The organism is Ruegeria sp. H3 (assembly GCF_056533095.1).
Window position 1 is genome coordinate 110,518 of the sequence record NZ_JBQFOD010000011.1, and the last position, 56,007, is coordinate 166,524.

At 53.7% G+C, this 56,007-nt stretch carries 48 protein-coding genes, 2 tRNA genes and 1 pseudogene (1 of these 51 only partly in view); 31 read left to right on the plus strand and 20 right to left on the minus strand.

Features of this window, described 5'->3' with window-relative positions; all coding sequences use genetic code 11:
• The 3 genes from gyrB to ACR0JE_RS14120 all read left to right on the plus strand — a co-directional run.
• Positions 1-1,181 carry the 3' end of a DNA topoisomerase (ATP-hydrolyzing) subunit B gene (gyrB, locus tag ACR0JE_RS14110; RefSeq protein ID WP_480864603.1) on the plus strand. Its footprint begins 1,237 nt before the window's first position, so the window shows 1,181 of its 2,418 coding nt (coding positions 1,238-2,418); its start codon lies off the left edge, out of view; its stop codon occupies positions 1,179-1,181.
• Positions 1,182-1,585: 404 nt separating this feature from the next.
• Positions 1,586-2,176: a restriction endonuclease gene (locus ACR0JE_RS14115; RefSeq protein ID WP_480864604.1), complete on the plus strand. Its 591-nt coding sequence runs from the start codon at positions 1,586-1,588 to the stop codon at positions 2,174-2,176.
• A gap of 46 nt (positions 2,177-2,222) precedes the next feature.
• Positions 2,223-6,593, plus strand: a complete 4,371-nt coding sequence (locus ACR0JE_RS14120) for an NACHT domain-containing protein (RefSeq protein ID WP_480864605.1) — start codon at positions 2,223-2,225, stop codon at positions 6,591-6,593.
• A gap of 119 nt (positions 6,594-6,712) precedes the next feature.
• Here ACR0JE_RS14120 and ACR0JE_RS14125 read toward each other — a convergent pair whose 3' ends face one another.
• Positions 6,713-7,540: a hypothetical protein gene (locus ACR0JE_RS14125; RefSeq protein WP_480864606.1), complete on the minus strand. Its 828-nt coding sequence runs from the start codon at positions 7,538-7,540 to the stop codon at positions 6,713-6,715.
• Between the two features lie 75 nt (positions 7,541-7,615).
• Between ACR0JE_RS14125 and ACR0JE_RS14130 the strand changes: the two genes are divergently transcribed.
• The 5 genes and pseudogenes from ACR0JE_RS14130 (at position 7,616) to ACR0JE_RS14150 (ending at position 13,057) form a co-directional block, all read left to right on the plus strand.
• Entirely contained in the window at positions 7,616-8,323 is a 708-nt protein-coding gene (locus ACR0JE_RS14130) for a hypothetical protein (RefSeq protein WP_480864607.1), read from the plus strand.
• Entirely contained in the window at positions 8,320-10,278 is a 1,959-nt protein-coding gene (locus tag ACR0JE_RS14135; protein WP_480864608.1) for a Mu transposase C-terminal domain-containing protein, read from the plus strand. The genes ACR0JE_RS14130 and ACR0JE_RS14135 overlap by 4 nt, the downstream gene beginning before the upstream one ends.
• The gene (locus ACR0JE_RS14140) at positions 10,275-11,264 is read left to right on the plus strand and encodes a TniB family NTP-binding protein (RefSeq protein WP_480864609.1); all 990 of its coding nucleotides are present in this window, start codon (positions 10,275-10,277) and stop codon (positions 11,262-11,264) included. Before ACR0JE_RS14135 ends, ACR0JE_RS14140 begins: the two co-directional genes overlap by 4 nt.
• Positions 11,261-11,614 (plus strand): annotated as a pseudogene (locus tag ACR0JE_RS14145) (TniQ family protein); the annotation flags it as partial. The gene ACR0JE_RS14140 and the pseudogene ACR0JE_RS14145, both read left to right, overlap by 4 nt.
• A 165-nt stretch (positions 11,615-11,779) precedes the next feature.
• Positions 11,780-13,057: a hypothetical protein gene (locus tag ACR0JE_RS14150; protein WP_480864648.1), complete on the plus strand. Its 1,278-nt coding sequence runs from the start codon at positions 11,780-11,782 to the stop codon at positions 13,055-13,057.
• Here the strand turns inward: ACR0JE_RS14150 and ACR0JE_RS14155 are convergent.
• Positions 13,054-16,422 (minus strand): DEAD/DEAH box helicase family protein, encoded by a 3,369-nt coding sequence (locus ACR0JE_RS14155; protein ID WP_480864610.1) that lies wholly within the window; start codon positions 16,420-16,422, stop codon positions 13,054-13,056. The genes ACR0JE_RS14150 and ACR0JE_RS14155 overlap by 4 nt on opposite strands.
• A 1,274-nt stretch (positions 16,423-17,696) precedes the next feature.
• On the opposite strand from ACR0JE_RS14155, the gene ACR0JE_RS14160 reads away from it, so the two are divergent.
• Genes ACR0JE_RS14160 through ACR0JE_RS14175 form a run of 4 tightly spaced genes read left to right on the plus strand, consistent with a single transcriptional unit; the run spans position 17,697 to position 21,429 of the window.
• Complete coding sequence (locus ACR0JE_RS14160; protein WP_480864611.1) at positions 17,697-18,557, plus strand: zinc metalloprotease; 861 nt, start codon at positions 17,697-17,699, stop codon at positions 18,555-18,557.
• Positions 18,530-19,921 carry a trypsin-like peptidase domain-containing protein gene (locus tag ACR0JE_RS14165; RefSeq protein WP_480864612.1) on the plus strand — a complete coding sequence of 464 codons (1,392 nt, stop codon included), beginning with the start codon at positions 18,530-18,532 and terminating at the stop codon, positions 19,919-19,921. Before ACR0JE_RS14160 ends, ACR0JE_RS14165 begins: the two co-directional genes overlap by 28 nt.
• Positions 19,918-21,012: a hypothetical protein gene (locus tag ACR0JE_RS14170; protein WP_480864613.1), complete on the plus strand. Its 1,095-nt coding sequence runs from the start codon at positions 19,918-19,920 to the stop codon at positions 21,010-21,012. Before ACR0JE_RS14165 ends, ACR0JE_RS14170 begins: the two co-directional genes overlap by 4 nt.
• A gap of 21 nt (positions 21,013-21,033) precedes the next feature.
• A complete protein-coding gene (locus ACR0JE_RS14175; protein WP_480864614.1) occupies positions 21,034-21,429 on the plus strand; it encodes a peptidoglycan-binding domain-containing protein in 396 nt (131 codons plus the stop codon).
• A gap of 5 nt (positions 21,430-21,434) precedes the next feature.
• Here the strand turns inward: ACR0JE_RS14175 and ACR0JE_RS14180 are convergent, their stop codons facing one another.
• The 7 genes from ACR0JE_RS14180 to ACR0JE_RS14210 form a co-directional block, all read right to left on the minus strand.
• Positions 21,435-21,920, minus strand: coding sequence for a hypothetical protein (locus tag ACR0JE_RS14180; protein ID WP_480864615.1), 486 nt, complete (start codon positions 21,918-21,920; stop codon positions 21,435-21,437).
• A gap of 53 nt (positions 21,921-21,973) precedes the next feature.
• Complete coding sequence (locus ACR0JE_RS14185) at positions 21,974-22,303, minus strand: hypothetical protein (protein ID WP_480864616.1); 330 nt, start codon at positions 22,301-22,303, stop codon at positions 21,974-21,976.
• A gap of 452 nt (positions 22,304-22,755) precedes the next feature.
• Positions 22,756-23,532, minus strand: a complete 777-nt coding sequence (locus ACR0JE_RS14190) for a hypothetical protein (RefSeq protein WP_480864617.1) — start codon at positions 23,530-23,532, stop codon at positions 22,756-22,758.
• The gene (locus ACR0JE_RS14195; protein WP_480864618.1) at positions 23,532-23,738 is read right to left on the minus strand and encodes a hypothetical protein; all 207 of its coding nucleotides are present in this window, start codon (positions 23,736-23,738) and stop codon (positions 23,532-23,534) included. Before ACR0JE_RS14195 ends, ACR0JE_RS14190 begins: the two co-directional genes overlap by 1 nt.
• Positions 23,722-24,456 carry a hypothetical protein gene (locus ACR0JE_RS14200; RefSeq protein WP_480864619.1) on the minus strand — a complete coding sequence of 245 codons (735 nt, stop codon included), beginning with the start codon at positions 24,454-24,456 and terminating at the stop codon, positions 23,722-23,724. The genes ACR0JE_RS14195 and ACR0JE_RS14200 overlap by 17 nt, the downstream gene beginning before the upstream one ends.
• Before the next feature lie 3 nt (positions 24,457-24,459).
• Positions 24,460-24,966 carry a hypothetical protein gene (locus ACR0JE_RS14205; protein WP_480864620.1) on the minus strand — a complete coding sequence of 169 codons (507 nt, stop codon included), beginning with the start codon at positions 24,964-24,966 and terminating at the stop codon, positions 24,460-24,462.
• Positions 24,967-24,985: 19 nt separating this feature from the next.
• Positions 24,986-25,079, minus strand: a tRNA-OTHER gene (locus tag ACR0JE_RS14210).
• A gap of 660 nt (positions 25,080-25,739) precedes the next feature.
• Between ACR0JE_RS14210 and ACR0JE_RS14215 the strand changes: the two genes are divergently transcribed.
• On the plus strand, positions 25,740-25,913 hold the full coding sequence (locus tag ACR0JE_RS14215) for a hypothetical protein (RefSeq protein WP_480864621.1): 174 nt from the start codon (positions 25,740-25,742) through the stop codon (positions 25,911-25,913).
• Between the two features lie 736 nt (positions 25,914-26,649).
• On the opposite strand, the gene ACR0JE_RS14220 is transcribed toward ACR0JE_RS14215, so the two are convergent.
• Complete coding sequence (locus tag ACR0JE_RS14220; protein ID WP_480864622.1) at positions 26,650-27,303, minus strand: GntR family transcriptional regulator; 654 nt, start codon at positions 27,301-27,303, stop codon at positions 26,650-26,652.
• Here ACR0JE_RS14220 and ACR0JE_RS14225 point away from each other — a divergent pair.
• The 12 genes from ACR0JE_RS14225 (at position 27,302) to ACR0JE_RS14280 (ending at position 41,579) form a co-directional block, all read left to right on the plus strand.
• Positions 27,302-28,603, plus strand: a complete 1,302-nt coding sequence (locus tag ACR0JE_RS14225; RefSeq protein WP_480864623.1) for a Gfo/Idh/MocA family protein — start codon at positions 27,302-27,304, stop codon at positions 28,601-28,603. The two genes, ACR0JE_RS14220 and ACR0JE_RS14225, sit on opposite strands and share 2 nt — an antisense overlap.
• Positions 28,604-28,691: 88 nt before the next feature.
• Positions 28,692-29,702 (plus strand): TRAP transporter substrate-binding protein DctP, encoded by a 1,011-nt coding sequence (gene dctP, locus ACR0JE_RS14230; protein ID WP_170787610.1) that lies wholly within the window; start codon positions 28,692-28,694, stop codon positions 29,700-29,702.
• Positions 29,703-29,732: 30 nt separating this feature from the next.
• Positions 29,733-30,308, plus strand: coding sequence for a TRAP transporter small permease (locus ACR0JE_RS14235; protein WP_480864624.1), 576 nt, complete (start codon positions 29,733-29,735; stop codon positions 30,306-30,308).
• Positions 30,305-31,600: a TRAP transporter large permease gene (locus ACR0JE_RS14240; RefSeq protein WP_074736095.1), complete on the plus strand. Its 1,296-nt coding sequence runs from the start codon at positions 30,305-30,307 to the stop codon at positions 31,598-31,600. The genes ACR0JE_RS14235 and ACR0JE_RS14240 overlap by 4 nt, the downstream gene beginning before the upstream one ends.
• Positions 31,600-33,492, plus strand: coding sequence for a bifunctional sugar phosphate isomerase/epimerase/4-hydroxyphenylpyruvate dioxygenase family protein (locus ACR0JE_RS14245; RefSeq protein WP_480864625.1), 1,893 nt, complete (start codon positions 31,600-31,602; stop codon positions 33,490-33,492). The genes ACR0JE_RS14240 and ACR0JE_RS14245 overlap by 1 nt, the downstream gene beginning before the upstream one ends.
• Positions 33,493-33,500: 8 nt before the next feature.
• Positions 33,501-34,316, plus strand: coding sequence for a citryl-CoA lyase (locus ACR0JE_RS14250; protein ID WP_480864626.1), 816 nt, complete (start codon positions 33,501-33,503; stop codon positions 34,314-34,316).
• Positions 34,306-35,493 carry a Gfo/Idh/MocA family protein gene (locus tag ACR0JE_RS14255; RefSeq protein ID WP_480864627.1) on the plus strand — a complete coding sequence of 396 codons (1,188 nt, stop codon included), beginning with the start codon at positions 34,306-34,308 and terminating at the stop codon, positions 35,491-35,493. Before ACR0JE_RS14250 ends, ACR0JE_RS14255 begins: the two co-directional genes overlap by 11 nt.
• Positions 35,483-36,157, plus strand: coding sequence for a hypothetical protein (locus tag ACR0JE_RS14260; RefSeq protein WP_480864628.1), 675 nt, complete (start codon positions 35,483-35,485; stop codon positions 36,155-36,157). The genes ACR0JE_RS14255 and ACR0JE_RS14260 overlap by 11 nt, the downstream gene beginning before the upstream one ends.
• Positions 36,150-37,340, plus strand: a complete 1,191-nt coding sequence (locus ACR0JE_RS14265) for a Gfo/Idh/MocA family protein (protein ID WP_480864629.1) — start codon at positions 36,150-36,152, stop codon at positions 37,338-37,340. Before ACR0JE_RS14260 ends, ACR0JE_RS14265 begins: the two co-directional genes overlap by 8 nt.
• A gap of 153 nt (positions 37,341-37,493) precedes the next feature.
• Positions 37,494-38,408, plus strand: a complete 915-nt coding sequence (locus tag ACR0JE_RS14270; protein ID WP_480864630.1) for a sugar phosphate isomerase/epimerase family protein — start codon at positions 37,494-37,496, stop codon at positions 38,406-38,408.
• Positions 38,389-39,798 carry an aldehyde dehydrogenase family protein gene (locus ACR0JE_RS14275; RefSeq protein ID WP_480864631.1) on the plus strand — a complete coding sequence of 470 codons (1,410 nt, stop codon included), beginning with the start codon at positions 38,389-38,391 and terminating at the stop codon, positions 39,796-39,798. Before ACR0JE_RS14270 ends, ACR0JE_RS14275 begins: the two co-directional genes overlap by 20 nt.
• Entirely contained in the window at positions 39,798-41,579 is a 1,782-nt protein-coding gene (locus ACR0JE_RS14280) for a thiamine pyrophosphate-binding protein (RefSeq protein WP_480864632.1), read from the plus strand. The genes ACR0JE_RS14275 and ACR0JE_RS14280 overlap by 1 nt, the downstream gene beginning before the upstream one ends.
• Before the next feature lie 447 nt (positions 41,580-42,026).
• Here the strand turns inward: ACR0JE_RS14280 and ACR0JE_RS14285 are convergent, their stop codons facing one another.
• From ACR0JE_RS14285 to ACR0JE_RS14295, 3 genes are all read right to left on the minus strand, one after another.
• On the minus strand, positions 42,027-42,539 hold the full coding sequence (locus ACR0JE_RS14285) for an N-acetyltransferase family protein (protein ID WP_480864633.1): 513 nt from the start codon (positions 42,537-42,539) through the stop codon (positions 42,027-42,029).
• Positions 42,536-43,090 carry a helix-turn-helix domain-containing protein gene (locus ACR0JE_RS14290; protein ID WP_480864634.1) on the minus strand — a complete coding sequence of 185 codons (555 nt, stop codon included), beginning with the start codon at positions 43,088-43,090 and terminating at the stop codon, positions 42,536-42,538. The genes ACR0JE_RS14285 and ACR0JE_RS14290 overlap by 4 nt, the downstream gene beginning before the upstream one ends.
• Positions 43,091-43,209: 119 nt before the next feature.
• Positions 43,210-44,226: a Fe(3+) ABC transporter substrate-binding protein gene (locus ACR0JE_RS14295; RefSeq protein ID WP_480864647.1), complete on the minus strand. Its 1,017-nt coding sequence runs from the start codon at positions 44,224-44,226 to the stop codon at positions 43,210-43,212.
• Between the two features lie 224 nt (positions 44,227-44,450).
• Between ACR0JE_RS14295 and ACR0JE_RS14300 the strand changes: the two genes are divergently transcribed.
• Positions 44,451-44,942 (plus strand): GNAT family N-acetyltransferase, encoded by a 492-nt coding sequence (locus ACR0JE_RS14300; RefSeq protein ID WP_480864635.1) that lies wholly within the window; start codon positions 44,451-44,453, stop codon positions 44,940-44,942.
• A gap of 82 nt (positions 44,943-45,024) precedes the next feature.
• On the opposite strand, the gene ykgO is transcribed toward ACR0JE_RS14300, so the two are convergent.
• Entirely contained in the window at positions 45,025-45,150 is a 126-nt protein-coding gene (gene ykgO, locus ACR0JE_RS14305; RefSeq protein WP_008755722.1) for a type B 50S ribosomal protein L36, read from the minus strand.
• A gap of 88 nt (positions 45,151-45,238) precedes the next feature.
• A tRNA-Val gene (locus ACR0JE_RS14310) sits at positions 45,239-45,313 on the minus strand.
• Between the two features lie 149 nt (positions 45,314-45,462).
• Here ACR0JE_RS14310 and ACR0JE_RS14315 point away from each other — a divergent pair.
• Positions 45,463-46,317 carry an N-formylglutamate amidohydrolase gene (locus ACR0JE_RS14315; RefSeq protein WP_480864636.1) on the plus strand — a complete coding sequence of 285 codons (855 nt, stop codon included), beginning with the start codon at positions 45,463-45,465 and terminating at the stop codon, positions 46,315-46,317.
• Between the two features lie 3 nt (positions 46,318-46,320).
• Here ACR0JE_RS14315 and ACR0JE_RS14320 read toward each other — a convergent pair whose 3' ends face one another.
• Both ACR0JE_RS14320 and pyrF read right to left on the minus strand, forming a co-directional pair.
• Entirely contained in the window at positions 46,321-47,574 is a 1,254-nt protein-coding gene (locus ACR0JE_RS14320; RefSeq protein ID WP_480864637.1) for a DNA polymerase IV, read from the minus strand.
• Positions 47,575-47,924: 350 nt separating this feature from the next.
• Complete coding sequence (gene pyrF, locus ACR0JE_RS14325; RefSeq protein WP_480545152.1) at positions 47,925-48,629, minus strand: orotidine-5'-phosphate decarboxylase; 705 nt, start codon at positions 48,627-48,629, stop codon at positions 47,925-47,927.
• A 143-nt stretch (positions 48,630-48,772) separates the two neighbouring features.
• On the opposite strand from pyrF, the gene ACR0JE_RS14330 reads away from it, so the two are divergent.
• Positions 48,773-49,090, plus strand: a complete 318-nt coding sequence (locus ACR0JE_RS14330) for a hypothetical protein (RefSeq protein WP_480545151.1) — start codon at positions 48,773-48,775, stop codon at positions 49,088-49,090.
• Positions 49,091-49,213: 123 nt separating this feature from the next.
• Positions 49,214-51,832, plus strand: a complete 2,619-nt coding sequence (gene clpB / locus ACR0JE_RS14335) for an ATP-dependent chaperone ClpB (protein WP_480864638.1) — start codon at positions 49,214-49,216, stop codon at positions 51,830-51,832.
• A 117-nt stretch (positions 51,833-51,949) separates the two neighbouring features.
• On the opposite strand, the gene ACR0JE_RS14340 is transcribed toward clpB, so the two are convergent.
• Positions 51,950-52,549 (minus strand): NAD(P)H-dependent oxidoreductase, encoded by a 600-nt coding sequence (locus ACR0JE_RS14340; protein WP_480864639.1) that lies wholly within the window; start codon positions 52,547-52,549, stop codon positions 51,950-51,952.
• Between the two features lie 154 nt (positions 52,550-52,703).
• Positions 52,704-53,519, minus strand: coding sequence for a cyclase family protein (locus ACR0JE_RS14345; RefSeq protein WP_480864640.1), 816 nt, complete (start codon positions 53,517-53,519; stop codon positions 52,704-52,706).
• Between the two features lie 221 nt (positions 53,520-53,740).
• Here ACR0JE_RS14345 and msrP point away from each other — a divergent pair, with 221 nt between their 5' ends.
• On the plus strand, positions 53,741-54,643 hold the full coding sequence (msrP, locus tag ACR0JE_RS14350) for a protein-methionine-sulfoxide reductase catalytic subunit MsrP (RefSeq protein WP_480864641.1): 903 nt from the start codon (positions 53,741-53,743) through the stop codon (positions 54,641-54,643).
• Here msrP and ACR0JE_RS14355 read toward each other — a convergent pair.
• Positions 54,637-55,035 carry a DUF2306 domain-containing protein gene (locus tag ACR0JE_RS14355; protein ID WP_480864642.1) on the minus strand — a complete coding sequence of 133 codons (399 nt, stop codon included), beginning with the start codon at positions 55,033-55,035 and terminating at the stop codon, positions 54,637-54,639. The two genes, msrP and ACR0JE_RS14355, sit on opposite strands and share 7 nt — an antisense overlap.
• Before the next feature lie 56 nt (positions 55,036-55,091).
• Between ACR0JE_RS14355 and msrQ the strand changes: the two genes are divergently transcribed.
• Positions 55,092-55,715: a protein-methionine-sulfoxide reductase heme-binding subunit MsrQ gene (gene msrQ, locus ACR0JE_RS14360; protein WP_480864643.1), complete on the plus strand. Its 624-nt coding sequence runs from the start codon at positions 55,092-55,094 to the stop codon at positions 55,713-55,715.
• The last annotated feature ends 292 nt before the right edge of the window (positions 55,716-56,007 follow it).

A 56,007-nucleotide genomic window follows, 5' to 3' on the forward strand; every position in this document is an offset into this window, starting at 1 on the left:
GGAAGTTGAAAGACTGTTCCGAGAAAGACCCGTCCAAAACCGAAGTCTTCCTCGTCGAGGGTGACTCGGCGGGTGGCTCGGCCCAGACCGGTCGCGATCGTCTGACTCAGGCCGTTCTGCCCCTGCGCGGGAAAATCCTGAACGTCGAACGCGCTCGGTTTGACCGGATGCTGTCGTCTCAGGAAATCGGAAACCTCGTGATGGCGCTGGGCACCGGCATTGGCCGCGATGAGTTCAACATCGAAAAGCTGCGCTACCACAAGATCGTCATCATGACCGATGCGGATGTCGATGGCGCACACATCCGTACACTGCTGTTGACCTTCTTCTACCGTCAGATGCCGGAATTGATTGAAGGTGGATACCTCTACATCGCACAGCCTCCGCTCTATAAGGTTTCACGTGGTAAATCAGAAGTTTACCTGAAGGACCAAGCCGCGCTGGACGACTATCTGATCAACCAGGGGGTCGAAGGAGCGGTGCTGAAACTGGGCTCGGGCGAGGAAATCATCGGGCAGGACCTAACCCGTGTGGTGGACGAAGCACGCCAGTTGAAACGCGTGCTGGACGCCTTCCCGACCCACTACCCGCGTCACATTCTGGAACAGGCCGCCGTGGCCGGGGCCTTTGTACCTGGTGCTGTCGATGCCGACCTACAAGGTGTGGCTGACAAGGTAGCCGCGCGCCTCGACCTGATCGCGTTGGAATACGAACGCGGCTGGCAGGGTCGTATCACACAGGATCACGGCATCCGCCTGGCACGTATCTTACGCGGCGTGGAAGAAGTTCGCACGCTGGATGGCCCGATGCTGCGCTCGGGCGAGGCGCGCAAGACCGGCAGTTTCACGCAAAGTCTGCAGGAGATTTATAACACCCCCGCCACGTTGGTCCGCCGCGATCGCAGTCAGGACATCCATGGCCCGCTGGACCTCTTGCGCGCCATTCTGGAAGAGGGCGAAAAAGGTCTTTCGCTGCAACGCTATAAGGGTCTGGGAGAGATGAACCCTGATCAGCTGTGGGAAACGACGCTGGACCCGGACGCCCGGACGCTGTTGCAGGTGCGCGTGGATGACTTGGTCGAAGCGGATGATCTGTTTACTAAGCTGATGGGCGACGTGGTCGAACCCCGCCGTGAGTTCATCCAACAGAACGCGTTGAGTGTGGAAAACCTGGATTTCTGAGGTGTTGTAGGTTTGCGCATAACACTTCGCGCACCCCATAAGTTTGCGTAGTTTTCCCATAGTTTTGCGCTGAGCGATTGTCTGCCCTAGCGGTGAATTCAATCAGTTTTTGGAGTAGTCGTTGCGGTTATGGTCCTTTGCGTTGCTCAATCCCGCAAAGGGCCTCCCTAAGGAACCTTGGGTTCCATGCGGCCTTTTTGCTTGGATTCTCGCGAACGTCTGCGACGCGCAGAAAGCAGACTTCGAAAAGTCTAGCTACGGCCCATACCACCAAAACTAGATTCTGAGCTTGCAGCTCACACAGCGGACATTGATCGATATAGCTCAGCGCACTGGCAGACGGCCTTGTTGTCACACACGATGCTAGACATACTCCGTCAAAGATTAATTCTATGAGGACGCGATTGTTGAAAGCCGCAACCAATCCGAGATGGAACCCCAATAGTCCCGTCGAGGTCACGCCGGAAGACTATGAAAAACAAGTTGTTTCTTGGCTTCAATCCGCGGGGCGAGAGCTTCAGGGGTTCACTGTCAGTCACCTTAAAAAGATACATGGCGATGGTGGCGAATACAGCATTGATGGCTGGGCAGAGTTCGAGATATTTGGGGGTACAAAAGTCTGTGTCCTGATCGAGTGCAAAACGCACAGACGGCCAGTAAACCGAGACGCTATTCTGGGCGTTCACGCAAAAGCCCAAGCAATTGGCGCTCAAAAATCCATAGTGTTCTCTACCTCGGGATTTCAGCGTGGTGCTGTTGAGTTTGCAGCGAGCGCAGGTGTTGCATTGGTGGTTTTCGCGGACGGCAAGGCGACCTACTTCACTCGCAGTAGTGACGTGCTGTCAGAAGCATACTATCCACCGGGCTTACCAAAATTCGCGGGGCAGATGGTTCGAGCAGAAGCCAACAAAACCACAATTTCGGTTCTAAATGATGAGCGGATCACCCCATTGGCAGATTGGTTTAGGTCTGAAAGCGACAACCACCCTGGGTAGTATTAGGACTACCCGGAAATTAGCGATGCAAGAGAGTGTAAATTAGTTGGCCGCCGATTATATTTCCTTGTCCCGACGTTTTTTAGAAGTCACCACTGACGATTTCGAGAACGAATCTGAAAACATATGGGCATCACTCGCGACGCACGAGATGGGGAAAACGTGGGAAGAAATTCTCTCGAACGATGTTTCTATTCTCCTTGGCACCGCTGGTTCAGGCAAAACAACCGAAGTTCGGCAGCAAGTGATGCGACTCGTCGCGGCAGGGCAAGACGCATTTCTGTTGCGCTTGGAAACTCTACAAGATGGGGACTTGGTCGGCTCATTCGACTTCGAACTGGAAAACCAAGTTGAACGATTTAAAAAATGGAAGCGGTCAAAGAAGGGCGGATTCCTATTTTTTGACGCTCTCGACGAGGCACGCTTGCCGTCTTCACGCAATGAAAGTGCATTGGAAAAGGCCCTCGACGTTGTCTCTCAGGAAGTCGGGCGACGAGAGGAAACCTTGCATGTTTTGATTACCAGTCGCCCAAGCGAGTGGCTTGGGGATGGCGATGTAAGACGTCTAACTCGTTTCATAAAACAGACTCGAAATGCCAAACAGGACCTAGGGGCAGACGGCCCAACACACAGGATCTATCGCCTAGCACCGCTGGTGACTAAGGACATTGAGAAGCTAGCTATTTCTCGCGAAGTGAAGCCTTCGGACTTTATCAAGTCTGTGAACGCCCATCTTTCTACCGGTCTAATCCAGCAACCGTTAGACGCGCACCTATTCTTAGATGTTTGGGAAAAAGCCATTGATGAAGGCCGCTCCCCCGATGACGTCTTCAAATCAAGACTTCAAGTCATGCGTGATTTGGTTACGTGGCGGCTATTCGGGCGATCTGAGAACAAAGATCGATTGAACATTGACATTCACCGGGCACGCAAGGCTGTAGCAAAACTTGCAGCCTTCGTGGTTTTGTCAGGTAAACAGGATTTTTCCGTCCTACCGTTGGCGGCAGGCGATGCCATGAATGCAGCAAATATTCTGTCTACAGATGTGGAAGCTTGGACACCTACAGAGGTTCGTCAGTTGCTCGCTTGCGGGCTGTTTCAGCCATCTCTTGGGGGTCGCATCAGGTTCGCGCATCGGGAGATACGGGACTTCCTCGCTGCTGAGTACTTCGACGAAAGCTTGCGAGCAAGAGCACATTCCGAAGAAACAATCGCGCCACTTCTTGCCGAGGGTCTTGGGCGTCGGTCGATCCCACAGTCAACAGAGCACGTCATGGGCTGGTTGGCGGCCTTGAATAGCTCAGCAAAGGCGGTTGTGGCGAGTGTGAGACCGGCACTGCTCATCGAGACTGGAGATCCAAAGGCGCTTTCTGTCGGCGACAAGGAAGTCGCGCTACGCAGTCAAGCTCGTCTGTATGATGACCGTCGATACAGAGGTGAGTGGTTCAATCATAATGATGTAAGGCGCTTCACGCACTCTGACTTGTGGCCCATAGTCGACGAACTTCTGGACCAATCCGGTTCTCCTGAATTGACTGATTCTTTGATAGAGGTCGCTCGGTTTGGTCAGATGGGTCCGCTTGCAGCCAAATTAGCGGGATATGTTGGAAATTCAGAAATTGGCTATCGTAGCAAAGCGGAAGCATGTGCTGCCCTCGATGAAATAGGTGATGAGTCTTTTCGTGCTGATGTACTGTCAGAAGTCCTGACAACCCCGCCGCCGGACGCCGAGGATACGGATTCTGCTCCGAACTGGAATATGTTCCTGTTGAAGGCATTGAAGTACAGCTTTGGCGAAGCCAACTTGCTCGACGGGATTGCCATTCTTTCGAGAATTCACAGAGAGCGCTCTAACTATTCATCCGCAACATCTCAGTATTTGATCGAAATACTTGAGGACCTGCCGCGGCCCCAAAAGCAATTGTGGCTGTCAATATTGCTGCGCTTTGCACTTACCGGCCGATCCGAGAACCGCTACCGAATGCCCGATGCTTCGGCTCGCTATAGAAGGTTTGTGCCCGCCATTGTCTATTTGGCTTCTGAGTTGTTAGGTGATGAGGGGCTACACCCAGACGATGAAGACTTACTTGATGCTATCGAGATAGCGATGGGCAAAGACCACAGGATCGACGTATTTGGCCGCAAAGCGCCTACAAAGAAGCTCGCGAGCAGCCTTCGAGCGCGACCGGATGTCAAACACGCCCTCGTTCAACGACGAGTAACACTGTTTTCTGATCAAGTTCAGCGGCACCGCGTTCCGTTTGGGGCGGTCTACCCTTTGGAATTTGATGATAAGGAGGAAAATGGAGACGTTTTCGATCAGTGCGATGTGTCCCACTTTTGCGAACTCGCATCAAAGGCCTCCGATCAAAATGAGCGAGTGTTCTTACTTGACCTTTCAAATACCATTTTAGGGAAGCTTCGAGGGGAAGAGCATAGGAATGCGTTAGGTGAGTTCAGAAACTATTTGAGAAAATATGGGAACGACGATCAGCGGCGACAATTCGGCATCCGCGGTTGGTTTCTTCGAACAAAATCTCGCTTCCAACATAAATATCGCTATGACGCTCAAAGTTGGTTTTGGGACAAGAAGGAAGCCGTTCAGTCATGGAGAACCGCCCGAAAAAATCGAAAATTCATCTCGAATAACCGAAAGAGCATTGCTGCTGGTGAGTTTGATAACAGCAATGCGATTTGGCTTTTCGATAAGGCTCCAAACGATCTTGGGACAGGGACGATCCGCGCAGTCCAAGAGGAATACGGGTCTAAGATCGCGCAGGTATTCAGCGATGGCCTGCGGCAGTACTGGAAGGCCAACGATACGAGTTACGCTGAAAGACGAAATTATCTTGGCCACATCGGCCTAGCTGGCATCAATTTGGATTACACTTTTGGAGAGTTGCCCGGTGATGTCGACCTTGCACGCAAGGCTTTCCGCTATGCGTTTCATGAGTTGGGCAGCTTTCCCGAATGGGTTGATGAGTTAGCACAAATTTTCCCAAGCCAATTTTGCTCTGAGATCAAAGCTGCGCTGCTGGTGGACTTCATGACTGAGCGAGGTGACGATGATCACCACGTGTCTGATTGCGTGAGTAAAATCGCCTACTCTGGTGTCCGTACTAGAAGCTTGGTGGCGCCGATGCTCCTGCGGATGATGATGCGTGCTCTTCCAAAGAACCGTCGTGATAGAATGCTCTGTCTAGACATCGTGGCCCGCGCGCACTCTGTCGAACAAGGCCCGCTTTCAAGGTTCCTTGCCTCGGGCTATCGAGCGGCGTTGACCCGGTTTGATTTCAGAGAGGCTTGGGTTTGGCTTGACGGTCTTATGAACGCGAACTCAAGCGCCGCTAGAAGCGTGTTGGTCTCGACCTTTGGTGATCTCCGAAGCACCGGGCAGAGGGCGCTGTTTTTCGAATACTTGGGTCGCGAGGGATATAAACCTGCTCTGGAGGAAGGAACGAACCCAGTGCGGGGCGAGTATAAGCATGATGCAGGTCTTCTAGAGTGGTTGGTTCAGGCGTCATACTTGGTATGGCCTCCGGAGAAGGATTTGAAGCATGAGGATGTGTACTCGCCAGGTAAAGAGGACCATGCTGAGAGCAACAGGCGAAACTTCACAAATATGTTGGCGGCCTTTCAAACATCCGACGCTGTTAGCGCTTTTGGCAGACTGGCCAAAGCAAAGGCGCTTTCGAGCTACCGAGATACGTTTTTGTATCAGATCGAACTGATGAAGCGAGGAGCCGGGAGAAGGCCCGAGTTCTCTCCTGATGAAGCAATTCAGTTCCTCAACGATCAATCTAAGCCACCGGCGAATGTGGAAGAGTTCAGGAAGCTTTGCCTAACGCATCTTCAGACGCTTCTCGAGCGGCTACACACGTCCGACGATGATGAAAGCGCATTTTTCAGGCGTGGCGAAGCGAAAGAAGGCGACTTGAGAAATTGGCTAGCCGCCAGACTTAGAGAGGTAGGGGAGCGCTACTACACGGTCATCAGGGAACAAGAAGTCGCTGGTGAGAAGCGACCTGATCTCAGGTTGCATTCGAGAGTAGACGTTTTGGGGAAGGTATCAGTTGAGATCAAGCTTGCCGACATGGCGCATTGGAAAGGTGATCAATTGGTCGCCACTCCTGATGAGCAGCTCTCAAATCAGTATCTGTTCGAAGCTTCATCTCACACTGGCATATATGTTCTCGTAAATGCTTCGCGTCCGAGGAATGCGGTGAAGGATAAAAAGACCAATAAGGTCAAAAGAAGCGCCTTCCGCAAGACTGTCGCTGGCAAAGTGGTGAACTTCGAACAACTCGTTTGGCTGGTGGAAGAGAAGTGTGCAGCAGTAAATCAGGATCTCACTGACGGTAAGATCGTAGTCGCAGTGACGCGCGATATCTCCGAGAAACCGTCTGACACTATGTAAACAGACTCTGTACACCAAACGGCCGTTTAGCCAATTCTGTGCTTTGAAGGCGGCACCAATAGCGAAAGTCCGCTTCCTACCCTGCCTTCAGGTTGCACATGTCCGCTTGGTGCTTTTGCTTACTCCTGAACCACCAAGTCTTCAAAGCGCTTGGCTCCAGCTTCCGGTAACGTCGCAAAACGAATTCCATCAAGACCGATTTCATCTCTTAGCTTTGCTAGCTGCCTAAGGTCGTAACCGGAGTCTTGAGGAACAACCAATAGTGCCTCAGGTACGAGCCTCCTTAGGAGCCATAAATAGCCCAGCGTGTTTATTGTGAACTGTCTTTCTACTCTTGTCCTGTGCGCTTTTATTTCGACTGCTACTTTGGGCTTTCCGTTAACTTCAATGACGTAATCTGGATACAGCGAACCCAAGATTCTTCCGTCTTTGAGCACGGCGTTCTCGGATCCAAACATCTTGTGTCCATGTTGCCTGAGGAAAGAGAAAACAGTTTGGTCAAAAATTTGCGCGCGTTGAGGAGAGGATAATTTTGAAAGATCTGCATCCGATTGTTTTTCTGCTCGCTCCTGTCGGAGTCGGTCGAACTCGGCCTTTAGCTCGACTTGTCTCATTTGTCCGCCGAAGACCTGAGGCGCGAGCCTTTCAGCAGTAGTCGGATCTAGTTCTTCTATTTTCATCAAAAACATGACCAGGGTCATACCTAGCCAAGCTGGTCTCTCTTTTTCTACGTCAGGAAATCTCTTTTTTAACCACTTGTATGCTTCGAGTGGGTTTCTCAGGGTATGAGCCCGCTTCCCTCTTAGTTCCGCTACCGAATTTAGAACCTCCGAAGACGAGCGCAGGTCATATTTTATTGGGTCTTCGACCGCTTCTGCTAGGGCCTCACCAAAGTCTATCCAATTTTCTCTTTTTGCCACGTCTTCGAGGCCGTTGCTTTTTCGCATCGGTTATTTCACCATTATTGCGCGACGCCAATAATAAATTGCAATGAGCGACGCTGATATTGTAGGGAATACCCTATGAAAATCGACAGTAGAGCAGAAATTCCTGCGCGCCAAGCTTGGCGAAGAGGGCAAAAAAAGAAGTCCCATTTCTTGTCTGCAAGAAAAGCGCAGGGCGTGATCCAGACTGAAAGTGGGTTGGAGGCAAGTTTTGCTTTTGGTTGCGACTTGCATCCGAAGGTTAAGGCCATCAGGCCGCAACCCTGCACATTCGATCTGAAATCAGGTCGTGTTTATCCAGCAAAATCGGAGCTCATCACCAAGTTCAAGGGAACGGGATACAAACCAAAACCTTATACCCCTGATTTTGAAGTCATCTGTTTTGATGGCCGGAAGCTTTTCGTGGAAGTGCGACACTCTAGATTGTTGAAGCACAATGAGAGCACGTTGCTATTGCCAAACATCTTTAGAAGCCTCGGTTTAGAGCTTCTGATCCTCACCGATCAATTTCTTGCCAGAGATTTGGTGCACAATATCCGATCTCTGCATCCCTACATTCGGAGGTCTCCGACTGACGAGTTCCTTCGCAAACTGTCTTCAATTGAAGCACAAACGTTCCGGCTGGAATTTCTCCTGAAAGAACTGGGTTGTAGCAAGATCGATGTACTAAGTTCAATCGTTTTGGGCCACATCTCAGTTGATCTTAGAGCAGGCATGCTCCGACCCAAATCTGTTGGACGGTTAGCCCACGGCCAAAAGTCTCATCTGGAGATCTTTCCACTGTGACGCAGCAAGGCCCCAACTATGTCGGATGGAATGTTCTCATCGGAACGGAAGCTTTCGTGGTCAAGGAGTTTGATCATCAACGAGACCACGTTTCGCTTCAGGATGAAGAAGGGACATACAAAGAGATTACCAATGAAGAATTCAGGACGCATTATTCTCTCGGTGTGGTAAGCAGCCCGCATGTTCATGGTACGACTTCCAAAAGACTGGGTACACCAGAAGAAAACAACGAAACGTACTTTCGAGAACTGATCCTTGTCAGAGCAACTGAACTACAAAGGCAAGGATACTCGTGGGCTAAGATTAGAAACAAATTGGCAGGTGAGTTCGCTGCGCATCCGCTTCATGTAAATCGGAAGAAACCTTTTCCGACTGTAAGGACCATTCAGCATTGGCGCACCCAGTACCTACTTTCAGGAAAAGCAGGTCTACGATCCAAGACAAGTAATTCCGGCAATCGTACACCGAGGTATAACGCGGAGTTCCGGGAGGTCGTTTTGGATCTTTTGGAAGAACATTTTCTTAACAACGACCTAAAAACTATCACTTGGATTGCCCGGCAAGCCAAGCGGCTGTACCTAAGGCAATGCAAATCCGAGGGCAAGGTGCCCGGCCCCTGCGGAAGAAAGTGCGTTGAAGCAATTGTTTACAGCCTGCCACATGCCGGGCTTCTAAAACGGCGGCTGGGGGATGAAGAGGCAAACAGGCGCTATCTTATGGCGCTGGAGTACCAAAGAGTATCAACCCCGCTCGAAAGAGTAGAACTGGATTGCACCACGCTCGATGTTTGGTGCGTCGATGATGACGGAACCCCAATTGGTCGCCCCCACATTTGCGTAGCAATCGACTGCGCAACCGGTGTTATTCTTGGGATGCAACTCAGCTGGAGCCGTCCCGACACTGCATTGGTTTCTCGAACTGTAAAGGAAATTTTGGAGCCCAAAACACCAACATTTTTCATGATGCACGGTATCGAGAACGATTTTCAGACAATTGGGACGCCCCAGTTGTTGATTACAGACCAGGGCACCGAAAACAGCGGTGACGTCTTCCATACGATCATCGATTGTTCGAGTCTGGAATGGCGCAAGATGATCCCAGGTCGACCGGATAAAAAACCGTTCATCGAACGTTTCTTCTTGGAGCTGAGCCGGATTGTCACTCAATTCCCTGGTGCTTCGCAGACGTCCCTCATCGGCCCGAGAGATCGGACGGAAAAGGCACAAAAAGAGGCCTGCCTGACTTTGCAAGAGATTGAAACGCGACTGCAAAAATGGCGTTACGACGTGTACTTACGCATGCCCAGGCGACGCGTACAACACGTGCTCCGAAGACTGGAATCTCCGATGCAATCTTGGCTTAGGACTTCCAAAGACTGTTTTGTACCAATGCCCCCAGATCCCCACGAACTCAGAGAGATGTTTATGGTTCAGGCTGCGACGAGAACTGTGCAACGGTACGGTATCTCCTACGGCGGAGTGACATACCATAGCGCTGAACTTGCCAACTACTTGAAAATGGTCGGTGTGCCTGCGACGGTCGAAATCCGCGTTGACCCGAATGACATTCGAGAAATTGCGGTTCTGGATCGCCTGAATAATGAGCATTTTTTCGTGCCCGCAAAGTATGAAGAGTGCCCGGCTCTATCCTTCGATGAGTTGGCGAGACTGCGAAAGCAAACTTTCACCCCGGAAGACGAAGAGCTTCAGGAAAAGGCGCTGATCGCTGCGATGGCTCTGCACCTTTACGAAGAAGAACCAAAGGCAAGGACAAAGACCGCAAAGTCTCGGGAGAAGGCCGCCAAAGAGGAGCGAAGACAGGAAATCTTCGCCCAATCCAAGAAAGTCATGGATAAGCACGGGCATTCAGAGCCCGCGTACAGGGCGGAAAAACCTGAGTTTGATCTGCCCAGCAAACTGCCAAGTTTTGTCTCTAAAGGAGGGTGTCCGCAATGACAGAGCGAGTGTTTGAAGTTCTGAACCGGACAATTGAACATCCGAGCTATGTGGTTGCCAAAGACCAATTGGTTGAAGCCGTCTCCATCTCTCGCAAGTTAAACGGCGCCGCAGTCTTCTTGTCTGGGCCTACACGTTGCGGAAAGACGCAACTCTTGAATGACGTTCAAGTTGAACTCGGCAAGCGACCAGATCTCAGTAGCGACCTGCTTGAATATTCTGGTTTGAGCGGAGCAAGTGATTTTGTCATCGGAAGTATTCCGACCAAACCAAACAGTAAGACACTGCTTACAGCGATGCTCGAAGCCGTTGGGGTCAAAACCGGACCAACCCAAAGCGCGCACGATTTACAGGCCCGTCTGTGCTTCGCTGTGCGTGAAAAAGGTATTCGCACAATCGCGTTGGATGAATGTAGCCATTGCGCCGAACGAGGTGCTCATCTGTCAAAACGTGGCGCAACCGACCATTTCAAATGGCTAATCGATCAAACAGGGGTCACGTTGATCCTCGCCGGTTTGCCTAAGTTTCAGGGGCTCATTGATGAAAACGAGCAATTGAGGGACAGAACGCTGTCGACTATCGAGCTGTTTCCGTATGCTTGGTCGAGTGGCGCCGATGCTACAAGCTTTGCCGCAGCGTTCTCTGAAGCTCTATGCAACATGCAAGCCGCCGGTGGCCAGTTTGACTTTGATTTCGAAGAACTGGTGGTCAGATTGTACGGCGTAACTGGAGGTCGCGTTGGAATGCTTGTGCGCATCCTCCAAGTGGCCGCGCTCAAGATGAAGTCGACGACGCTGACATCCAAGATTATCTCGGACAGCGCAATTCAGTTGACGCAAAAGAGCCTAAACGCTGGTTACTTTTTTGGGGAGGAAGCACCTCAGAAAATCGACCTTGTTCGATCCTACATCCATGTCATGCAGGACGCTGGCTTGGATGTGACCCCAGAGTCACTCATTGACCTTGAAGCGTTAGAGGCCGCATGACATCGAGACGCTCTGACTTTCTGAGACCAAAAAATTCAGAAAGCCTGTTGGGCTATATTAGGCGTTTAGGGCGAGCAAAAGCACACTACTTCACGTCGGATTTTTTGGCAGAACTTGGCAATCGATACGGGCGTCAATTGGTTGATGATATCGCCGCAATTGAAGAGGAGTTGAGGGTCCCGCCCGGGACACTTGAACGTCTCGCACCTAGCTCGCCACCGAAAGATCCTAGTAGAGACTGGCAATACGAACGTCTTCACTCTGACCCAGTTTGCCCACAATGCCTCGCGGAAAAGAAACCATATCAAGCGCTATGGCGGCACTCCCTGGTAACTGCATGTCATGAACATCGATTGAGGCTGGTTGACGTTTGTCCAAATTGTTCGGAGAGATTGACACCACAGGTGGGTGGCTATCGATTGTGCAGTTGTGGATTTCCTCTTGATAAACTGCCACGCTATCAAGCTTCAGAACACGAGTGCGATGTAGCATCCGCAATCTCAGGCACCGGTCCATTGATCCCACATGCCGAAACCGGAACCAAACCCCCGAGCAACATCGGTAAATTCGTTCATTTCCTAGCCTCTGGGTTTCAAGCTAGCCGTACGGGTAAGTTCGGAAAAACGAAAATTCCGAAGACCGTTGAAGACGCGGTTCGACTAATGGCGCCGGTCGAATCCCTTTTGGCAAACTGGCCGCATGGTTTCGAAAATTATGTGAAAAAGCTGCTGCATGAAGGTGATCCCGATGCAACTTCTGCTCCAGAGCGGCTTGGCAACTGGTATCAGCGCCTAATGCGGTTTCGAGAACCGGAATACGATGTGTTTAAGGACGCAGTGGCACGTGTGATCGAGAGAGAATTCAGTGGCTTCCATCCGGGTCGTTTGGCGTCTACTTCATCGAGAGAGTGGTTGCCCGCAACGGAAGCGGCACGACGACTCGGAATTTCTGCACAGCGTCTCGTTGCGGCAGTCCAGAAAAAAGAGATCGCTGGCAAGATCAGTCAACGCGGATTTGGACATAATCAAACAGTCGTTCCCAAATTCGAAGTTCTCAACATTGCAGCAGATCGTCGGCGCTTCTGGAGCGCGGCAGAAACATGTGACTATCTGGGAGTTGGACGTACACAATTCCAATTTCTCAAAGAACTTGGTGTGGTCGGTGAAGTCCCAGTTTCAGATCGGCCACCGCTCGTGGATGGCCGGTTCCACTCGAATTCTGTAGAGGAACTTGTCTTTAAGATTAGAGCATCGGCCACTGAATTGACGGGAGAGGCAGTTTTGTTCAAAGAGCTTACGCTTAATCGAACAACTGACAAGACGGCGCTGAAGAAGCTCATTCGTCTCATTTGTGAAGGTTCTATCGCTGCTGAATTGGAAGATCAGGATGTCCTACTCGGTGATTTCAGGTTCCAGAAATCGGACGTCGAAAAGGTTCTGCGATCTGAGCGGCACTCGTTGGACTGGACTGCAAATGATGTCGCGAAGTTAACGGGTTGGAAGGCTCAGGCGGTGACACATTGGTGCAAGCTGGGCCTGCTCGGATCTCGCAAAGTTCCGCACGGCCCAAGCGAGTCTTTCTTGGTCAGACCACAGCAGCTTGTGATCTTTCAAAGCGAGTACATGCCCGTCGCGACACTGGCGAGGTCAAGAGGTACAACATCCCGAAAGCTACTGTCCGATTTTGAGAGCAAAGGGATTGAGACACATGGCGCGCAAATTGAAGGCAAGACGACGCGAGGGCACCTAGTAAAACTAAGTGACCTGGCTTCGCTGCTGTCTGAGGCCGCCTAGTGCTCGCCTGCACCATCCGAAAAGAACACCACTGAAATGCGCTGTCCAATTGCAGGTTCATGGTCGCGTGAAACCTGTTCAGCTTCTTCGATGACCCGGACCATCTTCTCATGGATCTCTGCGGACGCCTGATGATCGCTTTCGAGCTTTTCCAGGATAACCTGAAGCGCGATGTACCCCTTGGGAAGACCCTCATAGGCGAAGCTATCACGCACTTCGTGTTTCGCTTTTTCCCAGAAGGGATCAAGTTCACGGCTCCACGCCTCACACACCATTTCCACGGCAGGCAGTGCCATATGGCCAAACAATTCTTGATCACTGAGTTCGACACCACCTTTGCGTCCCATGAACTCGGCGCAGGCTTTCATGAGGCTCTCAACGCGAGCGGGGCGCAAGTCCCACTCGGTCAGCTTGCCAATCTGCTCTGAAATCGTCTCTAGCGCTTCAGAGAGATCTTCCAGTGACATGTGGGCGTGCTCCATGCCAAGGCTTCTGGTCCGTTCGTATGCAGTCTCCAGCGATTGGGCGCAGGTTAGCTGGTCGCGTTCCAGTATAAGGCCCGGCGCAGTATCTTTAAGAAGCAGCAGGCGAGGCGGAAAGAAGCTATTGCTCTTGCTAAGTCCTTTGAGATGTAGCGCCGTGAATTTCTCACGGGCCGATAGGAGCGCCAACTCGGCGCCCCAGGTGCCTTGGATTTTGGCCTTGTCGATGAGTTTGTAGCGGTCTTCTGGGATTGTTTGCTTGGTGCGTTCCAGCACGTCGTGAAAGTTATTGTCGCGAAGCAGCCGTGGGGATCGCAGATATTTTACAACACTATTGAGGATCAGTTCTGCGTCTTCGGTGCTTTCTTCTAAAACGGCGTCGATTAGCGCCTCCCCAGCCAAAGTTTTATAGTTCTCTATGCGCTGGGCGATTTTTTCGTCAGATGCAAACTGACCTACTGGCACATCAACAAGGTGGTAATTGACGACCCCGAACTCACTATCGATCCTGTCGATCCTACCCAGACCTTGGATGAGCTCTTTCAGGTTCGAGGTCAGACCAAGCAACACCAGCGTGTCTGACGACTGAAGGTTGATGCCTTCAGCCATCTTGTAAGTCAGAAAAACCGATGCAGATCCTTTTGGTTCGTTCTTTCCTCCAGGTCGGAAGTAAGACTCCACGGACTTGCCCTGTTTGATACGCTTGAAACTGTCGGGGCCATCTCCAAAGATCGCCTTCACGGCGCGATCTTCACCCTTGGTTTGGTTTCCCACGACATAGTTGGTGTGGTGGCCTCTGCGCGACAGCGCTTCTGCAAAAATCTCGAGTGTGTCCGTCCGTTCTGCGAGAAAGACGACCCTGTCTTTTTCGTTTTGTATTCTCAGGCACGCCTCATACCGCTTCTCATCAAGCTCCTTGAGAACACTGAGACCCAGTTTTTGGTTTAGAGCGTCGCATTTCTTTGTGGGTTCAGGCGCTTCTATTCCCAGTGCCGCGAACATGTCGGACTGGCCGCGGTGGGATACCTTTTTCTTCGATTTTCCACCACGCTCGAACTCGCGAAGTGATTTGCCAATAGCTCCATGAGACATCTCCCAATGGGCTTGGGCAGCACTCACGCGCAGAATGTTCAAAAGGTTTCGGATGTAGAGCTGATCCTGCGTGCTTTGTTGCGTGCTGACGTGTCCGAAGCGGCTTTTCTCGACTGCGGTCACCCTACCGCCAGGCGCAAGTTCTTTGCAGAGAGCCACAATCTCATCCAGGCGCGTTTGCTGAGGCTTTGTCACGTTAAGTTTCTTCGGGCGCCCGTGGTTTTCTAGTTTTGGGTAACTGTGCTTCTTGGGATCTCCGTCCTCGCCAATGCATCGCCTTTGTCTGCGTGTCAAAAACGGCGAAACCAACTGAGCGAGTTCGTTGCGAGCCTCTCGCGTGAGCGTCGTGTCGGGCTCTGATAGGACGGCAAGTTGCGCATCCTGGTTGAAGATATCCTTGGGAACATGGGTTTCGCGCTCGAATAACTCACCCATGGCCTGAATGAAGGTTGGGGTCATGAAAATGGACGCCCGCTTCTCCTGCATATGGGTCAACCAGTCGACATCCCGGTTCCCGAGCAGCGTTGCTGACAGACAGACATTCCAGCTTGGCGGGGCAAGTTCGATGGCTGAGGCCATTTGAGATGCTTGTTCAAAGCCCGGTGTAACTGTGTGGCTTTCATCGATTATCAGAATGCCAAACTGATCGAGCCTGAGCCCAGATTTTTCTTCATCGCCAGCGCCGCGGAGGTGTTGTTTGGCAAGTTTGCTATTCGCGACAGGTTGGAGCGAGTTTGTCGAATACTTGCGCCAACTGGGAATAACTTTGGGCGGGGCAATTACAGCCGCATTTTTTCGCGCAACGCCATGGACGGGGGAGCGGGGCACGACTTCTGAGAATGTATTTGACAATGCTTCGGCCAGGTGACAGCCGATCTCTGTCTTTCCTGAACCGGTTGGCGCTTCTACGAAGGCGATGCCATGGTCATAGACGATGGAACACGCCTCATAGGTCAGCTCCTGTTGATACCCAAACAGCGTATGGCTCGTGATCTCTTTTCGGGCGCCAGTGAGCCAGGGTTCAAACCCCTTTTGCTCCGAAATTGTTCGCGCCATCGCGTCTTCAGCGGTCACCGGTTTGATAAGCTTTTCGAGTATCTCCAGCGCCTCGGTATTCCAATCGACAGACACATCCCAAGCCTGCTCGGCGGCTTCTGTGCGTTCGACCTGAAGTTCATGCGTGCCCGCATCCAGGTCATCGGCATACTCGATGTTTCTGTAGAGCCCTGAGTAGGAAAAGTTTGCGGACCCGGCGACGGCACCTTTTGGGGAACTGACGATTTTTGAGTGTAGCCGCCGATCCCCAGATATACCCAACTTGCGTTTGGCGAGCTCCGGATCGAAGACACGCAGATCAATTTTCCCGGTTTTGATGGCGTGTTTTGCCAGCACCGCGATAAGATCGTGATCCTCTTCCACTTGAAGCCCGGAGCGCTCCAGCCAGTAGAGTTTCATTTCTTCGGTGACTGGTTTGGGGTTGGTCAGCCTTTTGGTATTCGCAGTGTCGATCCCGAACGATATCCGGATCCGGATATCGCTGTCGTTTTCCAGATCCCTCAGCTCGGGCAATTCCTTCATCAAAATCGACAGCGAAGACAAGAAGTCCTGATACCCGGTGACAATCAGGCAATCGCCCGAGGTGATATGGGGTCGATAAAGATTGATGACCGGCCGGTCGATATTGGTGCCGACCTTCGCAACTGGTTCGGCATCAAGCTCGCTTGCGGGCTTTTGATTTACTTCGGTAAGCTGCTTTGGCTTGGAACGCAGCCAATCAGGGAGTGAAAACAATGAACAAGACTTGGTTTTAGGACGCTTAGTCTAATAGTGATACTGCGGGCATCGTCCTTCAAGACATCACCGGAAGAAACATTCGTTTTCCTGAAGCTGTCGAAAACGCGCACCGGTTTTGCGGCAGAGAGCCGGGATTTCGAGATTTAACATAATTTGCAAATATAGTGCGGTTGCAGTCTCACAGGCCAAATACCCGCTCCATCCGAACAGTCGCCATGGGTGAAACTTCGATGAGTTGCAGCCTATAGCCCAAATTACAAAAAAGCATCACCGCACAATGAGGTCGGCGACGAGTAGAAAGAGAATTTTACAAAGTTAAGCAGCGTTCCCCTTTTCGACGGTTATCCTGCCATCAAACGCCGCGGGTTAGTTTCTCCATTTAGTGCGTTGGTCCGCAAGGCAACAACAAACTGGACGCCCTGATGTATTAAACAAGGCTTCTCTGAAGCTGCTTAGGCAGATAGCGTTCATGATAAAGCGCGACGTCAAAGCGTGGGTCATGTCTGCCACTTGATCTCGTCACAGTGCGCATGAAGCAAACACAACTAGTAGTGTTTCAGCCACAGGGGTCTGGCTCTGCATAAGTATACTAAACAGTCAAAGGAAACCGCATCCTGAACCAAGAAAGCTCAAAAATGCGAACTCAATGGAAAGCGGGTAAGACCAAGGTAGTTTTTTGGTGACTTTTTTTGCGCATTGTGTATCGTTTTCTAACCTCTTGCCAACTGCTATAGTCAGTCGGCTGAAGCAGGAAAGTGTCGCGAAGAGTGCGAATTAACTTATTTCAGTGCTTCTAGTGGTGGAGTTTCACTGGCGAGGCGATGGCTGTTTTGGACTATGCAACGTATTTCTTTAATTACGCTTATACTAATTTTGGGACCTTTGTCGTGTACCCAAACTGAGCCAGACTTGGTTGACAAAACTTCGGACGAACAAAGTGGTTCTAACAAAGAAGTAACGGCTGATTGCGCACTTAGGCAGTTGGCCTTTGATAGCACCTACCAAAAAATAGGAGAGCAACGGGGTTCGATACTAGCTGGGTGCAAAGGTCCGTACGAGAACTACGTAACTACTGCAAGGGAACAGAACGAGTACCGACTTACTGATCAGGCACCCCCACCAAATTGGATATTATCAAAGGGAATAAAGTACGAGAAGCTGTACCAGCAGCTGAAGGTGCGTGGCGTCCCTACCTCAGTACTGGTTGAACTAGCGCGAACAGCGGAGTTCGAAGCAGCAGTTGAAGAGGTTTCAACGAGGAGGGTGATTTAGTGTGTGATTCCAACGGTATCTCTCGTAGGGGATTTTGGTGCGCTGGTTCAGCATTCCTGCTGAGTTTCACTGGTTTAAGAAATAGCTTGGCGCAACCTGCGGGCTATTCTGATTTTGATTGTTCCACTATCGTTCCGTCTGTAGATCAAGTTTTGGAGACTGAAAATGCCGAGAACGATGAATTGTTTGAAGACCCAAGTGGCAACTTGTCCCCTGAAGGAACGGTTCGAAGAGCTCTAAGGTGGCGAAAAGGAGACAGTCAGAAAAAGGCATCCGAAAAGATAGTTTTGGGTGTCGGATTTCTTGATGATCCTGGTGCCAAGTGGATTTCGGAGGTTAAGAAGAGGGCTCTATTATGGACAGGTGCCGGGGGTGGGCGCTTGGGGAGTTTGATTGAATTCGATTTTGAAATTCCAGCTGAAGACTGTCACATCAGGGTTCGTCGAACAGGGTTAAATACCCCCGCACGCAACAACTCGAGGGTTGGGCGCAGTGCACTGAATGTCACAAACCGCAATAAGGAAACTATGAATATCTATAACTTGGACTCAGTGATGCATGAATTTGGACATGCTCTTGGTTTGGTGCATGAGCATACGAATCCCGGTGTTCCAGTTACTCTATTGAAGCAAGAAACCATCGCATACTATCACGAGAAATTTGGTTGGAATGCAATCACTACAACGAGAAATTTGTTTTCCACTGGTGAGAGGTGTCTCAAAGATCCTGCGTATAATGAAGCATCTATAATGGGTTACAGAATTCCACAGCATATAACCAAAGAAAAAATCGATCTTTATCCAGGAAAAGAGATATCCTCCAGGGATTTAACATGTGCAGTTTCACTCTACGCTACTTAGCCGTCAAATCGATTGCCGTATTGGTGCTCGCATTGTCACCGGGAGCAATTCTGGCAGATGACGCAAAGGCAAATGGCCTAGTTGCGCTTTTTAGTAGTGTTCCAGAGAATACTGACCGAACCAACTATCTAGGAACCGGTTTTGTTGTCGACGATTATTGGATGATCACTGCAAGGCACGTCATTGAAAAGGCGGTTGTGGCACCAGGATACAGCGTTAACAACCCATTGCTAACGATACGACCTCAAAGCCCAATGTCGCAAGATAGTGTTGGTTTCGTGAGAGGGACGCTAAAGTGTCCAACTTCAGACGGTAAACCAGTAGACGTCTGTTTTCTTCAACTTGTTAAGAACGAGGCGAAGAGGGAACTAGATCCGTTCACTGAATTCTCCTGTGACTTTGATGAAAATGATCCAATTGAGGTGCATGGGTTTCAGGCAGGTGAGCAGGGCGTTGTAAAGGACGTAGCTGGAAAAATAGAAAGCACGAAGGCAAGTAAAGTCATTCAATACGTTTCTGGTGGTGACCTACTAGAACATACTACCCTTGCTAGATCGACATTAAAAACGGCCCCCGGTTTAAGTGGATCACCGATTTTTCGCAAAGGGACCAATGTCATACTAGGAGTACACAATGGACGAGGGGGAGACCTAAAGTATTTCACACCACTATATTACGTCGACAAAGTTAAACTGTCGCCTGCATCCACTGATGTGTTCAGTTGCTACGGTAATTCAGGTTCATCAGGAGATGGAACGCGAAAAATATCGTATGTTATGAAGTACCTTGCTGAAGCGGATGTCGCTGAATCTGAAGAGGAAGTTAGGCGCTTGGTTTTTAATGGCATTTCTTATGTTAGATCCCTCGCAGGGGATTCACTTTCTGGTGCCGCCGCGCGGCAATATGTAGAAGGGGTTTCTGTTCACGCTACGAACGATGCTGTCACCGGGTTTGAGCAACTTAAAAACCTATGGAGTGATAGTCAGCGCAACATACTACAGATACTTCATGGCGAACTTGTGCCTTCAGGCGATCCTCAAGCTCCGTACTCAGTAGAAAGTGTAGTTTATCTAGGTTCTTTAGCGGCTGATATTGGCTTTAAAAACGCTCCAGATCAATTTGAGATATCCACTTCGGGCAGAATCGGTGACTATAGAAAAACAGCCGATGGGCATCAACTCGTCACACTATACGCTATGATCATGGAAGCGATTAGGCAAAACCAACCTGAACATGTAACACTTGGTCTGTTCTCGTTAGCATTCTCAATCAGAGACACTTTAGCAGGTGCGGGCCAACTCACAGGAGACTTAGTTGTTCTTTCTGAAGTTCTCGAACGCTTGAAGCTGGAGAATGGGCTGTGAATTTTCTCAAGTCTACCTTTGGGGTTTTGATAATCGCGGTGCTCCTGCTGCCCGGATATCCTCTGAATGCTCAAGAAAGCCCCGGTGCCCCAAAGGAAAACATCATTATGCTGTTTTCTACTTTTGAGGGGGATGAACGCTTTAGTTCCAGCCTGGCCAATCTTGTAAGGCTGCAAATTTCTTCGACCTTTCGAGAGGCTGATACTGGAAATCGTGGGCGGATGATTTGGTCAGAGACACCTTTGACAAGCCATGAAGAGAGCCGGTCCAGGGCTTTGCGACTAGAAAATTTGGCACATGTCGTAACTTGGGGTGATGTGTATTTGCTGCAAGATGGTGTGGCTTTGCAACAGTACCTTTCTGTGTCCGAGTTGTTTTGGCGGCGTGGCAGTAATGACTCCCCACCTCCGGGTGTCTGGCAGATTCCAGTCCCAAGCACTGAAAAGCCGAACCAATCCATTATTCTGGGGCTGCCCAGGAACCTGTTCCGGCTACCAGCTGTGCTCTATAGTAGTGAGGCAGCGGCTCGCTACGACTCGCTTGATGGATTGCCGATATACAGCGACACTAGCTTTTCAGAAGTCATTGGACGAACACAGAAGTTGTTTCGCGCCTTTCGATATACTGATAACGCGGTCAATTTAACCTCGGGTGGAGTTAATGGTTGGGTGCCGTTAGATTATGTTTCTGAGGAGAACAATATTGCGGTGCAGTTTTCTTCTGCTGTGTTTCGAACCATCCGAGGCGACTATTCTGGGGTTCGCGAAAACCTAGAGGTCGTGCTTGAAAGTAAGCAATCCGATCTTATGCTTCGCACCGATGCCCTTCTTTTATTTGGTCTAAGCCTTGAACTCGAAGGAAGGAGTGGACTGCGTTACTTTTCCGCTGCACGCGAGTTATTGCCATTGGACTCGGTGGTGGCTCGTTACTATTTGAGTGGTTTAGTTCGGGAAATTTCTCGTGCGGATGACAACGAAGAATTGGTTAAACTACTCGAAACTGGTTTGCAGGAATCTGAGAGGTTGTTCGATCCCGACTCTAGTTGGTACGGTGCCCTAAGAGAGCACTCTTTGGAAATAATTGTACAATAAGCAATATTAAAGGAGTTTACCATGAGGAAAAAAGTCCTGATTTTGTCGCTACTTGCTTCACTATCGTTGAAACCGGCTTACGGAAATGGATATCAGGGTTATATTGTTTCACTTGATTCAGCGTTACAGGTTCTCATTCAGGAAAAACTGTTGGAGCAGGGGTTTGATCCTGGTGTCATTGATGGAAAATACGGACCAAATACTAGGAGGGCATTACTCGCTTTCCGCGAAGCCAACAATATTAATGAAGGCGAATATAACGGCTTGTTAACTCCTATGTTGGCACGAAGCTTACTGGGTGTAGAGATTGAACCTGGCGCAAACGGGGTAGAACTAAGTGACAAAGAAGAGCTCGCGCTAATCGAGCAGTTAGGCCTTGTGCCAACTAAAGGCGAATGGGGAATTCTCCCAGATTGACCAGATCATTGACCAATTGGAAGATAAAGCTCACCTGCGTTAGCCCCGTACTCTGAACGAAGGGCTAGAAGTTTCTGGGTAATCTGACGATGTAAATCGTGAGCCAATCGCTGGTTGCCGGTTTTTACAGCGTTGATATGCTCTCCAATCAGAGTATCAATGCTATTGATCTCTTCTATCGGTGCGTCGGTGGTTTTCAAGCCGTCTATCACAAAAGAGCGCTGATTTTCAAGTTGCTCAATATACTCGCCTTTGCCGACCTCTCCTTCAACACACGCAATGTAATTTTCGTATGCTTTTTGTGTTCCCTGCTCCGAAAGGTCTGCTTCTTGAAACAGCGCGCCGCGTATTTCCTGCTGCGCATTTGCTGATAGAGTTCCACCTAATCTCAGTTGCGCCAGTTCGGCCTCCAAGCGAGCGGATGTTTTTAACCCAATACCGGCGCTGCATAACGCTATTGTGTTCCGTACACTTGGATCGATAGGTTCCATTTGACACCCGTTCAACGCGAGAATTGGGACAAGTATGGCAACGGGCAAACGCATCAGCTGGAACCTAAGTAGGCACTCAAATCACTTAGAACACATTCATTGTATGTCTCATAAGCTTTTAGAACATTTTCATTCGATAGGCCCTCTTCTGTAAATGCGATGCCGCGGATAGCATTTGAAATTGAAGCAGACGCCTCGATACCACTTTCGCTCTCCAAAATTGCCTTGATGTCAGAAGAGAGCTGAAGCTCTGCCTCGTTAGTTATCTCAATTCCCGACGAGCACAATGCTACTGCATTTTTTACATCACTTGAGAGCGCGTCTTCAGCTTGAGTACATGCTGTTAAAGCAATAAGTAGTGTCAGTTGAGAGATTTTATTCACTATTTTTCCTCCGAAGAACTTCAATAATACTGATTAGTCAACAAGAAGCTAAACAAGATGGACTTTCGAGTGTCTTTTGCTCCATTTTTGCTTCCAGAAAGAATTCATGTTTTTTACCGCCAATCGAATAAATTGTACTCGATACTAACGTGATCTCAAAATACATTGTGCTCCTTTAGTATCCAAGCCCTGAAGCAAGCTGGGTGACTTACGGTCTTACCTGCTTCAGCTCATTCTGCAAAGAGTAAGGCTAGCAGTATGACAACGCCAAGAATTGTGTATTCTATCACCGCTGCGACATCGTTTGGTCGACGAAGTCCTGCCTCTATGTGCTGACAGGCCAGGTGCGCCTAGGGGTACGCGACACCATGCGTTAAGCCTGCTATGAGAACGAGGTCGGTATAGTTATTAAAACGTTTCCTGAACCAGTTCTGATTTTGTCATTATTTCCTTCACTCATCGAAGGGATTCCAATCGCCTTGCTCCTGACAGTGCGCGCACAGGGCAGTTGCCTGGTTCTTCTTCCGTACGATATCCCCGACATGACCACATCTTGCACATGTGCGCTTGCTGTCCAGTACGAGACGCTTGAGCGGGAGATCCAGGCATTGATCGTACCGACTGAAGCTGACCTGGATTGAACCGTCTGGGCCCGTCGCCACATCCGAGATCTGCACTTGAATCGGTGTCTCACAATTCTCTCGAACCAGATGCTCCGCCTCTGCGAGGAACCGGCCAAGCAAGACCAGCCTGCCCGGACCAATGCTTGGCCGTAATGATGCCGTATCAGCGCTCACGAGATCTGGAAAGCGATTTGCTACGTTGAGCTCAAGATCTGTTGGCCACATCATCTCAGCGCCTTTAAACCGATCTTCGAGGTAGCGGTTGTAGCACCAACAACAAAGAGTGACTAAATATCCCCTGATGTTTTGTATTTCGGCAGAATTTCCGCACCGCTCACACTTCTTCTCAATCTCTTCGACACGCGTATCCAGCTCATCGAGGATATTTCGATTGCATTTTCGTGTGTAGACGCGCAATCCGCCAAGTTTTTGTTTGATCTGTACGATTGCCGGCAACTCACCCCCAAAGACATCGGGATGTTGTGAAACACTGCGCTTCACATCTTCCAATACTAGAGCGAGCTGGTCAGCCCAACCCACACAATGCTCTCCCAGTGCCTTTAGAACGCTTGCTTGGATGTCATTCCAATCAACAACCTGGTTCATCACTCATCCTTAAGCTGCGCCAACGCGTCAGCTTTCTCATGAACAACACGCCTGATCTCTTCGTCCGTCAGATCTTCGATACGTTCGAAATCGGCGGTTGAGATTGGGGCCACAACACTACATTCACTGTCGTGAACCGCAAATGTCGTCTTCAGGAATCGAAGATCTTCGGTATCTGTGAAATTTGGCTCAAATGTCCTGGTCATCATCGTCACCCAATCGACGTTTATGCGCTGCAATGTGCTCGGCTAGGTCTCCAGCAAGATTGCCTGCTGCGATGTCCTTTTCCAAAAGCTCAAGGAAAGCTTCTATGGCTGGATCTGTATGCTCGTCCTCGCCCTGGTCCTCGCCATTCACTTCACTAGCGATGCGCTCATCCAATTCGCGAATGCTCGTCCGAATCTGCGACAGCAATTCGTTGTCACTACCTTCATGTACCTTGCGCGCTCTGATCTCATCTGCGGAAATCGGATCAGATAGTTTTGCCCGGCCAAGTGCGATCCTTGCCTCTTGCAGTGCCAAAAGCGCTCTGGTCAGTGGATCAATCTCGACGTCAGCGGCGAGCGCGTCGAACTCCTCTGCGCCAATCGGATCAGACAGCGATGCTTGTCCGGCGAGAAATTTGACCTTCTTCAGCTTCAGGAATGCGCGCGTCACGTCGTCAGCCTTAGTGCGGGGCTCTCGCGCACCGGTCTTTTCCAGCCATATGGCGGCGATCTTCTCAACGAGTGTCCACACCGTCTGCCGGCGATTATGCTGCGAGATATCGAAGCGTACTGCTTTCTCTTCGATACCGAGCTGCTCAGATTCTCGTTCGTTCACGCGCACTTCGTAGTCGCAGAGACCATCGATGTCATCGCTGACGTTCGCGGCGTGGGCCCGGGCGATCTCTCTTTCGTTTGCGTAGACAACGATTTTGAGCATCACTCACCACCCTTTCGTCACACATGCAGGACAGCGTCCGCGGTCATCAGATCGGTCGATCTGACCGAAATATCCACAAATTGAGCACGTCAACCTGTCCCGAACGGGATTTTTCCGAACGCCAAAGAACCTCTTCCTTTCAGGGTGGCGCTTGCTCGCGACATCATGCGCGCACCAACAACACAGGGTCGTGTACCAGCCGTTCAACACCTGGGTCTCGGCAGCGTTTGAGCATCGCTCACAGGTACGATTTGCTCGTGCAATCGTGGCTGTGATCATCGACTGGATGTGTCGATCATCACACCTGTGGTAGATGCGGAGCTCTCCCAGCTTCTCCTTGATCTGGAGGACAAAGGGGTAGGTGGCACCCTTCAGATCGCAGTATTCCTTAACCTCTGTGAAGAGTTTTGTGGCCAAGCCGGACCAGCCTTCGGGTGTGCCTCCGAGGCTCTCCTCGACCGATTGCTTGATGTCGTTGAAATCAATTGCGTTCGTAACTTCGTCCGCCATGTCGGACACCTCCTGAGGTTGGTAGGAGGCGTCGGAATCGAACCGACTCGTGCACTCTAATCTGGAGCAATTACAAGGATATAAGCCTCGCCCGCATACCAATGCTGCCTCCCACGGATTTCGCGTGGGTTATCGACCTCAGGTCGATATTCGTTGGCAGAGGATGCGTGTGTACGTCATGAGCCGAAGCTGAACCAGATCGTATCGCCATGTCAAGACAGAGTGTGCTGCACCTCGGAATTCACCGCGTAGTTCCGGGAACCTTCTAGCTTGACGTGTGCCTAAATGACTGAGGCAACCTGTTTGGAGGTTAGTTCAGCAAGCAGTAGCTCTCAGACAGCGAAGCGATTCGATACCCTTTGATCCGGACTCGAACTCAGAAACCCTGTCGATAGTTCGCTCTGAACCTACGCGCGTCTTTTGAGCTGCGTCTGATGCGCTCTGTTCTTGAGAAATACAAAAGTCTTGATCTATTCAGCATTTTATTTTCATTGTTCGTGGGCGGCTTTCAAATTTGCGCAAAATCATTTCAACGCAAAGCGATCCCTGAGGCAGCCGCTAACAGCATTCCGCGTTGGGCCACTTGTCACTGGGGCCGATCCAAGACTCTATCGAGCTGTGACCAGTCGATGGTGCGCATTAGTTCTTTCACGGCCTCTGGGTCTACTGTTCTGTCTCGACCGCTGTGTTTTACGACGTGACGCACCAACCAAATACATAGGCTGGTGAGAACAAATGACAGGGTAAGGCCGATTAAGGTTTCGGTGCTCATAATGGAACTATATCATACCTATGTATTGATGTCCGGCCAGATGAGTGTCGAACCAACCCATCGCAATTTCCTGCGCGGTGTTATTGGTTTCAAAGGCTCTGCCGCGGAACTCAAGCTCCAGCCGCTGAAGTTCGTTCTGGCGGTCTATCGCCAGCGTGCGAGTGAACCACTTTGATCGGTCAGAGGTTGAAGGTTGCCAATCAAAATACACTTATGATTGAAGTGCAGTGCTTTAAAGTTGTAAAATCCATGCAGATACTATTTTAAATTGGGCGCGTACCTTGAAACGCGCAAACTTATGGGCAAATCGTGCAAAGTTATGCGCAAATACCGCGAAGAGTTATGGGCAAGCTTCCAAGATTTTCTTCAATGAAATCAATGCTAGGAATGCAGCGTTATGCGCGCGCCTACAGGTGTTTTCGGATTGCCCAAATCGTTCGTGAATCTACTATGGCCAGTTCTGGGAGTAGCCATAACTCACGCCGATGCAATCATGCAAAAGGAAAGCCCCATACTTCGCTTGAAATTTCTCGCCGGGCTGTTTGGGCAGGAACTTTCAGATACACCCGCAACAAAGGACGATACCTTTGAACTGTGGGTTAGCGGAATGATCTGTACCGATGGCTCCAAATCTTGCATGGGGTTAGGTTATGGGTCTTGGTCAGATAGTCCTCGGATCAACTTCGCATCGTTGTAATATTTGCAGCCACCGGATCGGGCGAAACACTGGCCGGAGAACACAGTAAAACACCACTGCCCAAGAACAATGGAGAAACAAGATCGCTTCTCTGTCTCGCCAAACCGTTGTTTCACAGCTGGCCATCAGGCTTTGAAGAGGAGGTTTGTTTTCGCCTCTCAAACGGTAGTGAAACGGCAAACAGCGCTCCCACACCGCTTGGTATCTGCTAAGGTCACATAGCCTCAATCGTATGTGAAAGACCGTTTCGGATGTGATCTTCCAACAGCTTCTTTGCGGTGCTCGCGTCTCTGGCCAATGCGGCATCGAACATGCCTTTGTGCTCCTTGACCGCCTCTTCGCCTCGATACGTCAGCACGAGCATCTGATACCGCAGGTACTTGTCGTATATGATCGAGTGCAGAGACAGAAGGTTTTTGGATTTGCAGGCCGCGATCATCGCTTGATGAAACTCCCAATCATATCGTTTCCAGGTTTCTTTCTCGGACTCGTCCCCCTTGAGAAGCTGCTGTTCCATCAGGTGCAGCTTGTGGTGTGCGGCAACAAGGTTGCCTTCCCAGTCCGTATCGCCATTCGCAATTGACAACTCCAACGCGTGGCATTCCAACAGAACGCGCAGCTCTGATATCTCGGCCAAGTCTTCTCGTGAAACCGGCGTAACCAGGAAGCCCCGTTGCTCGGGCGCTTCTACAAATCCGTCGCTGGCAAGCCTGTTCAAGGTCTCGCGAAGTGTCGACAGACTTGCCGAATAGCGTTCTTTCAAGGCGTCCAGCTTCAGTTTGGAGCCGGGCTGCAGCTCGCCGAAGATGATATCCCGCTTGATGCGCTGATAGGTGCTTGCACCTATCGTAGACGGCTGTTTCACCATGCGTTTCACCCGATATTATCAGTTTCCTCGTTCAATTAGCATTTTTCAGAGACATCAGCAATCCAAACTGGTGTATGGTAAAAATAAAAATATCATACATTATTGCGGAATCGCGAAAACCCCAATACGGTCGTGGCCAAGTTGGGCAAAGCAGCCCGATCGCAATCATCGGTTTCGGGATTTTCCTGACCCTCCGGAAGGAAGCAAAGTGTCTAAGAACTTTCGCATTGCCATTGTCGGCATTGGCCTTGTTGGACGCCGCCACGCAGACGCTATCCGAGCGTTGCGCCATGTTGATCTCGTCGCGGTGGTCGACCCCAGCGATGAAGGCCGTGCTTACGCCGTTGAGCATGGGGTCGCATGTTACGAAACCGTCGAGGAAATGTTAGCAAATCAGACGCCAGACGGAGCTGTTCTGGCGACTCCGACCACGCTTCATGTCGAGCAAGGTCTCACGTGTGTTCGACATGGTTGTCCCGTTCTCGTCGAAAAGCCGATCGCCGTGGAAGCCACCGCTGCACTTGAGCTTGTTCAAGCAGCGGAGAAGGCCAATGTGCCACTGATGGTCGGACATCATCGTCGGCACAATCCTCTGATCCGGTCGGCTAAGGAAGCCATTGTCGATGGGAAGATTGGAGATGTGCGCGCTGTCCATGCGAATTGCTGGTTCTATAAGCCAGACGAGTATTTTGATGCTGCGCCCTGGAGAAAGAATCCCGGTGCAGGGCCCATCTCAGTCAATCTTGTCCACGATGTGGATTTGCTGCGGTACCTGGCCGGAGAAGTCGTGACCGTTCAGGCTCAGTCGGCTTCATCGCAGCGGGGTTACGACAACGAAGATGTCGCCGGCGCGCTGTTGACGTTTGAAAGTGGGGCGATCGGGACCATAAGTGTGTCCGATAGCATCGTTGCTCCATGGAGCTGGGAGATGACGTCTCAGGAATATCCAATCTATCCGTCGACCACTGAGAGTAGCTACATGATAGGTGGCTCTCATGGTTCCTTGTCCGTTCCCGATCTTCGATTGTGGAGTTACCAGGGTGAGCAAAGGGACTGGTGGACGCCAATCTCATCAACCGCGCTGAAGAAGGGTGCGTCTGACCCTCTGGTCAATCAGCTCAGGCACTTTGTTGAAGTAGCTCGGCACGAAGCAGTGCCGATTGTGTCTGGATGGGAAGGGTTCAGAACGCTTCAAGTTATTGAAGCTATTCAGAATTCTTGCAGAACTGGCGAGACTGTCAGGATAAGAAACCTTCAGGAAACGCAGCAACAGAGATTGCAGGTAATGAAAAATATCTGATATTTTGTAAAAAATCTTGCAAAATGCCCAAAATAGGTCAAAACTCAGAATCGGAAAAAAGCATCATGATGTCTCAGGGAGGAGCAAAGTGATTACCAAACTTACCCGCCGGGCTGCTGTATCAGCCCTGGTTGCAACCGGTGTTCTGTTCAGCGCAACAAGTGGTGCGCTTGCAGACGACAAAGTGCAACTTCGCCTCGCAACGTCCGGGTCGGAGACCGACCAACGTTCGGTCGCCATGGCCGAGGTTTTCGCACCCATGGTCGCTGATTTCGCAAGCTACGAGCCCAGCTATAACGGAACCATCTTCGCCCAAGGCACCGAATTGGACGCCATCAGCCGGGGCAACCTAGAAATGTCGATCACCTCGGCGCAGGAGCTGGCACAGTTCTTCCCCGAGTTTTCGATATTTACCGCAGGCTATGTCCACCAGGACGCCGCGCATCAGGTGGCTGTCTTCAACGATCCCTTGATGGATGCCTTCAAGCAAAAGGCCGAAGAAGAGTTGGGCGTCAAACTGCTGTCGGTCATGTATCTGGGCCGTCGTCAGGTGAACCTGCGCCAGCCCAAGGATGAACTGACCGTCAGCACTCCGGCTGATCTGGAGGGTGTGAACCTGCGGATGCCGGGCACAGATGCGTGGCAGTTCCTTGGCAAAGCGCTGGGTGCCGCCCCGACACCAATGGCGTTCTCAGAGGTTTACACAGCTCTGTCGACCGGCGCCGTAGATGGTCAGGACAACCCGCTGCCGACCGTGGTGGATGCCAAGTTCTACGAAGTGACCAATCAGATAATCCTAACATCGCACTTGGTCGACTTGAACTATATCGCTATCGGCAAAGAGGTTTGGGACGGGCTGACACCGGAACAGCAGGCCAAGGTTCAGGAAGCTGCGGATGCTGCAGCTGAATCCGGCCGCCAGAAGCAGCTTCAGAAAGAAGAGGACCTTGTCAGCTTCCTGAAAGAGCAGGGGATGGAGATCTACGAACCCGATCTCGCAGCGTTCCGTGATCAGGTACAGTCCATGTATCTGGACAGCGAGTTCGCTGGCTCATGGCCCGAAGGCGTTCTGGATCAGATAAACGCTCTGGGCAACTGAGCCCAGTAAAACAAGGGAGGGAGAACCACAATGAAAACCTTTATCAAAGGGTTCTCCCGACTGACCGAAGCGATTGCCGGCGGGATGCTGGCGGCAATCTTCCTGATCTTCCTGCTACAAATTCTTCTCAGATACTTCTTCACCCCCGCCGGATGGACGCTGGAATTGATCGGCATTCTGTGGGTCTGGGTGATCTTCTTCAGTTGCGCCTTCATCGTGCGCGAACGGGATCACGTGAAGTTTGACATCATTTACCTGTCGGTACCCCGACGTGTCCGTCAGGTCTTTGCGATGCTCGCAGCCGCCGCCATCGTCATTGGGATGCTCTACAGTTTCCTGCCGACATGGGACTACATCGACTGGATGAAAATCCGCAAAACCGCGACGGTTCGCAATCCGTTTTCGGGCGAGAAGATACCGCTGCGCACGGTGTTTTCGATCTACGCGGTGTTCATGCTGGTCGTGGCCGCCCGCCATGGCTGGCTGTTCTTCGACATCATGCGCAACGGCCCGCCAAAAACCGAACTTGAAATGGTCGTGGGATTTAATGTGGTCGACGATCATCCCCGCGTTGACGTGGAAGACGACGAGGGCGCAAGCAAATGAGTTTCGAACTTCTTTCTTGCCTGCTCACACTCTTTGTACTGGCAGGCATCGGGACACCTATCGGCTATTCCATCCTGCTGGCCTCGTTGATGTATCTGGGTGTGGCCGGACTGGACGTCGCCCTCGCGGGTGAGAAGATCCTGCAAGGCTTCTACAAAAGCACGATCCTGCTTGCCGTGCCGTTGTTCATCGTCGCCGCGAATATCATGAATGCTGGGTCGATCACCGATCGCCTGCTTAACTTTTGCGTCGCTGCCGTCGGGCGTTTCAAGGGCGGCCTCGGGCACGTCAACGTGGTAGCGTCTCTGATCTTTTCCGGCATGTCCGGGTCTGCCGTCGCGGATGCTGCGGGGATCGGCAAGATCATCATCGAGATGATGACCAAGGATGGCCGGTATAGCCGGGGCTATGCGGCTGCGATCACGGCAGCGTCGGCGACGATCGGCCCGATCATTCCGCCCTCGATCCCGATGGTTCTGTATGCGCTGGTCTCAAAGGCCTCTATCGGATCGCTGTTTCTGGCCGGCATTCTGCCGGGCCTGATCATGGGCGTCGTCCTCATGGCGATGAACTACTATCTTGCCGGAAAGCGGAACTTTGCGTTGGAAGAACCTGTTCCGTTGCGCGAGTTGCCAGCTAAAACCGCCAATGCGTTCCCGGCGCTGCTGATGCCCGCGATCCTGCTGTACGGCATATATGGCGGCGTCACCACGCCGACCGAGGCCGCCGCAGTTGCTGCCTTCTACGCCCTGCTGCTGGCAGCGTTGTTCTATCGCGCGCTGACCTTCCGGGGGCTATATCAGGTGTTCGTCGACAGCGCACGGTCTTCCGCCGCTGTGGGCGTGGTCATTGGTGGTGCGTTCATCCTGAACTTCATCGTCATTCAGGAACAAATTCCACAGTCGATCTCAGCCCTGCTGGAGGGTTCCGATGTCAGCCCGATTGTGTTCCTGATCCTCGTCAACCTGCTGATCCTTGCGCTGGGATGCGTGCTGGACGCAACAACGATCATTCTGGTGATCGTGCCCCTGTTCATTCCAACCTGCGAAGCGCTCGGGATTGATCTGGTGCATTTCGGAGTGCTGGTTGTCGTGAACTCGATGATCGGTCTGATCACGCCGCCCTATGGCATTCTACTCTTTGTGATCAACGCCGTGACGGACATTCCGCTGCGCGAAATCATCTCCGAAATCTGGGCATTCCTCGCGGTTCTCATCTTCGCCTTGGTGATCATGATGCTGATGCCGGATCTGGTCCTGTGGTTGCCGCGTATGTTTGGATATCAGGGATAATGTGCCTGTCGGTTTCGACAACGTCGATCCCCGGTGATCTGGCTGAAAAGCTGAGTGCTATCGCTGACGCGGGATTCGGTGGCGTCGAATTGCACGAACCGGATTTGACCGCTTTTGACGGGCCGCCATCGCAAATTCGGAAAATTGCATCAGATCTCGGCCTGAAGATTTGCCTGTTACAACCCTTCCATAACCTTGAAGGTCAGGCCGGCGCCGGACGGGAGCGCGCCTTTGATCGGCTTAAGCGCAAACTCGATCTGATGAGCGAGTTGGGTACGGATCTGCTGCTAATTGGGTCCGCATTCGAGGTCGATGCCGCTGCGACCGGAGAACAGGTAATCGCAGATCTTGGCGAGGCGGCCCAAATCGCTAAAGAAATGGGGATGCGTCTGGCCTATATGGGCTTGCCATGGTCGGATCTTATTCACTCGGATGAACAGGCGTTAGGCGTCGTTGATGCTGTCGACAGCCCTCATCTGGGGTTGGCTTTGAGTTCTTTCTTCTCGCTTGCCGACGGGTCCAAACCCGCCCGCCTTCGGGATATTCCCGGAGGGCGGCTGTTCCATGTGCAACTGTCCGATGCACCCCGACTTGAGATGGACATACGTCGGCTCAAACGGCACTTTGGGCTTCTGCCGGGGCTTGGGTCGCTGAACCTTGCGGGCTTTGTGCGGGTGTTGTCCCGCGCTGGGTACAAGGGGCCTTGGTCTATTGCGCGTGTCAATGAAGCAGCTCCTCAACCCGGTGGCCGGACACTGGCCCGAGACAGCTACAGGTCGCTGCTGTACCTCCTGGATGAGGTATCCCGGACCGAGCCGGGAACTGATTTTGGCATCCCGGACCTGCCGGAACGGGTCTATGCGTCAGGCTTTGAATTTGTCGAATTTACTTCTGATGAAGTAAGCGGTGCGCAGCTGGCCGATATGCTCTCGGCCATGTGTTTTCGCATGGAACGAAAGCACGTAACCAAGTCTGTCGAGCTGTGGCGGCAGGGTGCCATAAACATCGTCGTGAATACCGAAAAGGAAGGCTTTGCCCACTCGGCGTTTCTGGGCCACGGCCCTTCGGTTTGTGATATGGGATTGCGTGTCAAGGATGCGGACCAAACGGTTCAACGCGCGACTGCACTGGGCGCGCCGAATTTCTCACAGCCGGTGGGCACCGGCGAGCTGGACATTCCCGCAATCCGAGGTGTCGGTGGTAATGTTGTCCATTTCATCGATGAGAAATCCGATCTACACCGTGTCTGGGACATCGAGTTCGAGCCGGTTGCGAAAACCAAAGCCACCCAACCTGCCGGTCTGCGTCGTATCGACCATCTGGCCCAGACGATGCGTCATGATGAGATGCAAAGCTGGCTACTCTACTACATTTCGACTTTCGAGATGGCAAAATCCCCTATCGTGAACGTCGCCGACCCGTCTGGTGTCGTGCAAAGCCAGGCTATCGAAAGTCCCGAAGGCGAAGTGCGCTTAAACCTGAATGGGGCAGTTGGGCGTCGAACACTGGCGGCGTCATTCCTTGAAGATGGCTTTGGGGCTGGTGTTCAGCACATTGCCTTCCAGTCGGATGATATTTTTGAAACTTCAGCCCAGTTGCTCAAGTCTGGCTTTCCCAGCCTGTCCGTCCCGGAGAACTACTACGCTGATCTGCAAGCGACATTCGGATTGGATGACGATTTGGTCGCCCAATTGCGCAGGGGGAACATTCTCTACGATCGGGCGGCGGGTGCTGAGTATTTTCAGATATACAGCCGCCCCATCTTTAACGGCTTCTTCTTCGAAATTGTTGAACGCCGTATGGGCTATGCCGGTTATGGCGCGCGCAATGCACCCATTCGCCTTGCTGCGCAAAGCAAAACCCAGACGCTCAAAGAGGTGCAGACGCAATGACCGCGCAGATGACAGACGATGAGCGCGCCGTTCGCCAATGGTGGCGTACCTCCATCATCGACATGAAACCCGGACAGATCTCTTTTCGTGGCAACGCCATAGAGGACCTGATCGGAAACGTATCTTTCCCGCAGATGATCTGGCTTATGGTGCGGGGCGATCTACCCAGCGACGCGCAAGCGCGCCTGTTCGAGGCTGCTTTGGTCGCAGGCGTGGACCACGGCCCGCAGGCTCCCTCGATCGCGGCGGCGCGTATGGCTGCGACCTGCGGGGTAGGTCTCAATAATGCGATGGCGACTGCGGTGAACATGCTGGGCGACGTGCACGGCGGGGCAGGCGAGCAGTGTGCAGAGCTGTACTATGATATCGCAGTCCGCATGGACGCGGGACGTTCGCTGAATGACGCTGTTCGGGATGGCTTGGACAGTTGGCGCGAGACCTACGGCAAGATCGTATCGGGCTTTGGTCACAGGTTTCACAGGCCTGTGGATCCACGCGCACCACGATTGATGCAACTTGTTCGAGATGCGGCGGCAGAAGGCACGGTTTCTGGCCGCTTTGCCGATATCGGAGAAGAGGTGCAGGCCGAACTCGGCCGTCAACGCGGCGGACGGCCCATTGCCATGAATATTGATGGCGCGACAGCTGTGATCTTCTGCGAGCTTGGCTTTCCTGCGCCCTTGTCGCGCGGGTTGTTCTGCCTGTCCCGTTCGGTCGGAATACTCGCCCACGCCTGGGAACAGATGAACCAGGGTGGCCGCAACAAAGGGCCGATGCCCCCGAATTACTTACCCCTCTACGAAGACAGGAATGATGACAGGTGAGACATCGAAATCCTTCCGGGTCGGCCTTATCGGCTGTGGTCGTATCAGCGATATTTATCTAAAAACACTATCCAAATTCTCAAACGTTGAGGTCGTGGCTTGCGCAAGCCTTGATCCTTCGGAAAGCCGCACCAAAGCAGATCAATACGGTATCGCCAAGTCCTGTGCGCCAGATGAGGTGTTCAATGATCCGACGATCGACTGCGTTTTGAATCTGACGATTCCGGCGGCGCATGCGGAAATCAGTTTGCGCGCGTTGGAGGCGGGCAAGCACGTCTATTCCGAGAAGCCGCTGGTTATGAACCGAACGGATGGAAGGGCGATCGTGCACATGGCCTCGGAAAAGGGGCTGCTGGTCGGCTGCGCACCCGACACGTTTCTGGGCGGTCGCTGGCAGACCGTTCGGCGCTTGATCGATGAAGGTGCCATTGGCAAACCGACCGGGGTTTTTGCCCATGTCGGAACCCACGGCACCGAACGACATCATCCCAATCCGGATTTCTACTATCAGGCCGGTGGCGGGCCCTTGCTGGACCTTGGGCCATACTACCTGACGGCGATGGTCTGTTGCCTTGGCCCCGTTGACTGCGTCGCCGGAATGGCGCGACGCACGTTCGACAAAAGAATGATCGAAAATGGCCCGCGCAACGGTGAATGGATGGATGTCGAGGTCGACACGCACTCCCTAAGCTTGCTTCAGTTCTCATCCGGAGCCATAGGGTCGATGACCATGAGCTTCGACGTCTGGGACAGCGAAACGCCTCGGTTCGAGATCTACGGTGAAAACGGCACCATCAGCATTCCTGATGCTGACCCGGTTCATGGTGCCAATATCTTTCAAGGGGATGTCTGGCTGAAAACGCGGGACACCTCGCGCTGGTCTCATCAACCTCGTCCAACCGGTCGCGAAGACTGGCAGGTGGTCGAAAACAAACATGGCTTCAATGAAGACAGTCGCGGGATCGGCCTTTTGGATCTGGCCCTGGCGGTACAAGAAGGACGCCAACCCCGTGCAAGTGGAGCGCTCGCCTACCACGTTTTCGAGGTCATGGACGCGATCGAACGGGCGCCGAAATTTGGCGCCTATCAGACGATAGAAAGCCGTTGCGCGGCTCCGGAGCCTTTGCCGGTCGATTTCCTTAACGATGAGAGGAAGGAATTGGTTCATGCCGATTGAGACACTCGACTTTGCTCAGCCATTCTTTCGCGTCCAGCACATAACTGACGAGCGCAGAATTTCTATCGTGGGTCGCGCCATCGTCCTTAACCTTGGGGGGCTGGATATCTCTCTCGAGGATCAGGCCGTTGCACCACTTTCGTCTGTTATCGTGCAAGACAGCTCACTCAAAGGCGTAGAACGCGCAGTAATTGTCCACGGTTTCGACGCCCATGCCGATGAGAACGAGTTGTTCGCATGGGTGAAAGATACATGGCCATCTGCTTTTGATGTTCGCCAAGAGGAGCGTCTGCGCGGTGTCAGCCACTACATGTCGCCAAAGGTCTTCGTGGGTAACGTTGGACTGACCATGTACCACTCGGGCTCGGTGCCGCTGAATGTCGGATTGCACAAAGACCATCCGTTCTGCCCGGTGCCGGGGTTTCGCGAAGTGCATACGCAAATCGTAGGCTTTGGCAAAATGCAGCAATGCCGCGAACGGGATGTTGAAACCCTTTACCTCGAAGAATTCATGGCCCCCGGCGCGACCCACAAGCCGATGTATGACGACGAAGGCAACTATCCCTGGCATCAATACGAGACGATTACCCCCAGCATCTTCATGGCGGTGGAAATACTGCCGGAAGGCGTACGGGTCCCGGAAATGGAGGTTCAGAATGGCTGAGAGACTTTTACCCGAAGACCTGAACTTTGACGGACCTTTCCCCCGGCTGTCTCGCCGTTTGAGGCTGGGCGTTGTTGGTGGTGGGCGTATCTCTGTCACGCAAGCAACGGCTGCGCGGATGACCGACCGGTGGGAGGTCGCCGCAGGCGCGCTCAGTTCTGACGCTGCGCGCAGCAAGGCGCGCGGGGCTGAGTGGTTCCTGCCAGCAGACAGGTGCTATGCGTCCTTCGATGAGATGGCAAAGGCCGAGGCGGCACGGCCTGATGGCGTGGACGCGGTGATGATCACCACCCCGAACCACGTTCATTTCGACGCGGCCAATGCCTTTCTGGAGGCGGGCATTGACGTGTTGTGCGACAAGCCCCTGACCAACGAAGTGGCCGAGGCCGAGGGGCTTGAGGAGATTACCGCGCGCACGGGGCACATCTTTGCTGTCGGTTATGCGATGTCATGTTTTCCGGTGATACGGCAGGCCAAGCAGATCGTGGCCGACGGGGGCATCGGCAAAATCAACCAGATCCATGTCGAGTTCATGCAAGACTGGATGACGCCCGAAGATGTGGCCGATGCGCCTCATGTAAAGTGGCGGCTGGACCCCAATATTTCTGGTCCAACCAGCTGTGTCGGCGATATCGGCACCCATGCCGCGCATCTCGCCAGTTTTGTTTCCGGCCTGCCCTTGACCGACCTGCGGGCCGAGTTTCATGTCTGCGGCGCGCCAAAGCCTTTGGAAGACACGGTGTTCATGTTCACCCGTTACCAAAATGAAGTCCCCGGAACCTTGATGGCAACACGCCTTGCCCCCGGAAACCGGGGTGGGTTGCGCCTGCGCATATTCGGGAACGAAGGAGGCCTCGAGTGGGACCTAGAGAACTCGGAGCGGCTGAAATTCAATCGGTTTGGTGAACCGGATCATATCATCAGCCGAGGTCTCGGGCATGGTATCGGACCCGGCGCAGAACGTTTGATCCGTACCGCGCGCGGCTTCCCTGAAGGGATTATCGAAGCCTGGGCCAACCTCTATACGGAACTTGCGATGGCCGTAGCCGCGCGTCGGGATGGCGTAACCGTTCCGGCCGATTGGCTTGCTTATCCCAGTGTCGAACAAGGCGCAGACGGTGTTCGATTCATCGACGCCTCTGTGCGCTCTCACCAGTCCGGAGGGGACTGGGTCACTCTCTAAGGGTCTGCCTACACGAATGTAATACACGCCCGGGCCGTTGCCCGGGCGTTTTCATTTCCTGTTAAGTATTAAAGTTGATATTTTAAAAAATATCAGATATTTTTGACTACGTGTGATGAATTTTAGATTCGCAGACACGTGGAGCTGTCGTTCATGGTGAAACCCGAAGAGGCTGGCGCAAGCCCCTCTCTCTATTCCTTGGCGCATCTGACGCTGATTGGCTGTACGCCGCCCGAGTTGGTCTATATCGCCGCACGGGCCGGTTACGATGCCGTCAGCCCCCGGTTTATTCCGATGCATGTGCCCGGTGAATTCACCCAATCCCCAATCGACAAGGCACAGGTGAAGGCCACCAAAACGGCTCTCTCTACTACCGGATTGAAGGTCCTTGATGTCGAGCTTGCACGCATCACCGAAGATGTCGATCCACGCAGTTTTGAGCCTTCTCTTGAGATTGGCGGGGAGTTGGGCGCCAAACGCATGATTATGAGCGCGTGGACAAACACCCGCGATGATCGTGACTTTCTGATAGACGTCTATTCCGAAACCTGCGAACTGGCAGCGCCCTACGGATTAACGGTGGACTTGGAGTTCCCGAGCTTCTCCCGCTTGCGCACGCTGGATGAAGCACTGGACATTGTCCGCGCCTCTGATCAGCCCAACGGGGGTATTCTGGTCGATACGCTCTACCTGCACCTCAGCCGCGTAGATCTTGGTGAGCTGTTGCACGTTCCCTCGGACCTGTTTCACTTCCTGCATATCTCTGATTGCCTGCCCGGCATCGCCGATACGCGTGAGGGCATGATCCAGTTGGCCCGTGATGCAAGGTTGTACCCCGGCGAAGGCTGGATTGACTTCACCGGCATCATCGAACGGATGCCACCCGTCGACTACTCCATAGAACTGCCCAACCAAAGCCGCGTTGCCGAGTTGGGATATGAAGAACACGCGCGTCGCTGTCTCAGCCACGCCAAGCGAACATTCGGCGAGGCGCGGTCACAGCGCCGCATGCCCGATGCAGCAATTCTAAAACACCAAGAGGATCATCATGGGCAAAGAGCTCACTGAAAACGACCGACAACTCGCGGTCGATATGCTGGCGCGCGCCCGCGCTGCCATGGCCGAGATCGAGGATTGGGATCAGGACAGGCTGGACCGCCTGTCTCAGGCAATTGCGTGGTATGCTGGGAACGAGAAAACCTTCACCCGGCTGGCCCAGCAAGGCGTGGACGAGAGCGGTATCGGAGATCGCGAAGGCCGCCCAGCGAAGCGCTTCAAGATTCACATGGTGCTGCGAGATGTCTTGCGCACACCCTCGACCGGCATCGTCGAGGTTGATGAGGAAAAAGGTCTGGTGAAATATGCCAAACCTGCTGGCGTCATCGCCTCCCTGATCCCGATGACCAACCCGGCAATGACTCCACCGGTGACCGGCGTGTCCGCCGCAAACGCCCGGAATGCGGTCATCTTCAGCCCGCATCCACGGACCGCACATACGACATTCGAAATGGTCGAGGTCATGCGCGCAGCCTGTCGAGCCGCCGGTGCCCCCGAAGACCTGTTCCAGTCGATCCGCAAACCATCGATCCCGTTAACACAGCACCTCATGGAGATTTGTGATCTGACTCTGGCAACGGGTGGCAAGCCGATGGTCAAAGCGGCCTACAGTTCTGGGCGCCCGGCCTATGGCGTTGGCGCGGGCAATTCGTCCATCGTCATCGATGAAACCGCCGATCTGGACATCGCCGCGCAGAACACACGCATTTCAAAGACTTCCGACTTTGGGTCGGGCTGCTCGGCTGATGGCAATATCATCATCCAGCGCTCGGTTTATGACGATATGGTCAAGGCTCTGGAAGCCGAAGGTGGATACCTCTGTTCGGACGAAGAAACGGCGATGCTCGAAGCGGCCATGTGGGATGAAAAGGGAAACCGTACGTTTCCGACCATCGCCTGTCCGCCGCAGCAAACGGCCAAGGTCGCCGGTTTTAGCATCCCCGAAGATCGCAAGTTTCTGATGGTTGAAAATCAGGGGAAAATCGGCCCGCAGCACAAGTTCTCCAAGGAAAAACTGACTACTCTGATGGCGCTTTATCACTTTGACACGTTCGATGACGCGCTGGAAACGGTCAGCCAGATTTATAGCACCGGGGGCAAGGGCCATTCCTGCGGCATCTACAGCCACAAAGACGATCACATCGACCGGTTGGCGCGTCTGGCTCCGGTCAGTCGTATGATGGTTCGACAGCCTCAGTCTAAGGCCAATGCGGGTGCCTGGACCAATGGCATGCCCATGACCAGCAGCCTGGGCTGCGGCATCTGGGGCGGTAACATCACCAATGAAAACGTCACCATGAAACACATGATGAACTACACTTGGGTCAGCCGTCCCATCCCCGAGGATCGCCCCTCGGAGCCGGACTTGTTCGGTGAGTTCTACGGACAGGAGGTCGCGTGATGGACGGAGCGAAACTGGACGGCAAAACCGTCGCCGAACATATCGTTGATTTCCTCGAACGCCGTGAGGTCAAGCATGTATTTGGCCTGTGCGGGCATACGAATATCGCGGTTCTGGCCGCTTTGGCCGAAAGTCCAATTGATTTCGTCACAGTGCGGCACGAACAAATCGCCAGCCACGCGGCGGACGCTTACGCCCGCGTGACGGGCAAGGCCTCGGTGGTGTTGTCACACCTCTCCCCAGGTTTGACAAACTGTGCCACCGGGGTCGCCAACGCGGCGCTGGACTGTATCCCGATGGTCGTGATTGCGGGCGATATTCCTTCGCACTACTACGGCAAACATCCACATCAGGAAGTAAACCTGCACGCAGATGCGGCCCAGTGGGAAATCTATCGCCCCTTTGTCAAACGTGCTTGGCGGGTGGATCGCGCCGACCTGATGGCCGAAATCTTGGAAAAGGCGTTCCATCTGGCTGAAAGCGGCCAGCCCGGACCGGTACTGGTCAATGTCCCCATGGACATCTTTTCAGAGGTGATCCCCTCGGACAGTTTCGACCGTATTCGCGACAACACCCGCGCGCTCAAGAAACCGTCGATTGACGACGAGACAGCGGGCGAGATTGTCGAAGCGTTGGCTAAAGCCGAAAACCCAGTCGCTTATGTCGGGGGTGGTATTCTTCTGGCACAAGCCAGCGAGGAGTTGCGAGAATTTGTTGAACATATGGGCCTGCCAGTCGCGCATTCCCTGATGGGTAAAGGCGCGCTGCGGGACGACCACCCGCTCGTGCTGGGAATGACCGGGTTTTGGGGCACCGAGCTGGTCAACCAGTCCTGCCTGAATGCCGACTATATCTTTGCCGTAGGCACCCGGTTCAAAGAGGCTGATTGTTCCAGCTGGTATCCCGGCTATACGTTCAACATTCCCGGATCGAAGGTCATTCATATCGACATTGAGCCGCAGGAGATCGGTCGGAACTATCCCACTGAGATTGGGGTCGTTGCTGACGCCAAGGCCGCATTGCGCGTCCTCAACCGGGTCGCCCGCGAGATGTATCCGGACGGCTTCAAGCACCCCGTGCTGGAGCAGAAGATCGCTGACTTCCGGACGGACTTCAAAGCGCGCAACGGGGAAATGGCGACCTCATCGGCCTTTCCGATGATGCCCGAACGTATTCTGGCAGATACTCGCAAAGCACTGCCCGAGGATGCCATCATCACCACGGACGTAGGGTGGAACAAAAACGGTGTCGGACAGCAATTCGATATCCTGACCCCCGGCTCAATATTGACCCCTGGCGGGTTCGCTACGATGGGTTTTGGCCCTCCGGGCGCGATCGGCGCGAAGCTGGCAGCACCTGATCGAGTCGTACTAAGTTTGGTTGGCGATGGTGGATTCGGTCAAAATCCGTCGATGCTGGCAACAGCAGTCGAACTTGATTTGGGTATCATCTGGTTGGTTATGAACAATAACGCTTTCGGAACTATCGCGGGTCTCCAAAAGGCGCACTACGGTCTGACTTACGGGACTACGTTCCCCGGATCAGCCAGCGCACCCGCAAACGGACCGGGCTATGCTGAAATTGCTCGTGCCTACGGTGCAGAGGGACACAGGCTTAGCGCTGCCGACGAACTGTTGCCCGCACTGGAGGTGGCAATCGCCTGTGGCAGGCCAACCGTGCTCGATGTGCCTATGATCAACAACCCAACACCAACGACCGGACATTGGAACATCTTGGACATCTATTCGCCAGACAGGGATGTTTCGCACGTCACGACCTAAACATTCTGCGCGAGGCACGCTCCGCACGGGAAGTGCTTCGCGCGGCCCTGACCTGATTTCATGCTCGGAGAAATGATTTAAGAAACGTCAGTCTGCCTTGCCTGAAGCGTGTTGCGTGATGAATCGATTCAACCACCGCGCAAGTGCATAGAAATATCATAGAGTTGCCTTTTCTTGTTCGGGCCGTTCAGGTGTTAAATTAAGTAAGTGGCTTCGTTTGTGTGTCTCGCAAAACGACATTGTTTCCTTCCTTGGGGGGTCACGAGCGAGATTGGGCCGCGAATTATTGTGGGTATCCGGCGCGAATTTCTTTAGGCTGCCGCCCGCAGATTTCTACAATGATTTTGATAAGTGGCGCGAACGTGTTCGTGGTCTCCTACATGCGTGGGGTGGGCAGGATCGGTTCCTGCCCCGCTTTCTAGCGCTGATCGAACCTGACGCAGTGTGCTACCTCAGGTCTTTGTACATATAGGTGGTGGGCTCCAGCGTGGGCTCAAACGGGTTGCGGCAATAGTTTGGGATTTCTCCGGCGATCTGAAAACCCATGCTCTTGTAGAGCAGTTTCGATGGGTCAGTGCTGCGCGTGTCCAGAACCAGAAGGGTGCGGCCAAGTTCGCGGGATCGGTCCATGAGCGTGTCCATCAATGCGCGTGCCAACCCGCGCCGTCTGGCGCTCGGGTGAACCAGAAGCTTGGCAACATCGGCGCGATGCGGCTGATTTGGCATGTTGGCTGGGATCAGTTGTACCGTACCCAAAATACGACCAGCATCGTAAGCGACAAACAGGTCCAGCGCGTGTAGGTCCGGCCGCACTCGATTGTGCCAATAGCTGCGCGCGTCTTCCATCGAGAAGGGTAGAACAAATCCGATGCTCGCTCCGGTATGGACACAGGCATGCAGAATATCGGAAAGGTCATCGACTGCGTCATCGAAATAGTCGTCCGAGAGTCGTGTGATCATATCAGCACCAGTATATAGCGCGCGCCGCGCGCTGCCGTGGTTTCAAATCGCGTCGGGCCAGACAGGTGATAACGCAGGCAATCACCACCGCTAAGGTCGTGCGTGATGCCATCCACCGTGAGTGTCATCACTCCGTCCAGTACAATCAGATGATGTTCCTGACCTGGTTTTGACGGAGCTTCATAACGGATCACGGTGTCGCGTGGCAGGTGGCACTCTAGTACTTCGCCACTCAGCCCGGTGGACGGCGGTGAGACGGATCGGCGCGTATAGCCGGTTTCCGGATCGCTCCACTCTGTTTGCCTTTCAAGTGGAACCTTGGGGTCGAAACTGTCTTCGACCATCATCAGCAAGCGCGACATGGGCAGGCCGTAGGCGTTGCACAAACGGCCTAGGTTTTCAGCCGTTGGGCTGACATCGCCCTTTTCCATGCGCGACAGGGTTGCCCGGCTGATGCCGCTGTGTCCGGCCAGTTGATCGAATGACCAGCCACGGCCTTGGCGTAGCTCACTTAGTCGGGTTGCCAGGCGGGTTGAGAGGGAATCCAGCATTGTCCATATAGTAGAAATATTCTCGATAATGAGAATAGTTGCAGATATATATAGATATAGCAACGAAAAAGGGCGCAGAAAAATCTGCGCCCATTGCAATCTACCAGAGATCAGTTGGTTTATTTCCAACCGACTTCGTTAAAGATCTTCTGTGCTTCTGGTACGTTTTTCGCAACGGCAGACAGGTCAACGTCGTCGCCCCTGAAGTCACCCAGTTCTGAAACCGAAGCCGAAATGGCAACGCCTTCAACCGCCGGGTATTCGTCGTTCCCGGCCGAGAAATACTGCTGCGCCTGATCGCTTGCCAGATACTCAAGGAACATGATGGCGTTATCCTTATTCGGAGCGTTTGCTGCAACACCACCACCGGAGAGGTTCATATGCGCGCCATTGCCGTCCTGGTCTGGGAAGACCCAGCCGATCATGTCACGCTCGGCGGATACACCATCCACGTCTTTGCGAATGGCACGGGCGAAGTAGTAGGTGTTGGACATCGCGATGTCACACTCACCTGAAACGATCCCGCGCAGCTGGTCGGTGTCCCCGCCTTGGGGATCGCGTGCGAAGTTCGCAACAACGCCTTCGGCCCAGTCTTTCGCGGCATCTGCACCAGCATGCTCAATGATCGCGGCCAGAATGGTCTGGCTGTACACGTTGGTGCCGGAACGGATGCAGACCTGACCCTTGTATTTCGGGTCGGCCAGATCGGCGTAGGTTTGCGGCGGTTCGCTGACGTCGTTCTTGTCATAGAACAGGATGCGTGCACGCTGTGAGAAGCCAAACCACTGGTTGTCGCTGTCTTGCAGGTTCGACGGGATACGCTCTTCCAGAACTGCGCTGTCAATCGATTGCAGAACACCTGCATTCTTGGCGCGTTCCAGGCGCGAAGTGTCAACGGTCAGCAGGATGTCTGCTGGCGAGTTTGCACCTTCGGCTTCCATACGCGCGATCAGTTCGTCGGCCTTGCCTTCGATGCGGTTGATCTTGATGCCGGTCGCTTCTTCGAAGTCGGAATAGAGGCGTTCATCGGTATCGTAGTGGCGCGACGAATAGAGGTTCAGTTCACCGTCTGCAGCGGCGGAGGTGGCAATCAGCACTGTCATGGCTGCGGCGATACAGGTCGAGGATTTCAGCATAGTGTCTCCCAACATTGAAATTCTTGGCGGTTCATAATCCGACTGAAATTGTCAATTAAACGATTCTGGGTAAGATGCAAGAAAATCCGACTAAAATAGTTGGTCACATGGTCGCGGGTTCGACCCATCAGATCATTGGGTTACCTGTCGGTGATTCTCAAGAGATGGACACAGACCTCAGTGCGCTGTTTGCTGATGCAGTGCCTCGGGTGTAGATTTCAGAAATGACCTACCGTCTGGAGAACGCCACCAAAGAATGGGTTGGGCAGATCGCAAGGATCTGGGAAACCGGCTGGCATGACGCGCATGCTGATATCGTGCCTTCCCGCCTTCGTGCACTGCGTACTAAAGATAGTTTTTTGGAGCGCACGATGGAGAACCTTCTGGATACCCGGATTGCTGTCAACGGTTCCAAACTGCTTGGGATCTGCATGATAAAAGAGGACGAGCTATATCAGATGTATGTGTCGCAACAGGCGCGGGGTTCAGGTGTCGCTCAAGCGCTTATTAAAGACGCCGAAAGCCGGATCAAGGCTGCCGGTCACAAAATGGCTTGGCTGGCCTGCGCAATGGGCAACGAACGCGCAAGCCGGTTCTATGAGAAGACAGGTTGGGTCAAAGCTGGGCAGCGGGTTGTGAATCTCGACACCTCGGAAGGCGCGTTCCCAATGGAAGTGTGGCGTTTTGAGAAACAGATGACGGCCGGATTGGATTAATAGTTCAGGCAGCAAGTGGCGTTTCAAAACAAAAAAACCGCGCTCAACGGCGCGGTTTCTTCGAAATCTATAAGCGCGGTTCTCAGCCCTGGCGAGCTTTGAACTTGCGCTGCGTCTTGTTGATCACGTAGACGCGGCCTTTGCGACGCACAATCCGGCAATCGCGGTGCCGGTTCTTGAGCGAGCGGAGCGAGTTCTTGACCTTCATGGTCTGTCTCCAATCTGCGGCGCCTTCATCAAAGACGTGGCCAGCGCCTGGGTTAGTCGGGGTCCCGGAAACCGGAACAGTGAAACGATGGTGGGCGGTACAAGGATCGAACTTGTGACCCCTTCGATGTCAACGAAGTGCTCTACCGCTGAGCTAACCGCCCACGTTCCCGTCACGATGCCTACCCCATAACGAAATGGGGCGCGGATCACCGCGCCGGTAGCGGGGTCTATAAAAGGAGTCGTTCAGGGGTTCAAGGGGTTTGGTAGAACAAATTTCCGGTCTATGTTGAGCAACAGCAATGGAGGGGCTATGGCGAACGCAGCCTTTATACTGGACATGCCCGAGAACCGCAGTTCGAGTGTGGTGTTTTCGTCGCCTCATAGCGGGCGGGACTATCCACTGGCGCTGTTGGACCGTTCGGTTCTAAGCCCAAGGGCGATCAGATCTTCTGAGGATGCCTTTGTAGATCAACTGTTTACACCGGCCTCCGAATTTGGCGCGCCGTTGATCCGGGCCGCTATGCCTCGCGCCTATCTGGATTTGAATCGCAGCGCAGAGGAGCTTGATCCCGCCTTGATCAGTGGCGCGCGCCGCCAGGGGCACAATCCGCGCGTCGCGTCCGGACTGGGGGTGATTCCCCGCGTCGTGGCCAATGGTCGGGCCATTTATCGGGGCAAGCTGACCATGGATGAGGCGCGATTGCGGATCGATAGCTATTGGCGGCCTTATCACGCGCGGCTGAAATCACTTCTGGCCGAGTCGCATGAAATGTTCGGGCAGGCCATCCTGATCGATTGCCATTCGATGCCGCATGAGGCCATCGCCGGGGCAGCGCATGAGAACCGCCCCGAGATTGTTCTGGGCGATCGATTTGGCGCGTCTGCTTCCGGCCAGATCGTCGATCAGATTGAAGCCGCCTTTGCCGCAGCGGGTCTGAACGTAGCGCGTAACGCGCCCTTTGCTGGTGCTTATGTTACTCAGACTTATGGTCGGCCTGGTCGCCAGCAGCATGCCATCCAGATCGAGATTGATCGCGCTCTTTATATGGACGAGGATAAGATCGCCCCCAACGCAAACTTTATGGCTTTCAGCAAACTACTGCGTCAGGTCATTGCCGAGATTACCAGTGTCGGCGCACGGCCTCAGCGGCTGGCGGCCGAATAGACCTCAGCGCAGGGCGCGGCCCTTGACGATGGCGTTGGTGCCAAAGCGTTCACGAATTTTGTCCGTTGCGCGCTCGGCCTGCGACCGGCGTGTGGCATCGGGGTCCAGCAAATCGCTTGAAATGTCAGCCTGATCTGCTGGGCACAGATCTGAAAGCCCACAACCCAACAGCCGATAAGGACCCTCATCCCCGACCTGATCAAACAGACCGCGCGCGGTGCGGTAAATCCGGTCCGCGATCTGGGTTGGATCGCGCAGCGAGACCCGACGGGTTATGATCTTGTGGTTGGCTTTCTTGAGTTTCAGTGTCACGACCCGCCCGGCCAAATCCTTTGCTTTGGCTCGGTCAGACACTTTCAACGCCATGCGCCAGATATGCCCGTCCAGAATATCGATGCTGGCTGTATCTTCAAAAAAAGTGGTTTCGTTACTGATCGATTTCATTGGCTCATGGGCCGACACGCGCCGCTTGTCCTGACCTCGTGCCAGATGCCACAGGCGATACCCCATCGAACCAAACCGGGCCGTCAACGCTTCTTGATCCCAGCGCAACAAATCGGAAAAGCTGCGAATACCAGCGCGTTCCAGCGATTCCTGTGCTGCCGGCCCGATGCCCCAGATCAGACGCACGGGTTTGTCATGCAGAAACTCGGCTGTCTCGGCTTTCCCGATCACCGAAAACCCCCGCGGTTTGTCGAGGTCCGAGGCGACCTTGGCCAGAAATTTATTGTGGCTCAATCCGATAGACCCTGTCAGGCCCAGTTCATCCTTCATGCGTTTGACAAGTCGTGCCAGCATGACCGCGGGTGGCGCGCCATGCAGGCGCTCTGTGCCGGACAGGTCCATGAATGCCTCGTCCAAAGACAAGGGTTCCACAACCGGCGTCAATTCGTCCATCATCTTGCGAATTTCGCGCGATACTTGGACATAGACCGACATACGCGGGCGGATCACCTCCGCGTCGGGGCAGAGTTGCAGGGCCTTGAACATCGGCATCGCCGAGCGCACGCCCCGGATACGCGCCACGTAACATGCGGTCGACACCACGCCCCGTTTGCCGCCGCCGATGATGACGGGTTTATCCGCAAGTTCCGGATTGTCGCGCTTTTCGACCGAGGCATAGAAAGCATCGCAATCCATGTGTGCGATAGACAGACCAAATAACTCCGGATGCGACGTGATACGCGGGCTGCCGCAAGAGGGGCAACGCGTTTCGTTGTTAACTGTGGTCAGGCAATCTCGGCAAAGACCGGGCATACGCGTCCTCGGGCGTTCCGCGAATGGATGAGGTGTTCTTTATATCACCGATTGATGGCGATCAAAGGGCTGACATCTTGCCCGGTTTTCGAAAAGAAGACCCCCCGCGCGTGAGCGGGGGGAGGTAACGAACCTCAGGAAGAAACGGTTCGTTGGGGAGTATTACGCCCCCAAGACTCACCGAAATCGCAATATTTAGATAGTTTCTAACCGTCGGGCCCAAAACTTGCCGTTAGCTGTGTGTATTTTGGACAACAGCGTGAGTTCGACCGAAGCGCTCAAAAATTGACGTAAGGTCAAGTTAATGAACGGAATTGTTGATCCAAACTGGATTCGATTCCCAGGGGCGCCTAGTGGCGTGTCAAAGAATTTAATTCGTTAAGCACAGCCTGGGCGGCAGCTTTTGGGTCGTCCGCTTGGTAGATCGGGCGCCCGACAACGATATGATCGGCCCCATCCCCAATTGCGCTGGCGGGTGTGGCAACCCGCTTTTGATCCCCCAAGGCGGCGCCCGCAGGTCGCACGCCGGGAGTGACGATCAGGCGGCCTTCGGCCTGCGGCAAGGCGCGGATCAGGGCGGCCTCTTGCGGGCTGGCGATGACACCATCCGCCCCGGCCTCCAATGCCCTGACCGCACGTTCGACGACCAGGTCCTGCACGTCGCCCGCTTTCAGCAGGCTAGCATCCAGATCAGCGCGGTTCAGCGAGGTTAGGATGGTTACCGCCAAAATCTTCATGTCCTTGCCCGAGGCCCCTTCCTTTGCTGCGCGCACCACATGCGGGTCGCCGTGAACAGTCAAGAAATCCAGATCAAATTGCGCCAGCCCCCGCACGGCGTTTTCGACCGTGTTGCCGATGTCGAACAGCTTCATGTCCAGAAAGATGCGCTTGCCGTGGTCCTGTTTCAGCTCATTGGCCAAAGCCAGCCCGCCACCGGTCAGCATCCCCAATCCGATCTTGTAAAAAGACACGCTGTCGCCCAGCCTTTCGGCCATGGCGAGCCCTTGCAGGGCGTTCGGAACATCAAGGGCTACGATCAGGCGGTCATCGGACATAGTGGGGCGCTCCTTTTTGGCAAACGTCTGCGTCCTAACGGTTTCGGACGCGGCTGTCCATCTGCGATGCCGGGCGCGCCGGGTTTCATTCTGTGCTAACCTGTCTGGCATAGAACACGCGAATTCAATGTAAGGGACAGAATATGAAGAAACTGGTTTTGCTGAGTGTGCTTGTTGCGCTGGTGGCATGTGATGAAACCCCGCCTGATGCGCCAGAGGTCGGGGCGGCCCCTGCACCCACAACGGACGACCTTCGCCTGGTGGGTGGATATCGGTCAGAAGATGACTGGTGCCAGTTGACCGGAGAGACCGCGTTTACCATCGATTTTCTTGATCACACGGCGGATCTTGTGTCCTGCCCAACCGGCAGCGCAGCGGCGCAATCGTTGGTGGATGAAACCGGGGCTGTTCAGGTGGCAGAAACCGGCGGGTATACTGTTTATACAATCCAGCGAGAGTAGCGATTTCTGCGGTTCAGCCTCTTGAACCTGCAAAGATATCTCCCAGATTGAATGTGAGGCCCAGATCGACGCGTGCCGCCAAGCGGGCGCATCATACCGGGGCGCTTTTAGAAGGAGAATGCTATGGACTTGAACAAGTTCACCGAGCGGGCACGTGGATTCGTGCAAGCGGCGCAAACTATTGCATTGCGCGAAGGGCACCAGAGGCTGGAACCCACACACATATTAAAGGCATTGATGGATGACGATCAGGGGCTGGCGAGCAACCTGATCACACGTGCGGGCGGCGCGCCCAACCGCGTGGTGGAGGCACTAGACGCTGCGATGGGAAAAATCCCTAAAGTCAGCGGTGACGCGAGTCAGATTTACATGGACGGCCAGACCGCCAAGGTTCTGGACGAGGCCACCAAGATCGCCACCAAGGCGGGCGATAGCTTTGTGCCCGTGGAACGGGTGCTGATGGCGCTCTGCATGGTCAAATCCAAAGCCAAGGACGCTTTGGAGGCCGGGGCAGTATCTGCGCAGAAATTGAACGAAGCCATCAATGATATCCGCAAAGGCCGCACCGCGGACAGTGCCTCGGCGGAAGAGGGCTATGACGCGCTGAAGAAATACGCGCGCGATCTGACCGAGGCTGCGGCCGAAGGCAAGATCGATCCGATCATCGGTCGGGATGAAGAAATCCGCCGCTCAATGCAGGTTCTGTCGCGCCGTACCAAGAACAACCCGGTTCTGATCGGGGAACCCGGCGTTGGTAAAACCGCGATTGCCGAGGGCATGGCCCTGCGCATCGTCAACGGCGATGTGCCGGAATCGCTGAAGGACAAGAAACTGCTGGCGCTCGACATGGGTGCGCTGATCGCTGGTGCAAAATACCGTGGTGAATTCGAGGAACGCCTCAAGGCTGTTCTGACCGAAGTGACCGAGGCCGCGGGTGAGATCATCCTGTTCATCGATGAGATGCACACGCTGGTTGGTGCTGGCAAATCCGACGGCGCTATGGATGCCGCGAACCTGATCAAGCCTGCGCTTGCCCGGGGTGAGCTGCATTGTATCGGTGCAACCACACTGGACGAGTATCGCAAATACGTTGAAAAAGACGCGGCCCTTGCGCGCCGGTTCCAGCCCGTTGTTGTGGCCGAACCCACCGTCGAGGATACGATCAGCATTCTGCGTGGCATCAAGGAAAAGTATGAGTTGCACCACGGTGTGCGCATCTCGGACTCGGCGCTGGTCTCGGCGGCGACACTGTCGCATCGCTATATCACCGACCGCTTTCTGCCCGACAAAGCCATTGACCTGGTCGATGAGGCGGCGTCGCGTCTGCGGATGGAGGTGGATTCCAAGCCCGAGGAACTCGATCAGTTGGATCGCCAGATTCTGCAGATGCAGATCGAGGAAGAGGCGTTGAAGCTTGAGGACGATGCGGCATCAAAAGATCGTCTGGAAACCTTGCAAAAGGATCTGGCCGATCTGCAGGAACAATCCGCAGAGATGACGGCTCAATGGCAGGCCGAGCGTGACAAGCTGGCAGGCGCGCGCGATCTGAAGGAACAGCTCGACAAGGCTCGGGCTGATCTGGAAATCGCCAAGCGTGAAGGCAACCTCGCCAAAGCGGGTGAGCTGTCCTATGGCGTCATCCCCGAGCTTGAGAAAAAGCTGACCGAGGCCGAAAACGCCGAAAGCAACGCCATGATGGCCGAGGAAACGGTGCGTCCGGAACAGATCGCCAGCGTTGTCGAACGCTGGACGGGTATCCCGACCTCGAAAATGCTGGAAGGCGAGCGCGAGAAACTACTGCGGATGGAAGACGATCTGCATTCCCGCGTGATTGGTCAGGATGCCGCCGTGACCGCCGTGTCCAACGCCGTGCGCCGTGCGCGTGCGGGCCTGAATGACGAGAACCGCCCGTTGGGCTCGTTCCTGTTCCTCGGCCCGACTGGTGTGGGGAAAACCGAACTGACCAAGGCCGTGGCGAACTTCCTGTTCGACGACGACAACGCGATGGTGCGCATCGACATGTCCGAGTTCATGGAGAAACACGCCGTCGCCCGTCTGATCGGTGCCCCTCCGGGTTATGTCGGCTATGACGAAGGCGGTGTGCTGACCGAAGCCGTGCGGCGCCGGCCCTATCAGGTCGTGCTGTTCGATGAGGTCGAAAAGGCGCACCCGGATGTGTTCAACGTGCTGTTGCAGGTGCTGGATGATGGCGTGCTGACCGATGGTCAGGGTCGTACCGTGGACTTCAAGCAGACGCTGATCATCCTGACATCGAACCTTGGGTCTCAGGCGCTGAGCCAGTTGCCCGAAGGTGCGGACAGCGCGCAAGCACGGCGGGATGTAATGGATGCGGTCCGGGCGCATTTCCGGCCCGAGTTCCTGAACCGTCTGGACGAGACGATCATCTTTGACCGGCTCAAGCGGGCCGACATGGATGGTATCGTCGATATCCAGATGGCGCGTCTGCAGAAACGTCTGACCGCCCGCAAGATCGAACTGGCATTGGATGATGGCGCAAAAGAATGGCTGGCCGACGAAGGCTATGACCCAGTCTTTGGCGCGCGTCCCTTGAAGCGTGTGATTCAACGTGCCCTGCAGAACCCTCTGGCCGAGGCGCTGCTGGCCGGTGAAATCAAGGATGGCGAAACCGTCCCGGTCTCAGCCGGAGCCGATGGTTTGATCATCGGTGATCGGCTGGGCACATCTGAACGGCCCAGACCGGATGATGCCGTGGTGCATTGATCAAACCTAAATCAACAGAAAGACCCGCTGCGTGAGCGGGTCTTTTTTTGCACCTAACGCTGTTGAATGCCTGACCTTTAGCGCCCGACTGGAGTTTGAGGTATCGTTGTGAACCCATCAAGACATGGTCTGCCGAGGTGCCGGCAATGTCTGTCCAGCGCGGTAGCTTTGTTCCAAAAGTGCTTCGCGACGCTCTTTCGATCCTGTTGATCCATAGAGCATTTCCAGCTTACGGGGCGAAAACCCGAAATACCCAAAGGTGCCTTGTGTCCAGAGTGTCTCTATCGCGTTCAGATATCCGGCGTCTTCCATTTCGTCGGACCTTGCCCCAGCAGGTATAAGCAAGACACCTGATCTGGGTCGTTGTAGCGATTTTTCGCGATCGTCCAATTGATCATAGGCCCAACCCCAAGACCAGACGCGATCAACCCAACCCTTCATCATCGACGGCATCCCCCACCAAAAAAGTGGAAACGCGAGGCAGATGGCATCCGCGCGCGAGATCCGCGCTTGCTCGGATCTAATATCTGCGAGTGGCGCGGATGCTTTGTCCCCCTCTATGTCCGCCATGGACCAACGCGGATCGAAGCCCTCGGCATGCAGGTCAGCAAATTCAGTTGTGTGACCGGCTGCATTGGCCCCATCCATGAACATCTGTGCTGCGGCGGCGGTAAATGAGTTGGGGTCTGGATGATCGACGACGGTCAGCACGTGCATGAACGGGACTTTCTGATGAAATTGGTCTTCCAAAGGCACTGTGATTGCTCAAGGTACCTTTAGGTCAAGCACAAAACTGGCAGCTGAGTGGGTCAACGCAACAAAGGCTCACCGACAAGGCGAGCCTTTGATGTGGTATTTCTGATTGTCGCCTTCAAACCAGCGCAAATATCCGCGCGGGCCCTCCCGTGCCGCCTTTGTGTTTCGGCGCGCCGATAACAAGCGTGGCCCCTGCAGCGGGGACGCGGTCAAGGTTGGCCAGACACTCGATCCCGAACCGGCCCGAAGGCAGCCATGCGTAGTGAGTGGCGAAATCGGCGGACATGCCATGGTCCAGCGACAGTGTATCCACCGCAATTGACCGCGCGCCGGTGTCTTCCATCAGCATTTGTGCAGCCTCAACATGGAAGCCGGGATAGTGCTGTGCCTCGCCATCGAAGTTCCGAAACTCATCCGTTGCGGTTTTGCTGCCCCAGCCAGAATGCATGGCGACGCAGGCACCATCCGGAATGTCTCCGTTCGCGGCGATCCAGGCCTTTAGGTCGTCTGGTGTAACGCGGGTGTCGGCATCCTCGGCAGCGCGTGCGGCGATATCCACCACGCACAAAGGCGCAACCAGATCGCTTACCGGGATTTCGTCGACCGATGTGCCATCCGCCGAGAAATGCAGCGGCGCATCTATATGTGTCCCGGTGTGTTCGTTGATCGACAGATTGAACAGGTTGAACCCATGGTCGGCGAAGTTAAACGCCTGCTCAGCTGAGATGCCGGGCTCACCGCCCCAAGTTGGGAAATCGGGGCTGAGCGTATGAGTCATATCCTCAACCCCGCCATGACCTGCAGCCAAAGCCGCCGGCGCGCTTACTCCGGTTGCAGCTGCGGCCACGCCTGTGGCTGCCGCGGCTTTGAAGAAGTTTCGCCGCGACAGCATTTTGTCTTTAACGGCATTCATTACGCAGATGTCACACATATGAAGTCTCCCTGTCAGCATTTTCAGACACGCGCCGCAGATCGGACTGCGACTCGCTTACTATACCTAAACCTGCCCAACTGACCTGAATCTTATGCAATGGAGGGTCGGGTAGGGGCGAAAGTTACAGCGACTTCGCTCAATCGTGACGCTTGTTTCCTTGGCGCTGTGCTATCAGGGCACTACGTCACACATGACGCTGATACAGGACGGAGACCCAAATGGCGCATCGCTGGACCAACACTTTGACACATGCCGATGTCACCCCTCGGGCGGCATTTCTGAACCGGCGGCAACTGATGGCCGGGTTGGCAGGTGTCGGGCTGGCTGCCATGGCCCGGCCCGCAGCGGCGCAAGAAGCCCTTGAGCCCAATACTTGGGAAGAGATCACCAGCTACAATAATTTCTACGAATTCGGAACCCGCAAGGATGACCCGGCCAAATACGCGCATATGCTGGTGACCGAGCCGTGGAGCGTTCAGATTGACGGTCTGGTGGACCGCCCCGGCGAATACGGGTTTCAGGACATTCTGTCCGAGATGACGATCGAAGAACGCATCTATCGATTCCGCTGTGTCGAGGCCTGGTCAATGGTCATCCCCTGGAATGGCTTCGAATTGGCGGACCTTTTGAACATGGCAGGTGTGCAGGAGGGCGCGAAATATGTGGCGTTCGAAACCGCCTATCGCCCCGACGAAATGCCCGGTACTCAATTCCCGATCCTGGACTGGCCCTACCGTGAAGGTTTGCGTCTGGACGAGGCGATGCATCCGCTGACGATCATGGCGACTGGCATTTATGACCGGCCGATTCCAAACCAGAACGGCGCGCCTTTGCGACTGGTCGTGCCGTGGAAATACGGGTTCAAATCCATCAAGTCGATTGTGAAAATCACCCTCACCGAAGATGAGCCGCCCACCAGCTGGAACATGTCCAACGCGCGCGAATATGGGTTCTACAGCAACGTGAATCCGAATGTGGATCACCCGCGCTGGTCGCAGGGATCGGAACGTCAGATTGGCGGCGGGTTGTTCTCCAAGCGCATACCCACACTCATGTTCAATGGATATGAGGATGAGGTGGCCAGCCTGTATGAAGGTATGGATCTCAAGGAGTTCTATTGACTAAAGAAAACAGCGTGCATCACCCGTCCGGGCAGGAATGTAAAAGCGCCAGCGCCGATCAAGGCTCCGAAAAACAGCAGCGTCATTCCTGTTTTATGAGCCTTGATATGGCCCTGCCGTGCTTCCCGGACGCCCATGAACAGCCAGTACAATGTCGCTATCGACAGTATATGGATAAAGCTGAAGAGACCTATGGTGCGAATGTCATGTATCCAGAAACTGCTAACTGCAACGACGGCCATCAGCGCGACCCATATCCGCCCCAGAATTCGGTGATGTGCACGGCCTTTTGGAAGCACCAGCTGGGCAATCCCCAATATCAGCGCCGCAATCGCAAACACAGCGTGGAGCGTAACGACTGGTCCGGCAGAAAGGAGCGGTTCAAGGGACATGGTTTCTCCGTCATAATGCAGCCAAGTGCAAATGCCGCGACCGTAGGACAATGTATATGAAGGTGAAAGACTCTCTCAACGCGTTCCTGCGTCGTATCCCTTCCGGGCTTGTATATGCGATTGGTGCCACCTGGGCTGTTTGGGTGTTCTATCTGGCCCTGACTGGTGGGCTGGGGGTCGAACCGATCGAGGCGCTGGAACATGAGTTTGGCGAATTGGCGTTGCAGCTGTTGATCTTGGGTCTGGCCATCACTCCACTTCGTCTCCATCTTGGCCTGAACCTGATCAAGTTCCGCCGGGCGATTGGGGTTTTAGCCTTTGCTTATGTCACGCTTCATTTGCTGGTCTGGCTGGTGTTGGACGTTCAACTGCCCAGCCAGATTTGGGCCGACATTATAAAGCGCCCCTATATTACGGTCGGCATGGCCGGGTTTCTTCTGTTGCTGCCTTTGGCCATGACGTCAAACAACTGGTCGGTGCGCCGTTTGGGTCAGCGCTGGCGTAAGCTGCACAAGCTGGTCTATCCGGCAGTCCTGTTGGGTGGGGTGCATTATATCATGCTTGCAAAGGGCTTTCAGCTCGAACCGCTGCTGTACCTTCTGGTGATTGTCGGCCTTTTGGTTTTGCGATTGCCGATGTCAGGGCTGCTGTCTCGTACAAGGCAAGCCGATTCCACCTGAGTTTAACCTGAGTCTGTGGGTAACCTCGTGCATAACGCGTGTTTGGTGTTGATCCTGGTTGGAAGACACAGAGTATTGTGCTTTTAACTCAGGTTTGAATCTTACTAAGACATTGTATTATTTGTATAAATATGACTTCTTCAGTTTTTTGATAGATTTCTGAATTTTCTGCTTGCGGCCCTGATCGCTAGACCTTAGAACCCCCTTCACCGGCGCAGCTGAGGTTGTTGTTGGGACGCTAGAGATGGCGGAGACGGGCCGGAGAGACGGTTGAGACGCTCGGGAGAGACCG

Excerpts from the sequence above, each read along its gene's own strand:
- ACR0JE_RS14125 (WP_480864606.1), bottom strand. The coding sequence starts at position 7,540 with ATGCGAAAAAGCAACGGCCTCGAAGACGTGGCAAAAAGAGAAAATTGG.
- ACR0JE_RS14130 (WP_480864607.1), top strand. The coding sequence starts at position 7,616 with ATGAAAATCGACAGTAGAGCAGAAATTCCTGCGCGCCAAGCTTGGCGA.
- ACR0JE_RS14140 (WP_480864609.1), top strand. The coding sequence starts at position 10,275 with ATGACAGAGCGAGTGTTTGAAGTTCTGAACCGGACAATTGAACATCCG.
- ACR0JE_RS14165 (WP_480864612.1), top strand. The coding sequence starts at position 18,530 with ATGTGCAGTTTCACTCTACGCTACTTAGCCGTCAAATCGATTGCCGTA.
- ACR0JE_RS14175 (WP_480864614.1), top strand. The coding sequence starts at position 21,034 with ATGAGGAAAAAAGTCCTGATTTTGTCGCTACTTGCTTCACTATCGTTG.
- ACR0JE_RS14180 (WP_480864615.1), bottom strand. The coding sequence starts at position 21,920 with ATGGAACCTATCGATCCAAGTGTACGGAACACAATAGCGTTATGCAGC.
- ACR0JE_RS14190 (WP_480864617.1), bottom strand. The coding sequence starts at position 23,532 with ATGAACCAGGTTGTTGATTGGAATGACATCCAAGCAAGCGTTCTAAAG.
- ACR0JE_RS14195 (WP_480864618.1), bottom strand. The coding sequence starts at position 23,738 with ATGACCAGGACATTTGAGCCAAATTTCACAGATACCGAAGATCTTCGA.
- ACR0JE_RS14200 (WP_480864619.1), bottom strand. The coding sequence starts at position 24,456 with ATGCTCAAAATCGTTGTCTACGCAAACGAAAGAGAGATCGCCCGGGCC.
- ACR0JE_RS14205 (WP_480864620.1), bottom strand. The coding sequence starts at position 24,966 with ATGGCGGACGAAGTTACGAACGCAATTGATTTCAACGACATCAAGCAA.
- ACR0JE_RS14215 (WP_480864621.1), top strand. The coding sequence starts at position 25,740 with ATGGAACTATATCATACCTATGTATTGATGTCCGGCCAGATGAGTGTC.
- ACR0JE_RS14225 (WP_480864623.1), top strand. The coding sequence starts at position 27,302 with ATGCGTTTCACCCGATATTATCAGTTTCCTCGTTCAATTAGCATTTTT.
- ACR0JE_RS14220 (WP_480864622.1), bottom strand. The coding sequence starts at position 27,303 with ATGGTGAAACAGCCGTCTACGATAGGTGCAAGCACCTATCAGCGCATC.
- ACR0JE_RS14235 (WP_480864624.1), top strand. The coding sequence starts at position 29,733 with ATGAAAACCTTTATCAAAGGGTTCTCCCGACTGACCGAAGCGATTGCC.
- ACR0JE_RS14240 (WP_074736095.1), top strand. The coding sequence starts at position 30,305 with ATGAGTTTCGAACTTCTTTCTTGCCTGCTCACACTCTTTGTACTGGCA.
- ACR0JE_RS14245 (WP_480864625.1), top strand. The coding sequence starts at position 31,600 with ATGTGCCTGTCGGTTTCGACAACGTCGATCCCCGGTGATCTGGCTGAA.
- ACR0JE_RS14250 (WP_480864626.1), top strand. The coding sequence starts at position 33,501 with ATGACAGACGATGAGCGCGCCGTTCGCCAATGGTGGCGTACCTCCATC.
- ACR0JE_RS14255 (WP_480864627.1), top strand. The coding sequence starts at position 34,306 with ATGACAGGTGAGACATCGAAATCCTTCCGGGTCGGCCTTATCGGCTGT.
- ACR0JE_RS14260 (WP_480864628.1), top strand. The coding sequence starts at position 35,483 with ATGCCGATTGAGACACTCGACTTTGCTCAGCCATTCTTTCGCGTCCAG.
- ACR0JE_RS14265 (WP_480864629.1), top strand. The coding sequence starts at position 36,150 with ATGGCTGAGAGACTTTTACCCGAAGACCTGAACTTTGACGGACCTTTC.
- ACR0JE_RS14270 (WP_480864630.1), top strand. The coding sequence starts at position 37,494 with ATGGTGAAACCCGAAGAGGCTGGCGCAAGCCCCTCTCTCTATTCCTTG.
- ACR0JE_RS14275 (WP_480864631.1), top strand. The coding sequence starts at position 38,389 with ATGGGCAAAGAGCTCACTGAAAACGACCGACAACTCGCGGTCGATATG.
- ACR0JE_RS14280 (WP_480864632.1), top strand. The coding sequence starts at position 39,798 with ATGGACGGAGCGAAACTGGACGGCAAAACCGTCGCCGAACATATCGTT.
- ACR0JE_RS14285 (WP_480864633.1), bottom strand. The coding sequence starts at position 42,539 with ATGATCACACGACTCTCGGACGACTATTTCGATGACGCAGTCGATGAC.
- ACR0JE_RS14290 (WP_480864634.1), bottom strand. The coding sequence starts at position 43,090 with ATGCTGGATTCCCTCTCAACCCGCCTGGCAACCCGACTAAGTGAGCTA.
- ACR0JE_RS14295 (WP_480864647.1), bottom strand. The coding sequence starts at position 44,226 with ATGCTGAAATCCTCGACCTGTATCGCCGCAGCCATGACAGTGCTGATT.
- ACR0JE_RS14300 (WP_480864635.1), top strand. The coding sequence starts at position 44,451 with ATGACCTACCGTCTGGAGAACGCCACCAAAGAATGGGTTGGGCAGATC.
- ykgO (WP_008755722.1), bottom strand. The coding sequence starts at position 45,150 with ATGAAGGTCAAGAACTCGCTCCGCTCGCTCAAGAACCGGCACCGCGAT.
- ACR0JE_RS14315 (WP_480864636.1), top strand. The coding sequence starts at position 45,463 with ATGGCGAACGCAGCCTTTATACTGGACATGCCCGAGAACCGCAGTTCG.
- ACR0JE_RS14320 (WP_480864637.1), bottom strand. The coding sequence starts at position 47,574 with ATGCCCGGTCTTTGCCGAGATTGCCTGACCACAGTTAACAACGAAACG.
- pyrF (WP_480545152.1), bottom strand. The coding sequence starts at position 48,629 with ATGTCCGATGACCGCCTGATCGTAGCCCTTGATGTTCCGAACGCCCTG.
- ACR0JE_RS14330 (WP_480545151.1), top strand. The coding sequence starts at position 48,773 with ATGAAGAAACTGGTTTTGCTGAGTGTGCTTGTTGCGCTGGTGGCATGT.
- clpB (WP_480864638.1), top strand. The coding sequence starts at position 49,214 with ATGGACTTGAACAAGTTCACCGAGCGGGCACGTGGATTCGTGCAAGCG.
- ACR0JE_RS14340 (WP_480864639.1), bottom strand. The coding sequence starts at position 52,549 with ATGCACGTGCTGACCGTCGTCGATCATCCAGACCCCAACTCATTTACC.
- ACR0JE_RS14345 (WP_480864640.1), bottom strand. The coding sequence starts at position 53,519 with ATGTGTGACATCTGCGTAATGAATGCCGTTAAAGACAAAATGCTGTCG.
- msrP (WP_480864641.1), top strand. The coding sequence starts at position 53,741 with ATGGCGCATCGCTGGACCAACACTTTGACACATGCCGATGTCACCCCT.
- ACR0JE_RS14355 (WP_480864642.1), bottom strand. The coding sequence starts at position 55,035 with ATGTCCCTTGAACCGCTCCTTTCTGCCGGACCAGTCGTTACGCTCCAC.
- msrQ (WP_480864643.1), top strand. The coding sequence starts at position 55,092 with ATGAAGGTGAAAGACTCTCTCAACGCGTTCCTGCGTCGTATCCCTTCC.